Annotated in this window: 54 protein-coding genes and 1 pseudogene (1 of these 55 cut by a window edge); 32 read left to right on the forward strand and 23 right to left on the reverse strand. The window is 66.1% G+C overall.

Annotated features, from left to right (window positions below; all coding sequences use genetic code 11):
- From G3O00_RS03220 to G3O00_RS03235, 4 genes are all read right to left on the reverse strand, one after another.
- A partial coding sequence (locus tag G3O00_RS03220; RefSeq protein WP_206142026.1) for a biotin/lipoyl-binding protein occupies positions 1–357 on the reverse strand: 357 nt, incomplete at its 3' end.
- Between the two features lie 12 nt (positions 358–369).
- Complete coding sequence (locus tag G3O00_RS03225) at positions 370–1,950, reverse strand: MFS transporter (protein ID WP_206142027.1); 1,581 nt, start codon at positions 1,948–1,950, stop codon at positions 370–372.
- Between the two features lie 261 nt (positions 1,951–2,211).
- Complete coding sequence (locus tag G3O00_RS03230) at positions 2,212–2,514, reverse strand: helix-turn-helix domain-containing protein (protein WP_174930045.1); 303 nt, start codon at positions 2,512–2,514, stop codon at positions 2,212–2,214.
- A gap of 13 nt (positions 2,515–2,527) precedes the next feature.
- Complete coding sequence (locus G3O00_RS03235) at positions 2,528–3,730, reverse strand: MFS transporter (protein WP_206142081.1); 1,203 nt, start codon at positions 3,728–3,730, stop codon at positions 2,528–2,530.
- 168 nt (positions 3,731–3,898) lie between these two features.
- Here G3O00_RS03235 and G3O00_RS03240 point away from each other — a divergent pair, with 168 nt between their 5' ends.
- The 9 genes from G3O00_RS03240 to G3O00_RS03280 all read left to right on the forward strand — a co-directional run bounded on the left by G3O00_RS03240 (position 3,899) and on the right by G3O00_RS03280 (position 14,958).
- Positions 3,899–4,810, forward strand: coding sequence for a LysR family transcriptional regulator (locus tag G3O00_RS03240; protein WP_206142028.1), 912 nt, complete (start codon positions 3,899–3,901; stop codon positions 4,808–4,810).
- A gap of 566 nt (positions 4,811–5,376) precedes the next feature.
- Positions 5,377–8,289 carry a hypothetical protein gene (locus G3O00_RS03245; protein WP_206142029.1) on the forward strand — a complete coding sequence of 971 codons (2,913 nt, stop codon included), beginning with the start codon at positions 5,377–5,379 and terminating at the stop codon, positions 8,287–8,289.
- An 85-nt stretch (positions 8,290–8,374) separates the two neighbouring features.
- On the forward strand, positions 8,375–9,466 hold the full coding sequence (locus G3O00_RS03250; protein ID WP_206142030.1) for a tetratricopeptide repeat protein: 1,092 nt from the start codon (positions 8,375–8,377) through the stop codon (positions 9,464–9,466).
- Positions 9,467–9,949, forward strand: a complete 483-nt coding sequence (locus G3O00_RS03255) for a hypothetical protein (protein ID WP_206142031.1) — start codon at positions 9,467–9,469, stop codon at positions 9,947–9,949.
- 192 nt (positions 9,950–10,141) lie between these two features.
- Positions 10,142–10,546, forward strand: a complete 405-nt coding sequence (locus G3O00_RS03260) for a hypothetical protein (protein WP_206142032.1) — start codon at positions 10,142–10,144, stop codon at positions 10,544–10,546.
- A 115-nt stretch (positions 10,547–10,661) separates the two neighbouring features.
- Complete coding sequence (locus G3O00_RS03265; RefSeq protein WP_206142033.1) at positions 10,662–11,546, forward strand: hypothetical protein; 885 nt, start codon at positions 10,662–10,664, stop codon at positions 11,544–11,546.
- Positions 11,528–12,154, forward strand: a complete 627-nt coding sequence (locus tag G3O00_RS03270) for a hypothetical protein (RefSeq protein WP_206142034.1) — start codon at positions 11,528–11,530, stop codon at positions 12,152–12,154. The genes G3O00_RS03265 and G3O00_RS03270 overlap by 19 nt, the downstream gene beginning before the upstream one ends.
- Before the next feature lie 397 nt (positions 12,155–12,551).
- Complete coding sequence (locus G3O00_RS03275) at positions 12,552–13,355, forward strand: SDR family NAD(P)-dependent oxidoreductase (RefSeq protein WP_206142035.1); 804 nt, start codon at positions 12,552–12,554, stop codon at positions 13,353–13,355.
- Positions 13,348–14,958, forward strand: coding sequence for an AMP-binding protein (locus tag G3O00_RS03280; protein ID WP_206142036.1), 1,611 nt, complete (start codon positions 13,348–13,350; stop codon positions 14,956–14,958). The genes G3O00_RS03275 and G3O00_RS03280 overlap by 8 nt, the downstream gene beginning before the upstream one ends.
- Before the next feature lie 97 nt (positions 14,959–15,055).
- Here G3O00_RS03280 and G3O00_RS03285 read toward each other — a convergent pair whose 3' ends face one another.
- From G3O00_RS03285 to deoC, 4 genes are all read right to left on the reverse strand, one after another.
- Entirely contained in the window at positions 15,056–15,961 is a 906-nt protein-coding gene (locus G3O00_RS03285; protein ID WP_206142037.1) for a hypothetical protein, read from the reverse strand.
- Positions 15,937–16,656, reverse strand: coding sequence for a hypothetical protein (locus tag G3O00_RS03290; protein ID WP_206142038.1), 720 nt, complete (start codon positions 16,654–16,656; stop codon positions 15,937–15,939). Before G3O00_RS03290 ends, G3O00_RS03285 begins: the two co-directional genes overlap by 25 nt.
- A 36-nt stretch (positions 16,657–16,692) precedes the next feature.
- On the reverse strand, positions 16,693–17,217 hold the full coding sequence (locus tag G3O00_RS03295; protein WP_206142039.1) for a DUF3592 domain-containing protein: 525 nt from the start codon (positions 17,215–17,217) through the stop codon (positions 16,693–16,695).
- Between the two features lie 98 nt (positions 17,218–17,315).
- Positions 17,316–17,996 carry a deoxyribose-phosphate aldolase gene (gene deoC, locus G3O00_RS03300; RefSeq protein ID WP_174930057.1) on the reverse strand — a complete coding sequence of 227 codons (681 nt, stop codon included), beginning with the start codon at positions 17,994–17,996 and terminating at the stop codon, positions 17,316–17,318.
- A gap of 146 nt (positions 17,997–18,142) precedes the next feature.
- Here deoC and deoR point away from each other — a divergent pair, with 146 nt between their 5' ends.
- Positions 18,143–18,913: a DNA-binding transcriptional repressor DeoR gene (gene deoR, locus G3O00_RS03305; RefSeq protein ID WP_011349593.1), complete on the forward strand. Its 771-nt coding sequence runs from the start codon at positions 18,143–18,145 to the stop codon at positions 18,911–18,913.
- Positions 18,914–18,935: 22 nt separating this feature from the next.
- On the opposite strand, the gene G3O00_RS03310 is transcribed toward deoR, so the two are convergent.
- The 4 genes from G3O00_RS03310 to G3O00_RS03325 all read right to left on the reverse strand — a co-directional run bounded on the left by G3O00_RS03310 (position 18,936) and on the right by G3O00_RS03325 (position 23,382).
- Complete coding sequence (locus tag G3O00_RS03310) at positions 18,936–19,988, reverse strand: aldose 1-epimerase family protein (protein ID WP_206142040.1); 1,053 nt, start codon at positions 19,986–19,988, stop codon at positions 18,936–18,938.
- A 2-nt stretch (positions 19,989–19,990) separates the two neighbouring features.
- The gene (gene fucP, locus G3O00_RS03315) at positions 19,991–21,364 is read right to left on the reverse strand and encodes an L-fucose:H+ symporter permease (protein ID WP_206142041.1); all 1,374 of its coding nucleotides are present in this window, start codon (positions 21,362–21,364) and stop codon (positions 19,991–19,993) included.
- Positions 21,365–21,405: 41 nt separating this feature from the next.
- Positions 21,406–22,332: a ribokinase gene (gene rbsK, locus G3O00_RS03320; protein WP_206142042.1), complete on the reverse strand. Its 927-nt coding sequence runs from the start codon at positions 22,330–22,332 to the stop codon at positions 21,406–21,408.
- A gap of 372 nt (positions 22,333–22,704) precedes the next feature.
- On the reverse strand, positions 22,705–23,382 hold the full coding sequence (locus G3O00_RS03325; protein WP_206142043.1) for a hypothetical protein: 678 nt from the start codon (positions 23,380–23,382) through the stop codon (positions 22,705–22,707).
- 524 nt (positions 23,383–23,906) lie between these two features.
- On the opposite strand from G3O00_RS03325, the gene G3O00_RS03330 reads away from it, so the two are divergent.
- From G3O00_RS03330 to G3O00_RS44070, 4 genes are all read left to right on the forward strand, one after another.
- Positions 23,907–24,311, forward strand: coding sequence for a hypothetical protein (locus G3O00_RS03330; RefSeq protein ID WP_041492431.1), 405 nt, complete (start codon positions 23,907–23,909; stop codon positions 24,309–24,311).
- Positions 24,312–24,550: 239 nt separating this feature from the next.
- Positions 24,551–25,168 (forward strand): M17 family peptidase N-terminal domain-containing protein, encoded by a 618-nt coding sequence (locus G3O00_RS03335; protein WP_206142044.1) that lies wholly within the window; start codon positions 24,551–24,553, stop codon positions 25,166–25,168.
- A gap of 783 nt (positions 25,169–25,951) precedes the next feature.
- A complete protein-coding gene (locus tag G3O00_RS03345) occupies positions 25,952–26,473 on the forward strand; it encodes a hypothetical protein (protein WP_206142046.1) in 522 nt (173 codons plus the stop codon).
- Between the two features lie 112 nt (positions 26,474–26,585).
- The gene (locus tag G3O00_RS44070; RefSeq protein WP_206142047.1) at positions 26,586–27,218 is read left to right on the forward strand and encodes an HAD family hydrolase; all 633 of its coding nucleotides are present in this window, start codon (positions 26,586–26,588) and stop codon (positions 27,216–27,218) included.
- Positions 27,219–27,468: 250 nt separating this feature from the next.
- Here G3O00_RS44070 and G3O00_RS03355 read toward each other — a convergent pair whose 3' ends face one another.
- From G3O00_RS03355 to G3O00_RS03370, 4 genes and pseudogenes are all read right to left on the reverse strand, one after another.
- Positions 27,469–27,990, reverse strand: coding sequence for a GNAT family N-acetyltransferase (locus G3O00_RS03355; RefSeq protein ID WP_174930066.1), 522 nt, complete (start codon positions 27,988–27,990; stop codon positions 27,469–27,471).
- A 432-nt stretch (positions 27,991–28,422) separates the two neighbouring features.
- Positions 28,423–28,662, reverse strand: a complete 240-nt coding sequence (locus G3O00_RS03360) for a hypothetical protein (protein WP_206142083.1) — start codon at positions 28,660–28,662, stop codon at positions 28,423–28,425.
- Between the two features lie 163 nt (positions 28,663–28,825).
- Positions 28,826–29,676, reverse strand: a pseudogene (locus tag G3O00_RS03365) (PhzF family phenazine biosynthesis protein).
- An 87-nt stretch (positions 29,677–29,763) separates the two neighbouring features.
- Positions 29,764–30,582, reverse strand: a complete 819-nt coding sequence (locus tag G3O00_RS03370; RefSeq protein WP_206142048.1) for a TrmB family transcriptional regulator — start codon at positions 30,580–30,582, stop codon at positions 29,764–29,766.
- A 132-nt stretch (positions 30,583–30,714) separates the two neighbouring features.
- Between G3O00_RS03370 and G3O00_RS03375 the strand changes: the two genes are divergently transcribed.
- From G3O00_RS03375 to G3O00_RS03390, 4 genes are all read left to right on the forward strand, one after another.
- Complete coding sequence (locus G3O00_RS03375; protein ID WP_174930331.1) at positions 30,715–31,080, forward strand: RidA family protein; 366 nt, start codon at positions 30,715–30,717, stop codon at positions 31,078–31,080.
- The gene (locus G3O00_RS03380; RefSeq protein ID WP_206142049.1) at positions 31,077–32,282 is read left to right on the forward strand and encodes an MFS transporter; all 1,206 of its coding nucleotides are present in this window, start codon (positions 31,077–31,079) and stop codon (positions 32,280–32,282) included. The genes G3O00_RS03375 and G3O00_RS03380 overlap by 4 nt, the downstream gene beginning before the upstream one ends.
- Before the next feature lie 287 nt (positions 32,283–32,569).
- Complete coding sequence (locus tag G3O00_RS03385) at positions 32,570–33,277, forward strand: CoA pyrophosphatase (RefSeq protein WP_206142050.1); 708 nt, start codon at positions 32,570–32,572, stop codon at positions 33,275–33,277.
- Between the two features lie 3 nt (positions 33,278–33,280).
- Positions 33,281–34,672, forward strand: a complete 1,392-nt coding sequence (locus G3O00_RS03390; protein WP_206142051.1) for an MFS transporter — start codon at positions 33,281–33,283, stop codon at positions 34,670–34,672.
- A gap of 46 nt (positions 34,673–34,718) precedes the next feature.
- On the opposite strand, the gene G3O00_RS03395 is transcribed toward G3O00_RS03390, so the two are convergent.
- Positions 34,719–35,690 carry an AraC family transcriptional regulator gene (locus G3O00_RS03395; RefSeq protein WP_206142052.1) on the reverse strand — a complete coding sequence of 324 codons (972 nt, stop codon included), beginning with the start codon at positions 35,688–35,690 and terminating at the stop codon, positions 34,719–34,721.
- 94 nt (positions 35,691–35,784) lie between these two features.
- Between G3O00_RS03395 and G3O00_RS03400 the strand changes: the two genes are divergently transcribed.
- Together G3O00_RS03400 and G3O00_RS03405 are read left to right on the forward strand one after the other, a co-directional pair.
- Positions 35,785–36,615: an oxidoreductase gene (locus tag G3O00_RS03400; RefSeq protein ID WP_206142053.1), complete on the forward strand. Its 831-nt coding sequence runs from the start codon at positions 35,785–35,787 to the stop codon at positions 36,613–36,615.
- A gap of 159 nt (positions 36,616–36,774) precedes the next feature.
- On the forward strand, positions 36,775–37,611 hold the full coding sequence (locus G3O00_RS03405) for an alpha/beta hydrolase (RefSeq protein ID WP_206142054.1): 837 nt from the start codon (positions 36,775–36,777) through the stop codon (positions 37,609–37,611).
- 112 nt (positions 37,612–37,723) lie between these two features.
- Here G3O00_RS03405 and G3O00_RS03410 read toward each other — a convergent pair whose 3' ends face one another.
- The gene (locus tag G3O00_RS03410; RefSeq protein WP_011349611.1) at positions 37,724–38,644 is read right to left on the reverse strand and encodes a LysR substrate-binding domain-containing protein; all 921 of its coding nucleotides are present in this window, start codon (positions 38,642–38,644) and stop codon (positions 37,724–37,726) included.
- Between the two features lie 165 nt (positions 38,645–38,809).
- Here G3O00_RS03410 and G3O00_RS03415 point away from each other — a divergent pair, with 165 nt between their 5' ends.
- Both G3O00_RS03415 and G3O00_RS03420 read left to right on the forward strand, forming a co-directional pair.
- A complete protein-coding gene (locus tag G3O00_RS03415) occupies positions 38,810–39,460 on the forward strand; it encodes a LysE family translocator (protein WP_206142055.1) in 651 nt (216 codons plus the stop codon).
- Positions 39,461–39,518: 58 nt separating this feature from the next.
- Positions 39,519–39,893, forward strand: coding sequence for a gamma-glutamylcyclotransferase family protein (locus G3O00_RS03420; protein WP_174930075.1), 375 nt, complete (start codon positions 39,519–39,521; stop codon positions 39,891–39,893).
- A 43-nt stretch (positions 39,894–39,936) separates the two neighbouring features.
- Here G3O00_RS03420 and G3O00_RS03425 read toward each other — a convergent pair whose 3' ends face one another.
- Positions 39,937–40,653 carry a DUF3142 domain-containing protein gene (locus G3O00_RS03425; RefSeq protein WP_011349614.1) on the reverse strand — a complete coding sequence of 239 codons (717 nt, stop codon included), beginning with the start codon at positions 40,651–40,653 and terminating at the stop codon, positions 39,937–39,939.
- A 7-nt stretch (positions 40,654–40,660) separates the two neighbouring features.
- Positions 40,661–42,832: a hypothetical protein gene (locus tag G3O00_RS03430; RefSeq protein ID WP_206142056.1), complete on the reverse strand. Its 2,172-nt coding sequence runs from the start codon at positions 42,830–42,832 to the stop codon at positions 40,661–40,663.
- Between the two features lie 455 nt (positions 42,833–43,287).
- On the opposite strand from G3O00_RS03430, the gene G3O00_RS03435 reads away from it, so the two are divergent.
- The 3 genes from G3O00_RS03435 (at position 43,288) to G3O00_RS03445 (ending at position 46,362) form a co-directional block, all read left to right on the forward strand.
- Positions 43,288–44,796, forward strand: a complete 1,509-nt coding sequence (locus tag G3O00_RS03435) for a hypothetical protein (protein WP_206142057.1) — start codon at positions 43,288–43,290, stop codon at positions 44,794–44,796.
- A 32-nt stretch (positions 44,797–44,828) separates the two neighbouring features.
- Positions 44,829–45,161 carry a hypothetical protein gene (locus tag G3O00_RS03440; protein ID WP_206142058.1) on the forward strand — a complete coding sequence of 111 codons (333 nt, stop codon included), beginning with the start codon at positions 44,829–44,831 and terminating at the stop codon, positions 45,159–45,161.
- 148 nt (positions 45,162–45,309) lie between these two features.
- The gene (locus tag G3O00_RS03445; RefSeq protein WP_011349618.1) at positions 45,310–46,362 is read left to right on the forward strand and encodes a helix-turn-helix domain-containing protein; all 1,053 of its coding nucleotides are present in this window, start codon (positions 45,310–45,312) and stop codon (positions 46,360–46,362) included.
- Between the two features lie 45 nt (positions 46,363–46,407).
- Here G3O00_RS03445 and G3O00_RS03450 read toward each other — a convergent pair whose 3' ends face one another.
- Positions 46,408–47,820 carry a 3-deoxy-D-arabino-heptulosonate 7-phosphate synthase gene (locus G3O00_RS03450; RefSeq protein WP_206142059.1) on the reverse strand — a complete coding sequence of 471 codons (1,413 nt, stop codon included), beginning with the start codon at positions 47,818–47,820 and terminating at the stop codon, positions 46,408–46,410.
- Positions 47,821–47,959: 139 nt separating this feature from the next.
- The gene (locus tag G3O00_RS03455) at positions 47,960–48,592 is read right to left on the reverse strand and encodes a GNAT family N-acetyltransferase (RefSeq protein ID WP_206142060.1); all 633 of its coding nucleotides are present in this window, start codon (positions 48,590–48,592) and stop codon (positions 47,960–47,962) included.
- A gap of 148 nt (positions 48,593–48,740) precedes the next feature.
- Here G3O00_RS03455 and G3O00_RS03460 point away from each other — a divergent pair, with 148 nt between their 5' ends.
- Positions 48,741–49,661, forward strand: a complete 921-nt coding sequence (locus G3O00_RS03460) for an EamA family transporter (RefSeq protein WP_206142061.1) — start codon at positions 48,741–48,743, stop codon at positions 49,659–49,661.
- A 164-nt stretch (positions 49,662–49,825) separates the two neighbouring features.
- Here G3O00_RS03460 and G3O00_RS03465 read toward each other — a convergent pair whose 3' ends face one another.
- A complete protein-coding gene (locus G3O00_RS03465) occupies positions 49,826–50,587 on the reverse strand; it encodes a fumarylacetoacetate hydrolase family protein (protein WP_206142062.1) in 762 nt (253 codons plus the stop codon).
- A 377-nt stretch (positions 50,588–50,964) separates the two neighbouring features.
- On the opposite strand from G3O00_RS03465, the gene G3O00_RS03470 reads away from it, so the two are divergent.
- The 6 genes from G3O00_RS03470 to ugpC all read left to right on the forward strand — a co-directional run.
- Positions 50,965–52,200, forward strand: a complete 1,236-nt coding sequence (locus tag G3O00_RS03470; RefSeq protein ID WP_206142063.1) for an ABC transporter substrate-binding protein — start codon at positions 50,965–50,967, stop codon at positions 52,198–52,200.
- A 70-nt stretch (positions 52,201–52,270) separates the two neighbouring features.
- Positions 52,271–53,140, forward strand: a complete 870-nt coding sequence (locus G3O00_RS03475) for a sugar ABC transporter permease (protein ID WP_206142064.1) — start codon at positions 52,271–52,273, stop codon at positions 53,138–53,140.
- The gene (locus tag G3O00_RS03480) at positions 53,137–54,039 is read left to right on the forward strand and encodes a carbohydrate ABC transporter permease (RefSeq protein ID WP_206142065.1); all 903 of its coding nucleotides are present in this window, start codon (positions 53,137–53,139) and stop codon (positions 54,037–54,039) included. Before G3O00_RS03475 ends, G3O00_RS03480 begins: the two co-directional genes overlap by 4 nt.
- Positions 54,040–54,043: 4 nt before the next feature.
- Positions 54,044–54,829 (forward strand): SDR family oxidoreductase, encoded by a 786-nt coding sequence (locus G3O00_RS03485; RefSeq protein ID WP_206142066.1) that lies wholly within the window; start codon positions 54,044–54,046, stop codon positions 54,827–54,829.
- Entirely contained in the window at positions 54,826–55,971 is a 1,146-nt protein-coding gene (gene dgoD / locus G3O00_RS03490; RefSeq protein ID WP_206142067.1) for a galactonate dehydratase, read from the forward strand. Before G3O00_RS03485 ends, dgoD begins: the two co-directional genes overlap by 4 nt.
- 31 nt (positions 55,972–56,002) lie before the next feature.
- A protein-coding gene (ugpC, locus tag G3O00_RS03495; RefSeq protein ID WP_206142068.1) for a sn-glycerol-3-phosphate ABC transporter ATP-binding protein UgpC crosses the window boundary here: on the forward strand, positions 56,003–56,605 show its 5' portion. It continues 477 nt past the right edge of the window; only the first 603 of its 1,080 coding nucleotides appear in the window; it begins with the start codon at positions 56,003–56,005; its stop codon lies off the right edge, out of view.

Here is a 56,605-nt window from a genome sequence, read left to right on the forward strand (position 1 = left end):
TTGGTCGACGAGCGCCGGCTGGCGCGCGATCTCGGCCTCGTCGTTGGCCACCGCCGCGCGGGCGGCTTCCACGTCGGCCTGCGCGCTCGTCAGCGCGGCGCGAAAGTCGCGGTCGTCGATGCGCAGCAGCAGCTGGCCGGCCCGCACGTGCTGGTTGTCGTCGACGAGGACCTCGACGAGCGGCCCGGCGACGCGCGGTGCGACGAGGGTGAAGTCGGCCGCGATGTACGCGTCGTCAGTCGCTTCGGTATGCGAATCGATGAGGCGGTGCGTGCCGGCGCAGGCCGCGACACCGACGGCGATCACGAGCGCGGCGGCGGCAAGCGCCTTGTGCTTGGGGGAGATGGCGGATGACATGGCGATCGTCTCTCAGTGCGAGGAAGGAGGTTGCGGGGCCCACGGCGGTGCGATCCGCACCGGCAGCAGCGGCACGAGCAGCAGCAGGCCGAACGCGACGCAGGCGGCCAGCCGGTACAGGTCGGCCGAGGCCAGCACCAGTGCCTGCTCGTGCAGCCGGTGCGCGAGCGGGGCGAGGCCGGTTGCGTTGTCGAGCATGGCCCCGGCGCTCAACTGCGCCCGGTTGCCGAGCTGGTCCACCAGCCGGTTCGAATGCAGGTGTTCGCGGGCCGTGCCCCATGTTTCGAGCAGGCCAGTGGCCAGCGCTGCCGAAAAGGTTTTCAGGGAATTGAACATGGCCGACGCGAACGGCCCTTCGGCGGGCGGCAAGCCGGTGGTGACGCCCATCAGGATCGGCAGGATCAGCATCGGTTGCGCGACGATCTGGAGCGACTGGAGCCAGTAGAAGTCGTCGCGGATCCACTCGGCCGTAATCCGGCTGCCCGCGACGCAGGTGAGCGCCATCAGCAGGCAGCCGGTGGCCAGCACCCAGCGCGAATCGACCCACCGCAGGTTCAGGAGCGCAGCCGTCAGCGGCAGGCTGAGCAGCAGCGGCACGGCGACCAGCAGCGACAGCGGCGTGGTCTGCAGCGGCCGGTAGCCGTGCACGCCGGCAAGATGGTGGCCCGGTATCGCGACCACCGCGGTCAGCAGCACGACCGCGCCGGCCAGCGTGAGCAGTCCGTGCGTGAAGTTGCGGCGCGCCAGCAGTTGCAGCCGGAAGAACGGCAGAGGATGAAACCATTCGTTGACGAGGAAGGCGGCGAGCAGGGTCAGGCCGCCGGCCGTCAGTGCGCGGATCGTCGCCGACTCGAAGCCGTCGAGCCGGTCGGCCTGAAGCAGCGCGACGACGAGCATCGCCACCGCGGGAAATCCGGTAAGGAATCCGGACCAGTTGAACGCGCGCAACCGCTCGGGCTTCGGTGTATCGGCGGGCAGGCCGTAGGCGATCGCCGCGCAGCAAGCGATGCCGAGCGGCACGATTTGCCAGAACACCATGCGCCAGTCGGCGAACTCGGTCCACAGCGCGGCGAGCGGGGTGCCGAGCGCCGGCCCGAAGGTCGCCGTCATCGCATAGCCTGCGAGCCCGTACAGCTTCGCTTTCGGCGGCAGGTAGCGAAGCGCTGCGATGATGAGCATCGGCGGCAGGCAGCCGCCGGCGATGCCCTGCATGACGCGCAGCACGGTCAGCGCGGCGAAGCCCGGCGCGAACGGGCACAGCACGCCCAGCATCAGCGTCGCCAGCACCGCGCCGATCGTGAAGCGCTTCAGCGTGAAGGTGACGCCGAACCACGGCGCGAACACCATGGTCGCGACGTTGGCACCCTCGAACAGTGCGGTCAGCCAGCTGCCATCGTCGTGTCCGATGGAGAACGCGCCACGGATGTCGGCCATCGCGGCGGCAGTGACCTGTTCGTTGAGGATGGCCAGCAACGATGCGACGAGCATGCCGGCGAGGCCGGTCGCAAGGCGCGGCGTCAGGATGGGCGGCGCGGCGGCGCTGGCCTGGGCCGGAGGCGCCGTGGCGATGGCCGGCAAGGAAACGGTGTTCATGATGTCTGATGTGTCGAATGGGTTCGGATCCTGTGGGGTCTGGCGGGTGGCGTTCACGAAACCGCTACCGTGAAAGCACGATACATCCTTCATGATTTGCCGATAATTGGTCTGATTCTGGAATCATCCTCTCGAAAATCGGGAGGATAAGCGCGTAAAAAAGCGCCGACGGATTCCCGTACGGCGCGCATGTCTGGCGATGGGAAAAGGGCGACGGGATACGTGCCGGTGCGTGGCGAGCCCGCGGCCGGCTGCGGCGGATCAGAGTTCGCTGGCGATACGGGCGATGAACGTGGCAATGGCCGTTTCGTCGCGGGTGACGAATAGCCACTGGCCGACCTGCGTCGCGACGATCAGGCCGGCCTCGCGCATCACGGCGATGTGTGCCGATACGGTCGATTGCGACAACCCGCTGCGTACCACGATCGACGAAAGCGGCACGCCGTGTTGCGAGCGGAGTCGTGCGGCGTCCGGTAACGACGTATCCGGCGACTTGAGCCAACGCAGTACCTCTCGCCGGAACGGATGCGCAAGCGCCTTGTGGGCAAGCGTGACGTCGATCATGGCGCGTGCCGGCTCAGCGCCGTTCCCCGCAGAGATGCACGAGCGCCGCGGCCAGCCCGGCCGCGATGCCGAACGCGACCACGCCGTGCCAGCCGAAGCGCGCCATCAGCGCACCGCTGATGGTTGCGCCGAGTGCGCCACCGACGAAGGTCGCGGTCATGTAAAGGCTGTTGATGCGCCCCTGTGCCTTCGGATCGGCGGCGAACGCGCGCGTCTGGTTCGCGACCAGGCCGGCCTGCACGCCGATGTCGAGCACCACCACGCCGATCACGAGCAGCGCGAGCGAGCTGCCGGCGCCGGCGAGGATCAGGTAGGACACCGTCACGATCGCGATGCCCAGGCCGATCACGCGCCGCGTGCCGATCCGGTCCGATGCCCGGCCGCCGATCGTGGCGGCCAGTGCGCCTGCCGCGCCAATGAGGCCGAAGCCGCCGGCCCACGCGCTGCCGAGATGCCACGGGCCGTCGGCGAGCAGCGCGGCGAGATTGACCCAGAACGCATTGAACGCGGCCCACAGCAGCGCCTGCACGATCATCGATTCGCGGATCGGGCGATGTGCGCGCGCCAGTGTCCACAGCGACGCGAGCAGCCGGCCATACGACAGCGTGGTGCTTGGCACGCCGCGCGGCAGCAACCACGCGGCGGCGATCCCCACCGGCACCATCGCGGCGGCTTCGACGGCATACACCGCACGCCACCCGGCGTGCGCGGCGATCAGGCCGCTGACCGCGCGGCCCAGCAGGATACCGACCATGATGCCGGTGACGACCGTACCGACGTTGCGCCCGCGTTCATCGGGTGCGGACATCACGGCCGCGAACGGCACCAGTTGCTGCGGCACGCAGCTGACCACACCGAGCGAGAACGCGGCACCGATCAGCGCCCATACACCCGGCGCGAGCGCGGACGCCACCGCGAACGCGAAGGCCAGCACGATCTGGCCCAGCACCAGCTTGCGCCGGTCGTAGCGATCGCCGAGCGGCAGCAGCAGCGCCAGCCCGGTCGCGAAGCCGAGCAGCGCCGCGCCGGCCACGAGGTCGGCCGCCGCCGGGGCGACCTGCAGGTCCTGCGCGATCAGCGGCAGGATCGGCTGCGTGCAATAGATGTTGGTCACGACCGCGCCGGCGATGGCGGCCATCGCGACGATCTTGCCGCGCGACGCGGCGGCGGGTGGCGCTGCGGTGGGTGACACGGTGGGTGACGCGATGGGCGGCATGCCCGATGCGACAGGGAATTCGTTCACGGTAGGCTCCTTTCATGGCAATCCGCCACCGCGGGCAGCGGAGGCGGCTGGCGGGACGTGGTGAAAGAAGCGTACTGCCTTGCACTCACAAAGATAATCCACCAGAATCTGGAATCATCTTTCCGAAATTCGAGAGGCAATATGAACCGCCTGGAGTCGATGTCCCTGCTGGTGGCGGTGATCGATGCCGGCAGCATGTCGGCCGCCGCGCGCCAGCTCGGCATTCCGCTGGCGACCGTGAGCCGCAAGATCGCGGATCTCGAGTCCTACCTGAATACGCGTCTGCTGCATCGCACCACGCGGCAACTGTCGCTGACCGAGGCCGGAGAGTCGTATGTCGCCGGTTGCCGGCGCATCCTCGACGACATCGCGGAAACCGAGCGTGCCGCTACCGGCGAATATGCGGCGCCGCGCGGCGAGCTGATCGTCACCGCGCCGATCGTGTTCGGGCGTCTGCATATCGTGCCGGTGCTGGCTGCGTTCCTCGCCCACTATCCCGAGATCGACGTGCGGCTGGTGCTGACCGATCGCGTTACCCACCTGATGGAAGAGCAGATCGACGTCGCGCTGCGGATCGGCGAGTTGCCCGACAGCAGCTTCATGGCGACCCGCGTCGGCAGCGTGCGCCGCGTGATCTGCGCAAGCCCGGCGTATCTGGCGGCGCATGGCATCCCCACCGAACCCACCGACCTCGCGCGGCATCAATGCATCACGTTCGAGGTGCTGGCGTCGCGGCGCGCGTGGGTATTCGACGGCGAGAAGGGCGAGCTGACGGTGCCCGTGCATTCGCGCTTCGCGGTCAATACGGCCGAGGCGGCCATCGATGCCGCGGTGCTCGGTGTCGGGCTGATCCGCGTGCTGTCGTATCAGGTTGCGCAGGCGCTGCGCGATCGCACGCTGGACGTGGTGCTCGACGCGTTCGAATCGCAGCCGCTGCCGGTCAGCCTGGTGCACAAGGGGCAGGCGCCGATGCCGCTGAAGCTGCGCGCGTTTCTCGATTTCGTGGCGCCGCGGCTGCGCGAACGGATCGCCGGGGTGGGGGCGGGCGATTGATTGACCGGCAACGGACTCGAAGCCCGGCCGTCGTGCATTGGCCCCCGCGCGACGCGCAACGCGGAGCCGAAGAAGAATGACGACGCGACGATCGAGGTCGTCGAGATTCGAAGCACGCCATCCTGTCCGTATGTACGCTTCATGCCGAGTCGATGTCGGTCCGTGATTGAACCGCACCGGGCGCCTCGGTACTGCCACAGCCGGTTTTTCGATGCCGTCGGGTTCTGCGAGGGGGCGTGTGCCCTCGCAATGCGAGCATGGCCGATAACCACATTGCTTAATGAGTCGACATATTGACCCGATCAAAGCTCCGATATATGGCTGAATCGTAACTAATTCGTCATACGCATCGACAAAGTAGAGAATGCGGGTGCGCAGGCCCTGGCCGGATCGCGATGTCGGTGAGCCATCGATCACGAGTCATGGTGTGGTGATGACGGTATCGACGATACGGACAACAGACGACTTCGCGGCACCCACACGCGTTGTGGCGACGCGTCGGGGTCCGCACTCGGGTCGTTCGGACCGTGCCGTGTGAAATGCGGTGCTGAGGAGGCGGTATGCGCATGACGGAAGACAGCGCAGAGAAGGCGCGGGTTGAAGCGGAAGCAGTGTGCGTTCGCCTGCTGCAGGCTGCGCCGGCGGTTGCCGCGGCACCGGTCGAATTGCAGGAGCACCTGGCCGCTGCTTGGCTGCGCAAGATCGAGGCGCTGGAAACGCTGGAGCGAAATGTCGATGCGGTGGCCGAAGTCGACGCCTTCACGCGCTATTTCGACCAGGGCGCGGACACGCCGGAGAGTGCATGGCCCTGGCTGGTCCAGGCCGCCTGCCGCAAGGTCGTCGCGTTGGCGCGGCAGAGCGAGCTGCTTCGGGCCCTGGAGATTGCCGAGTCGGTGCAGGCACGCTTCGAGCATACACGGGCGCTGGCGGTGCGCGAGTGGGTGGCGTATGCCGGGCTGGAGGAGATCAGGATTCGTACCGCGCTGGACGAAACCTTCGCGCGCGTGGACATGGTGCGTCACGCACAGCGCCTGGCCGAGCGGTTCGGCGCGGACGAGTGGCCCGCGACGCGTGCGCTGGTTGGCCGCATCCGCTTGCGCCGGGCCCGCATGCTGAGTGAACTCGACTACGACGACGAGGCGCTGAGCGAGCTTTCGGCGGTGCGGGCCGACTTCTCCGAGGCGGAGGATCCGGGCGCGCAGGAGGTGGCGGCCGACGCATTGCATATGCGCTCGCGTTTGCTCAAGGTGCTGCATCGCGATGAAGAAGCCCGATCCGAGCAGCGCGCGCTGCTGGCCGGGTATGCGCGCAGCACCTGTCCGGAGATCCGGCAAACGCATGTTCTGGCCCGATCCGACGCGATAGCGTGGGCCGAGGAAGCGGCCGACGAGGCGGGCAATGACGCCGATCACCTCAATGCGTGGATCGACGCATGCGATGCGTTGATTCTCGATCACGCCGAAAGCGACGATGGCTTCGTGGTGCTGCGCGTCAATCAGGCCTTGCGTCATAAGGCGCGCGCGTTGCGCCGGTTGAGCGATGCCGGGGCGGACGAGGACGATCAACACGATCAGGATGACCATCTGGAACGGGCCGACAAGGTTGCAGACGAACAATGGACGCGTTATCGCGACCATTCCGATGCGGCGGTGCAGGCCGAATTGATCGATGCGATGCTGGAGCGGCTCGAGGCCCGGGACCGTCCGGGGCAAGTGCTCGATGAGGCGGAGCGGTTGTTGCAGCATCTGCAGCGCTCCGGACCGATGCAGGCCGCATCGCCGCAACTGGTTCGTGTCCTGCTGCTCAAATCCTGGGCCTTGCGTGCACTGGGACGACCCAGGCAAGCGCTGGAGACATTCGCGCTTCTGCCGGCCGATGCGTCGACCGGAGAAACGGATCCGGTATTGAGCAGGCTGCGCGTGAACGTGCAGATCGAGCGCGGTCGTCTGCTGCGTCAAATGCAGCGGCCGGACGAGGCGCTCGATGCGTTGTCGCTGGTGCCGGACCTTCTGGATGACGTGGTCGAATTGGGGAAAGCCGGGTTCGACAAACCGTTGCGCCGGGCCGTGGCGCGTGCGATGGACCTGCGCATCGACATCCTTGCAGAGGCCACTCCGCCGAAGGACGACGACACACCGTTCGGCCAGTCGGTGCCGCTCGAGCCGGCCGAGCAGGAATACGCGCAGGCTGTGCACGCGCTGGACCAACGCTTTCATGCGGACGACGATGCATCCGCCCGGTCGATGGTGGCCGATGCGCTGTACAGCCTCGCGGTTCACCAGCGCGAACGTGCTCATCCGCACGAGGCCATCGCGAGCTACGACCTGCTGCTGAACCGCTTCGCGGCCGATCCGGCACCGGCGATCGAGCCGCGCGTGGCCAGTGCGTATCTGAACAAGGCCTATCTGCTCCTGAATGGGCTGGATCGTCCCGAAGCAGCGCTGCCGGTGTACGACGCGCTGATGGCGCGCTTTGCGAACGCCACCGGTGGCAAGCTGCGGGACAGCGTGGCGAAGGGCGCCGCCAGCCGGCTGACCTGCCTCAATCGTTTGCAGGATCGCGGCGTGGCCGTGAACTATGGCGAACAGTACGAAGACCTGACGCCTGCACAGCGCGACGCGATCGCCGGAACGCTCGACCGCGCCGACGCCCTGCGGGACGAAGACAAGTATCGCGACGCGATCGCCCTGTACGACCAGATCCTGACGCAGCACGTCGAATCGCTGCATCCCGAGTTGCGGCGCCTGTGCCGGAATGCGATGACCAACAAGGCGTTCTGCTATGCGCGTTTGAACCAGCGCGAGGCATCGCTGGCCGTCAACGACGAGGTGATCGCACGCTACGGCACCGACCTGTCGACGACGGCCGAGAAAGACGTGGCGCTGGCCATGTCGAACAAGGCGGTCGACCTGGACAAGCTGGGTCGTCACGACGAAGAACTGGAGGTCTATGCGCAGATCATCGAACGCTGGCGGCATGCGGACGTGGCCTATCTGCGTTTGCGCGTGGCCAGTGCGATGTTCGGAAAAGCCTGCACGCTGGCGGACCGCGATCCGGAATCCGCGCTGGCCGGCTATCGCCAGGTGCTCGACGGCTACCTGTCCGCCGGGGAGGCGAACCTCAGGCTGCAGGCCGCGAAGTCGGCGGTCAACCTCGGCATCCTGCTGCGCAAGCTGGGCCGCCATGCCGACGCGGTGCGTCCGTGCGAGCGGCTGCTTCAGGCGTGCAGCGGCGAGACCGACGAGCAGATCAACGCGCAACTGATCAGGGCGCGTATCAGCCTGGCCCGCACCTATGCGCCCGCAGGGGCACCCGAGAAGGCCGTGGCGATGTACCGGGAATTGTTGATCCTGCCGCCGCGGCAATTGAGCGAGACGCAGCGCAAGGAACTGGACAAGGAGCTGCTGGCGCTGCCCGGCGGGCGGCTGGGGCTGGTCGGCCTGTTCAAGGCCGCGCGTGGCAAGCTGCTGGGGAAGTAGCCTGTCAACGCGCATCAGCACACGCCATGCCCGTTGATCGAAGCAACAAAATCCGGCTGCCTGCCGGGCAGGAATCGCGAAACATATGAAAAGCTATCTCGCCGTATTAGCGATCCTCTGCCTGACGGCATGTCAGGCCGGAGGGCAGGCCGCCGCACCGGCGAGCGTCGAGACATCGGTCGGACTGCAAACGAAAGAGGAAGCGGTACGCGATAACCCGGTCCACCCGCACGAAAAGGATGAAACCGGCGCGAAGGCCAGCGACGTCTCGTCATCGTCTGCCTCTTCGCAGAAGTCGCTGGCGCAGCTCGTCGACGCGTGTCACGCGACCGATCCGGACAGTTGCGAGAAGGCCGGTTTGGGCTATGCCGCGGCCGCGACCGACAACCTCCTGCATGCAGCGGACTTTTACGCGAAAGGCTGCGACCAGTCGAATGCCTCGAACTGCATTCGAATGGGGCTCATGCTCCAGAAAGGTGACGGTGTGCAACTGGACTGGTTCGCCGCAGCGATAAACTTCAGATCGGCCTGCGACCTCGACGACACGGAGTGTTCGAATCTCGGCCTGGCTTATGTCCTCGGCCAGGGGGTGGTGCGGGACGGCAGGCGAGCCGTGCAATTATTCGACAAGGCGTGCCGAGCAGGCCGTATGACGGGGTGCGCGAATCTCGGGGCGGCCTATATGAAAGGGATCGGCGTGCACCGGGATCGCCAGCGTGCAATCGCGTTGTTCAGGGAGGCATGCAGCGACGGCGATTCGCTCGGCTGTTTCAACCTCGGGGTGATATACCACACGGGGCAAGGCGTCCGGCGTGATCTGAAGCGGGCGGCGACTTACTACCAGACCGCATGCGATCACGACGACGGCGAATCGTGCAGCAATCTCGGGAAACTTCGACTCGGCCGGAAAATCGGCGCGCGTGACCCGAAAACCGCGGCACAGCTGTTCTATCGGGGCTGCATACTGAACGACGCCGAAAGCTGTCTGTATCTCGGTCTGGCCCATCAGTCGGGCGACGGCGTCCGTGCGAATGCCTACGACACGCGGAGCTATCTGTGGCGCGCGGTTGCGCTCGATCCGAAGTCGCAGGCCGCGCGACGTGCGCTCGCCCGTCTCGCTCGCATTGGAGATGAACGCGCGGCGACACCCGCAGGCAGGCAACCTTCCGGAGAATGAATGCAATCGATCAATACCCTCGTCGCGAGGGTGCACGACTCCTGGATCGCGCGAACCCTGATTCTGGGCCTCTCGTTCCTCGTGCCGTTCATCTGGATCCTGTCGACCGATCTGATATGGGCTGCACTGAAGAACGTCTCACGCAATACGAGCGACGCGTCCATCAATATTCCGACGGCGATGCCTTTGATTGCCTCGGTGGTGGGTGCGTGGTTCGTTTGTGCATTCGCGCTCGGTCGTGTCGTCAAATCGACGCGGCGCGTGATACTGGTTTGCAACGTGGTTGCGGTGATCGTGTTCGTCGTCGAATTCACGATGACGATCGGCACGTCGGACTGGGCGCTCGTTTCAGGCGAGCTGGTCAGCATCTATCCCATCCGGTTCGGGTTGGCGGTGTTGATCGCGTTTGTCTCGAGTCTCCTGGCAAGCCGTATTTTCGGAAAGGCGGAGGCGTCGCAAAACACGATGCATCCTGTCCGGTGAGCCGCTCGGGAAAGACGCGCGAACGCTGCGCCGGCGACTTCCCGATGCGTGGAGATCCGGTGTCGTGATCGCGCGGCCTTTGACCGCGATCACTCGAGGATCGTGTCACTGGCGGTACAAGGTCCACTGCTCGAAGCAGATCGTTTCGAGTCGATGGAATCCGTCGCAATCGGTTTTTTCTGGACGACGTCTATGACCCATCTTGTCGTGAAGCGCGCTGTTCTTGCGGCGATGACCCTCGCTTACGTGGCCTGTCGTGCCGATCTGCCGGCGACCCGGCTCACGAACAAGGAGGCGACGGCCGCCCTTCGCGCAGAGATCGAGATGGTCGCGGAGGAGCAGGGCCGCGTCGCGCTCGGAACCTGCAAACCGGCGCTGAATCCACGCTACAAGGATCAGGTCGCCTGTACCTTGCTGGTGATCAGTCAGGCGGGTACGTCCGAAACACAGGCCGATTTTCATTGGGACGGGCAGAAATGGGTATCCACGCCGTCGGAGTCTCAGGACATCCTGCCCTTTCCCGATCCGCTCCTTGCGGACATTCACTCGTGGACGAAAAACATCGACGAGCTGGAACCGCATTTTCTGAAAAACTAGTCCGGCATGGTCGGCAGGCGCTCGCAACCGGCCCGGCGGCACGCGTGGTTCCCGCTGCCGACGGGGTTGGCCGGGAGCCTGCCTGTTCAGCCGAATTCAACGGGATCGCCTGCTGATGAACGACGTTTCAATCGATGAATGGCTGGCCGGACTGGAAAGGCATCTCGCGCAGATTCCCCGGGGCGGAGGCCGCTATGCGAACGGCCGGCCGGGTTTCATTGCGGCCCTGACGCCGCAGGCGTGGCGGCTGTTGAATCTGCAGGGCATGGGCAAGGACCTGGCACCGATCGTGACGGCGGCCTGGAATCAGGAGCCGGTCCGGTTTCGCGCTTTGTTGTCCGCCTACGTGCGCATCTCGACTTTGACCGCGCTTGCGAATGCGCCATTCGGCCTGAAAGCGTGTTTCACCGATCCGTTGGTGGCGCTGGCGGCCGGCGATGAAGCGACCTATCGGGTTCAGGTGCCTGCCGCGGATGACTGGGGTGATCCCGACGAAACGCCGGCGGTCGAAGGCATGGTGGTGCTGGTGACGAAGCTGATGGCCGCGATCGAGCACGGCTTGCCCCGGCCGGCGGCATGGGGCGGGTTCACCGATCGCGTGCTTGCCGAGAGCGGGACATTCGACCAGGCGCTGGTCGGAACACTACTCGCCCTTCACGCGGGCGACCGTGATCCGGCTACACCGTTCGGCAAGGTCGTCGCAACGTTTCGTCGTTCCGGCTGGGCGCGGGTTCGCTACGGCGAGTTGGCCGGCTTGCCGCTATTGCCGGTCGGCATCGTGGCCCTTGCCCGCCGCAAGCATGCGGTCGCGAGCGACGCGCTAGCGGCGATGCTGCCGGCAGCAGCGGTCTCGTACAGCCGCGTGCTGGTTGCAGACGCGCCGGCATGCCCGTTCCGGTTTCGCGGAGAACTGGCGTTCCTGGACGAACTGCTGGCCGATCCGGCAAGCTGGACCGCGTTGGCTGCCGAACTGGCAAAGCAATGGAACGCGACTGCGTGATCGTCATGCCGGCGTTGCCGCGGCGCCGACTCGAACGCTGCCTGCGGCGGCGACCGCCGCGCCTTTCGTACGTCTCCCAGCCCGGAGAAACCGACATGAAGCGTCCGATATCCGATCGGTCAGGACGACGATTCGATTCAAGCGTCAACGGCGCACGGCCGGTCGGGCCTCGCTTCCTGGCGTGGCCCCTGATCGCCGCGATCTCCGTCCTGGCATGCGGGTGTTCCGATCGCGACACGCGGGACGTCTGGCCGGACGGCCTGATCGGTCACACGTGCGGCTCCAACGATGCGCCGCTGCCGGTCATCACGTCGACCGCGAAGGACGGACGAAGCGTGCGATTGACCGTGCCCGATGCTTCGGAAGCCGAAGTCGTCAGCGCGTCGGAGGCCGCTCGTGCCGATCGCGGGCAAGCCCGCGTCTATCTGTGCGACTCGAACGGATGCGAGCTCGGCGCCAAAGGTCGTTACGATGTCCGGGCTGCCGGCGAAGGTGCGTGGCAAGTCGATTTCAACGCGACCTTCGTTCGGGAGGGCCGACCACAGGTCGTTCACGGGTCGTTCATTGTGCACAAGGCCGATGACGCCGCCTCGATGCCGTGCGGGTAGCCGGTGCTGGCGGGCTGTCGTTCCGCTGGCTGGCGTTCGGCGAATACCGATATCGGCAACGAACGGCTGCGCCGACGCGTCACGCTGTTTCGGCGATTCCGGATGGGAGGCGGCTTTCGATGAAGGTGGGGGGTAACGCGAGAACGCGACATGCATCCGCCCTGGGCCGATCGGGTATTGGAGTGGACAAGGCGGCATGCATGTGGGAATTCTGGACGCAATGACCGTTTTCAGAACGGGCGAAGTCGATGGCAGTCCGTCGTTGACCGAGGCGATCGACTTCGCATTTTTCTGGCCGACGTATTTCATTCGAGGATGAATCAGCATCATGTCGCGACCGCCCATGCCGAGCTGGCTTTGCCCCCGAACCTGTGTGGACGAAGCACGATTGCGGCGCATGCTGGCGGGAAAGACCATTCTGATCACCGGCGCGTCTTCCGGGATCGGTGCGGCTGCCGCGCGCCTGCTCGCACAGCCCGGCGTACGGCTGCTTCTGGTCGCGCGCAACGAAGCGCGACTGGCCGATGTCTGCAGGCAGGCAACGGCGAAAGGGGCAAGCGTGCACTACTACTGCGTCGATTTCGCGGAGATGAGCCAGGTGCATGCACTGGGCGACCGGATCGAAGCCGAGGTTCCGGCGATCGACGTGATGATCAGCAACGCCGGGAAATCGATTCGCCGACGCGTGACCGACGGCGAGCAATTGTTGCGCGATGCGCTGCGCTGCAACCAGATCAACCATGTCGCGCCGGTCGCGTTGCTGAGCCGGATTCTTCCGCTGATGATGGCGCGCGGCGCGGGGCAGGTCGTCAACGTGTCCACGGTATCGGCCCGGCTCCCCGCGACGCCTTACTGGGCGGCCTACCAGAGTAGCAAGAGCGCGTTCGACATGTGGTTTCAGTCGGTGGCGGGCGAGCTGTGCGCCAACGGCGTCGATCTCGGATCGGTCTATCTGCCGTTGGTCCATACGCCGATGAGCGCGCCCAGCGCCGTGTTCGAGCGCGTACCGGGCATGTCTGCCGAGCAGGCGGCTGGCGTACTGGCCTACGCGCTGGTGTCGCGCCGGCGGCGCGTTGCGCCGTGGTGGCTCTGGCCATGCGAATGGCTCGCGATTCTGTTTCGTCATCCTGTCGACTGGATGCTCGCGGCACTGCATCGGAGAAACACGTCGCAGCATGCATCGGGGAAGCGCGATGCGTGACTGCCTGACGGCGGTGCGCTGGGTATGGCGAGCGCTGCGCGTCAGCGGCCTGCCCGCGCCGGTCGCGCTGGGGTTGCGTGTCATCCTGCTGGGCGTCAGGCACGGATGGTCGATGTATGTGCTCGCGGCGCTCTGGAAAGATCTCGCGCCCGACGAAGCCGCGCTGACCGACGATCGGCGCCAATGGAGCTGGCGGGAGCTCGTGCTCGACGTCGACGCGCTGGCGACCGTGCTCGACGGCATGGGCTTGCGGCGCCGCGACCGAATCGGATTGATGTGCCGGAACCACGGCGGCTTCGTCATCGCGTTGCTCGCGTCGATGAGACTGGGTGCCGACGTCGTTCTGTTGAGCACGCGATTCGACGGGCGTCAGCTGGCGGCGGCGCTCGACGGTCACGATGTCGGCACGCTCGTCGTCGATCCGGAATACGAAGCACACGTCAAGGAGGCCGGTTTTCGTGGTCGGGTGCTATGGAGCGAAGCGTCCGCGGATCGTGAGGTGGGCGATGCCGGTCCGAATCTGCCGGGATTGATCGCCTCGACGCCCTCCGTGCGGCTCGGCCGGCGCAGGCCGGGCGCGTTGATCGTGCTGACCTCCGGCACGACCGGTGCCGCGAAAGGCGTGCGCCGCGCGCTGTCCGTGAAGCAGGTCGCCGGAATCGTGTACAGCCTGGTGTCGCGGCTGTCGTTGCGAACCGGGGCGCGCACGCTGATCGCGGTACCGCTGTTTCACGGCTACGGCATCGCGGCGCTGGCGTTGGGCCTGGCGCTTCGGTGTCCGGTGGCGCTCACGCGTCATACCGACGGCAGCCGGTTGTGGGCAATCGCCAGGCGCACGCAGGCAACGAACGTCGTCGTGGTGCCGACTTTACTGCGCCGCATGCTGGACGCATCACTGCACGATCCGCCTGCCGCGATCGAGCGCATCGTGTCGGGATCGGCGCCGATGCCCACGCGCTTGATCGAGGAAACGTCCGGCCGCTGGGGCGAGGTGCTCTACAACCTTTACGGGAGCACGGAAGCGGGCCTGATCACGATCGCGGACCCGCGGGATCTGCGTGACGCGCCCGACAGCGTCGGATACCCCGTCCACGGGACGGAGGTTGTCATTCGAGGGAATGCAGGCGACACGCTGGGCCCGGGGAAGATCGGCGAAGTGGTCGTGACGGGGCCGCTGGTCTTCGACGGGTACGATCATGCGCGCGTGCCCCCGGTATCCGTGCATACCTTCGCGACCGGAGACAAAGGGTGGCGAGACGACGCCGGGCGGCTCCATTTGCTGGGGAGGATGGACGACATGCTGATCGTCGGCGGCGAAAACATCTACCCGCAGCAGGTCGAGGATCGATTGATGACGCTGCGTCAGGTCATCGATGTCGCGGTGGCCGGGCTTGCCGCCGAGGACGGCGGGCAGCGCATCGTTGCGTGGTTCGTGCTGCGGCCGGGTCACGAAATCGGGGCGTCCGATATTGCGAGTGTGCTGCCCGCCTATATGCGCCCGACGCGCTGGACGGTGGTTGAAGCATTGCCGCGGAACGCGATCGGAAAACTGGCGCGCGGGCGGCTCGCGCCGGGGACGATCGACACCGGCTCCGGGCCGTAGGACGGCGTCGATCCGTCGAGCGCTGACGGTACGGCGGAGCATCCTGACGCTCGCGATGCCATCTGCCAACGTTCTCCACAGGATGGCGGTCGGTTCGTCAGTCCGGCTGACTCCGGTGAGCCTCGAATTGCTCGCGATTGAACAGCTCGAAGTACAGCACGTCGTTCCATTCAAGACCCAGCGGATGATCGGTATCGCCGGTGCGCGTGCTGTCGCAGTTGTCATCGAAACGCAGGCCGAAAAAGGCATCCAGCGGCGCGGGGCTCCGTTCGGCTGCGGCGCGTTGCAGGATGCCTGCCGCCTCCGTGATATTGCCCGGCAACGCTTCGAAGGCTGCGCCCACGTGACGGCAGCGGCCGATCTCTGCGTCGACGAGTGCGCGCAATGCATCCGGATCGCTTTCGGACATCAGGTCGAGTTCGATGGTTTCGAGCAGCAGGTACGGGTCGCGATGCTGTTCGAGAAAGGCGAGGGTCTCGTCCAGCCACTCGCGCAAATGGTCGACCGCAGCGTGTGTCACTGCCGGTGTCGGCATGTGTGCCGGTCTGGATTCCACCGGAGCGGGCGCCACACCCACCCAGCGCCGCATCCGGTCCACGAGCGTCGATTTCCCCGGGGTTTCCGGCGGTGGAGCGGCAGGCGTCGGCACCGCGTGCGATTCGATCAGTACCCTCAGGATTGCGACGAAATGCCTGACGCGCTCGAATCCGGGCGCGAACGGGCTGCTGATCGCATGAAGCGGCATTTTCGTGCCGTCGAGACCATCCGAGATCAGCGAAGCGCACGGCCGCGGGTCGCACGACATCAGCAACCGATACATGAACGGCACGTCGTACGCCCATTCCGACAGCCCGGAAATCGTCTCGGGACGATCTTCATACGATGTCGGCCGGTTGCCGAGGCTATAGAGATAGGATCGATTGGCCATGCTGGCTCCCTGTCGACGAGACGATGTCCCGGTGTGGCGTTTGTCTTGCGCTAGCGATCGTCCGAGATGGACCACGGATAACCGATCTCGGCGAGATCGTCTTGCAGGGACGCGAAATCGCATTCGGGATTGAGCCGCCGGACGAGCCCGGCGGCAAGCGGTTCGTGGCGATACACGGCCGCAACGTCGCGCGGATCGATGTCGCACTCGTAGTAGTCGGCGGCGAATTCGACGTACTGCTCGGGCCGTCCGGCAAGTATGCCGAGCAATCGGGCGGAGCCATCCGGGTCATCAGCCGCGGACGATTCGACCGGCCCGCAGGACCAGCGCGTTTCATCGGCAAGGCGCCAGATGCAGAACGTGCTGTCTTGGGTGGTAAATGCTGGTTCGTGCAGCAGGTTGGCGTGAAAGGCTTCGGGCAGGCCGCTGAAAATGGCCGGCCAGGGGTTGCCCGGCCGGTACATCGGCGCGTCGCGCAGCACGCCGTGGAGGGCGGCGCCCGCGGCGGAGAAGATCGCAAACCACTGATCCCCGGAGCCGTTGCGCATCGACGCCATCTTCTCCCCGTCTGCCCAGGCCTGGTTGAACGAGTAGTACCGGTATTCCCATTCCGGCGACAAGACAGCATCAAGGATCGCAAGCGACTGCGTCAGGCGCATCAGGCCGGCGATGTCGGGGAGCGCGTTCAGATTGCTTGTCGAGACGTTCATGTCGTTTTTACCCGTCGTGAGCAGGATGCCGGTGCTCGACCGGAAGAAGCGCGTTTTCATCGGACCGTCGAGGAGCCGCACGCATCGACCGCCGCGCTACTCTCGCGAAAACAGGCGGCGCGGTGGCGGGTCGCCGTGCCGCAGCAGCCAGAAGCCGGTAAAGCCGTTGACCAGTCCGACCAGCAGCAGCGCCGCGCCCAGCATCAGCTTGAATTCCCATTCGTCCGACATCGCGGCGCTGTTGAGGCGCGCGATGCCGGGAAACGCGGGTGACACACGCAGCCCGTCCTGCGCGGCCGCGCCGCAATAAGCGGCCGTCTGCGCATCGGTGCGCGCAGGCGTTGGATCGTGCTCGTCGGTCAGACCATCGGCGGGCTGCCATGCGCTGACATATTCACGCCCGTCTCCGTAGCGGAACCGCGCGCTGACTTCCCAGTACGCGGAATGCCGGCCGTATTGCAGCGTCGCTGCGCATTGCTCGACGGTCGCCGGCACATGCGGCCATGCCTGCGCGCGCCGCAGGATCACGCCATCGGCCAACGTGAAGCCGCCCCACAGCACGACCGCAATGCCGATCGCGAGCAGGATCCCGGATCTCAACCAGACGGAGAGCGTTCTCATCGGACGGGGGAGCGAGGGGCGCGCGAACCGGCGCGCGGGAGTGCCAAGCGTACCACTGCAGCCGCGTTCGGGAATCCGTCGGCGGCCTGCGGCGTCCGTCAATACGCCGACGCGCTCCCATCCTGATCGGTCACGATCGCCACCCCCGAGCTCGTGCCGAGCCGCGTCGCGCCGGCTTCGATCATCGCCAGCGCGGCCGCGCGGTCGCGCACGCCGCCCGATGCCTTGACGCCGAGCACGGGGCCGACCGTGCGGCGCATCAGCGCGACATCCGCGAGCGTCGCGCCGCCGTGGCCGAATCCGGTCGACGTCTTCACGAACGCGACGCCGAGATCGCGGCACATCTCGCACACACGCACCTTCTCGTCGTCGGTCAGCAGCCCCGTTTCGAGGATCACCTTGAGCGGCACTGCGCCGCATGCGCGGTGCACGGCGTCGATGTCGGCCTTCACGTCGTCGGCGCGGCCGCTCTTCAGCGCGCCGATGTTGATCACCATGTCGATCTCGCCGGCGCCTGCCGCGATCGCGGCGGTGGCTTCAAATGCCTTGGCGGCCGACAGCCCCGCGCCGAGCGGAAAACCGACCACGGCACAGACGAGCACGCCGGTAGCGGCCAGCTCGCGCGCGGCGAGCGGCACGTTCGCCGAATTCACGCAGACCGAGTAAAAGCGATGCTCGGCCGCCTGGCGGCAGAGTTCGCGGATCTGCGCGTCGCTCGCGTCGGGCGCGAGCAACGTGTGATCGATGGTTTGAGCGAGTTGGGCGTTGGAAAGCGGCATGTTTCAGGACTCCACGGATCGTGCGCCGGAAGGGCACACGTAAAGTTGATGTTTTCACATCGGTTTGTTACAAATACGACATTCCGGCCGGGCCCGCGCGCCCGGCACCACAAGCGACGGATGCGACGGGCACGCAGGATACTGGCATGGAAACGAAGAAAGGCGAACGGATCAAGACACTGATGAACGTGCTGCAAGGGCAGAACGCGATTCATCTGAGGGAAGTCGCCGAGCTGTTCGGCGTATCCGAAATGACGATCCGCCGCGATCTCGCGGACAACCCGCACGGCTTGAGCCTGATCGGCGGCTACGTGACGCGCCACTTCGCCGCGCAGCGCAGCGACATCGGCGAGTACGTGGTCAGTACCGAGAACGACCGGCAGACCGAGGAGAAGCGCCGCATCGGCAAGCTGGCCGCGCAGTTCGTGACGACCGGCGACACGATCTTCGTCGACTGCGGCTCGACCACGCCGTTCGTCGTCGATTTCATTCCGGACGATCTCGAATTCACCGCCGTCTGCAATTCGCTGAACGTGTTCGCGAAGCTGCAGCAGAAGCCGCATTGCAGCGTGATCCTGTGCGGCGGCGCGTACCACCGCAAGAACATGGTGTTCGAGTCGGTGGCCGAGACGGGCATCCTCGATACGGTGCGCGTGTCGAAGGCGTTCATCTCCGCAGCGGGCGTGAGCGACCGCTGTGGCGTGACCTGCTTCAACTTCCACGAAGTCGACGCGAAGAAGAAGGTGATGGAGCGCGCGCAGAACCGCTTCCTGCTCGTCGACCACACGAAGTTCGACGAAGTGCGCGCGGCCTATTTCGCCGAGCTGACCGACTTCAACTACGTGATCTCGGACGAGCAACTGAGCAGCCGCTACGAAACGGCGATCCGCGAACACGGGATTGCGCTCGTGACCTGACGCCGCGCGGCCGCGCATCGCTTCACGCATGGCGTGCTTCCGCCGCGCTCAGGTAGCCGGTGACGACTTCGAAGCGGCGCGTCGCACCCGGCGCGAGCGCCGCCACATGGCCTTTGCGGCGTTCGGCCTCATAACCCTCCGGCTCGCAGGTCGACGGCAGCGCGAACGCGGCGACCTGCTGGTCCGCGTTGTGCAGGATCCAGCGCGTCGCATGCGGGAATTGCGCGGGGCGGTACGCGGTGTGGAATGCGCCGCCATCCGGATGCTCGAGCAGGAAATGCGCGACGCCGTCCGCATCCGTTTCCGCACCGTTCATGAAGAACACGATCTCCGGGTCGTACAGTGCGGGCGCATCGAGCGTCTGAAGCCGTTCTGGCTCGCGCGCGAGCGTGGCCGTGTAGTCGCGCCACGCGGCGGTCGGCTTGACGTGCGCGGGCACGCTGTCGCGCAGCCGCAACCCGTCTTGAGACAACGCTTGCACGAAGCGACCACCCGGCACGTACGCGTAGTTCAGGTGCGCCATGTACATCAGGTCCATCGACGTGCCGCCGAGATTCGTCACGTCCATCGCGATCGTCATCTGCGCGTCGTGTTCGGCGAGCCGTACCGACGGGCGCGCCACATAGTGGCTGCCGAAACCCTGCACATATTCGTATTCGCCGGTCACTTCGACGAACGCGCCGCGCGCATCCGCGCCGACGACGAGGCTCGCGCGATCCATCGGCGCGCACGGCATCTCGCCGTGCAGCGCGTGCGTGTCGTCCGGCCCCGGGCAGCCGTTGCGCAGCAGCCCGCTGTGGAACATGAAGCAGCCGTACGTATCGATGATCGATGCTGCCCGCTTCGGCTGCCGGAACATGTGCTTCATCGTCAGGTCATGCCCGTCGAACGCGGCGGCCCAGATCATCTGGCCGAGGTACGGCAGCACGACGAGGTGGCCGCGACGGTTCTCGAGCTTCAGCGCCTCGACGCCGGACGGATACGCGAACGCGGTGACGGTGAGCCCGTCGGTGCGGTACAGCGTGCGCGGCGTGTCGCGGAAGTCGTCGCGCCGCAGTTCGATTTCGCCTCGCATCCTTATGCTCCCGACGTGTTGCGCGTGGCGGCGTAGCGCGCGGGCGCCTGACCGTCGGCGGCTGCGTCGGGCGTCGCGGCCGGCAGGTGGCGCAGGCAGTAGAAGCCGTAGTAGACGATCACGACGAAGCACACGAGCGGCACGACGAACGCGAGCTGCATGTTGCCGCCCGTGTGATCGGAGATCAGCCCCTGGATCAGCGGCACGACCGCGCCGCCGACGATGCTCATCACGAGGATCGAGCCGCCGTATTCGGTGTCCTTGCCGAGCCCGTCGATCGTGAGACCGTAGATCGTCGGCCAGCACGGGCCGAGGAACACGCTCACGCCCACGGCCGCATAGACGGCCGTGATGTTGTGCACGCTGATCGTGTACGCGAGCAGCGCGATGCACAGGATGCCGTAGACGATCAGCACCTTGGCCGGCCCGACGCGCTTCATCACGAGCGTGGCGACCAGCTTGCCGACGAAGAATGCGAAGAACGTGGCAAGCAGGTAGTGCGACGCGCCGCGCTCGGTGAGGCCGCCGATCTGCATCGCGAGCCGGATCGTGAAGCTCCACACGCCGACCTGCGCGCCGACATACAGGAACTGCGCGACGACCCCCGCGACGAAACGCCGGTTGCCGAACAGGCGCGCGAGCGTGCCGCGCGCGTCGATCCGGTGCGTCGCCACGCTGGGGCCGTTGCCCTTGCAGGCCGGGTAGGGCGTGAGCGCGAACACGATGAACACGGCTACCAGCACGACGATCAGCCACTTGTACGGCTCGAGCGTGGCCTGGATCATCGCGAGCTGGTGCACGTGCGCTTCGGCGGCCGACATCGCCGCGAGCTGCGCATGCGACGCATCGCCTTCCTTGAAGATCAGGAAGCTGCCCATGTAGACGCCGGCCATCGCGCCGAACGGATAGAACGTCTGCGAGATGTTCAGCCGCCGCGTGCTGGTTGCGCGCGGGCCCATCAGCGTCGAATACGAGTTCGACGCGGTTTCGAGGAACGACAGGCCGGCCGCGATCACGAACAGCGCGACGAGGAACATCCCGTACTTCGCCATCGACGCGGCCGGGAAGAACAGCAGGCAGCCGGTCGTGTAGAGGAGCAGGCCGACGAGGATCGTCGTCTTGTAGCTGAACTTCTTCACGACTGTTGCGGCCGGAATCGCGAGGAAGAAGTAGCCGAGATAGAACGCGGACTGCACGAATGCCGATTCGAAATCGGACAGGAAGAACGACTTCTTGAATTGCGCGATCAGCACGTCGTTCAGGTTCGCCGCGGTGCCCCACAGCGCGAACAGGCAGCACAGCAGCGTGAACGCGAAGAGCGGCGTGCGGTTCAGGTAATAGCCGTCGGGTGTGTGTTCGATTCTGGCTCGGCTCATGGGTGTCTCCTTCCCAATTGTCTCGTCGATGAAGGCGCCGGTCAGACGCCGGCGTCGCGGAGGAAGCGTTCGAATGTCGCGGTGTCGGCGTACGACTTCTGCGTGCCGAGGCCCGTGACCGAATGCGCGGCATACGCGGACGCGTAACGCATCGCGTCGAGCGCATCGCGTGACGCGGCATAGCAGCGCGCGAAGCAGCCGATATACGCATCGCCGGCGCCCGTCGTGTCGCGTGCGTCGACCGGTACGCCCGGCACGTGCCGCACGCCGTCGCGCGATACCAGCAGCGAACCGTTGCTGCCGAGCGTGACGAGCACGTGTTTGAGCCCCCGCGCGACCAGCGCTTCGGCGGCGCGCGCCGCGCTGTCGCGCGAATTGACCGGCATGCCCGACACGATCGCGAGCTCGGTTTCGTTCGGCACGAAGAATTCGACGGTGCGGATCCGCTCGAAATCGAGATCGGCCACCGCGGGCGCGGGGTTCAGCAGCACGGGAATGCCGTGCCGCGCGCCGAACTCGATCGCGTGATAGACGGTGTCGAGTTCGATCTCGAGCTGCAGCACGATCAGCGCGCATTCGGCAAGCTGCGGCGCGGCCGCGTCGATGTCGGCCGGCGTCAGGTGGCGGTTCGCGCCCTTGACGATCAGGATGCTGTTGCTCGAATCGGGCTCGACGAAGATCGGCGCGACGCCGCTCGGCACGCCGGCGACCTTGCGCACGTGCGTGGTGTCGATGCCTTCGCGTTCGAAGTTGCGGATCGTGTTGTCGGCGAATACGTCGTCGCCGACCTTCGTGACCATCACGACGCGCGCGCCGAGGCGGGCGGCCGCGACAGCCTGGTTCGCGCCCTTGCCGCCGCAGCCGAGCTCGAAGTTCGGTGCTTCGAGTGTCTCGCCCCGGGCGGGCATGCGTGCGACATAGGTCACGAGGTCGACCATGTTGCTGCCGATGACGGCGATTGTCTCCATCTGCGTCTCTTCCTAGATATGAGGTGCGCCGCGCGCGTGGTCGGCAGCGGCGTGCAAGATGCGATAATAAAATCACATTAAATGTGAGAATGCAATCATATGATGTTCGAAGGGTTACTTTCGAGGTCGGCGTGCGTGCGGCGGCTTCTCGGGGAAATTGAGGTTTCTGCCAGCTTTATTATCTGATGTCGTACAAGGGGGCGAGGCGAGAACCCGGTGCTGCGGGGGGGGGGGGGGGGGGGGGGTGGGGGGGGGGGGGGGCTGCTGGAGGAATTCGTGCCGACCGGGCGCATGGGCCGCCGGGCGTGACGGGCCGGCTCGACAGAGCCGGCGGTGGCGAGGCGGGCGCGTTCGTGCGGGCGCGTCCGGCGCTTACGCGTACGTGGCGATCAGCGTGTCGAGATTGCGCTGCGCGCGCGGCGTGAGCGGAGCGAATTCCGCCGATTGAAACAGCGGGACCTGTGCGCGCAGATGTTCGAGCGCCTGCCTGCGGCCGGTGCGAAATGCTACCGACGGCGCATCGGGATCCTGCGCCCACTCGCGTGCGATGGCGCGGTCGTATTCGCGCAGCCGATCCGGCGCGGCCGCAAGGATTGCGAGATCGGCGTCGAGAAAAATCCGCCCGGCGCGCTGCAGGTTCGGATCGGATGCGAACGTATCGGGCAGACGATGCGACTTCGTCGCGAGCACGAGATCGTGCGCAACGGATACGTGCGAAGCGTGCGCATGCAACCAGGATTCGCTGCAGTGGGTGTTCGTGACTTCCACGAGCCATTGCGCGCTGCGTGCTTCGTTATCCGAGTAATCCGGCAGCGTCGTCGCATACACGAAGTCGTGCGCCCATACCGCGAGTTCGATCGCTGGCCACAGCGGTTCCGTGCGATACGGCGCGAGATGCGCGAACAGCTCGGCCAGGTGCGCGAGCGTGTGGTAGTGGCGTTGCGGTTCGCGATATGCGTGCTCGACGAGCGGCCAGACGGCGGCCGTGCCGAAGCAGGCGTCGCAGGAGGCGCGCAGCGTGCGGGCGAGGTCGGGGGCGAGGTCGGTCATGGGTAGCGAGCGGCTCGGGCTGGCGATGCGCGCAGCATAGCAAACGCGGCAGCGCGGGCTGCATGAACGCAGGAGATTCGTCGCATGCGGCGCGCTGACCTGCGCTGCGGCAAGACATAAGTCCGTGCCCGTCGTCGCGAGACACGGAGCGTCGGGCAGTGCGAGCGCCCGACGCGACATGTCGTGTGGTGTCGTGAAAGCGGGCGGGCCCAGGGGTGCGGCGCCTGAAGCCGACGGCGATGCCCCGCGTCTCGCACTGGCGATTGACACGTCGAAGTCGTTGGCGCAACGTCATGAACTGCACGACGCCTTGCGCCGTGAAAGGCGATAGTCGTAGTGATACTGTCATCTGCGCGTTTCGTATCCGGGACGCGAGCGATGTGTTATCTCGATAGACGACAGGCAACCGATGCCATCTGTCGAGACAATCTTCCATGATGGCGCGTCGCAATGTGACTGGCGGGCTGCGAAACACGGCGCACGGGCCGCCACCGAATCGAACACGGCTGAACAGGTAAACCGATATGAATACTGGAACACATTCCCACCGGGCAGAACACTGCGCCCGCATCCGGACCGCGCTTCTCGATTTGCACCGGACCCTGGTCGAACTTGAGCGTCGCGAGTATGAGAAGACCCATGGGCACCAATCGGCCGGCGATTTTCTGCAGGTGATGGCCTTCGACGATTCGATGAAGTGGCTGGAGCCGCTCAGCCGACTGATCGTCATGCTGGACGAAGCGCTGGATCAAGAGGGTGAACTGGAGCTGACGCCGACGGTAGTCGTGGCAAGAACACGGGAGTTGCTCAAGCTGGACCGTGCGTCCACGGACGCATTTGCGACGCGTTATCTGTATCACTTCGACAATTCGGCGGATCTCGCGGTCGACCACACTGCGTTGTTGAAGCTCATCGGCAACGTTGCGTAGGCCATGCTCGAAACGCGTCGTCGATGTGCCTGGCGCGACCGCTACGCGTCACGCCGACAGCACGTGTAGCCGCTGCGATTTCGCATGAACAGGAAGCCACCGAGGGCAATCCCGATCGGCACAAGCCGTTGATCTGGATTGCACGCACATGTCTGGTCCATTGCACGCGGATGGCTTTTGCATCGATCGTCAGGATCGAAGACGGGCCCGCCGCGTCCTGACCTCACGGGAGAGACGATATGGTTCTACGACAGATCATCGGCAGTTGGCGTGATGTGTCCTTCGAAGTTGCCGCATGGGATGGCGTCGGTGCAGAGGTCGACCTTTCCTGTGGCTGCATGTTCGCCCGTGAGGCGGCAGATGGGGGGCCGACGGGTGGACTACGCCATCTCGACCTCGTGCTGTCGGGGGCGCTCACCGGGTTGCGGCGCGAAGGTCACTTTCTGGCAGCGCCAATGGAAACACTGTTGATCAGCCGCCCGCCCGCGGGCATCGAAGCGGGCCGCGTGCTGTTGGTCGGGCTCGGTGATCCCGCAAGCTGGACCATTGATGTCACCGCGGCTGCCGCCGCCACGGCCGCGCGAACGGCGATGCAGCAGGGTTTGCAAAGTGCAGCCTTCGCGCCGAGCATACTCGACGGCGGGTTGACGAGCGCGGCTACCGACGGTATGCCGCACGCCATGGTGACGGCCGTGCTGGCCACGATAGACACACAATACCGGATCGCGGAACTGGGGCTCGCTGCGCGACCGTCACTGCGCCATTGGGTCTTCGATGTCGGCGCGTCCCGCTTTGATGGAGCTGTCGAACAATTCGGAAACGCACTGGCGAGTGTACAGTCCCAGCGCTCGACGTAGCGGAAGATCGATTCGGTTTGCGTGAAATGAGGCGTCCTCAGCTGTATAAGGCTGGACTAGACCAAGCAGACAGCATCAGATCGTCTGACTCAGTTCGGCCAGAAGCCGACGCTCGACGCATGCGGACAGATCGTTGACAATTTGGGTACTCCAACGTCGGCGTATCAGGATGAAATCGCACCGTATTCGACTCCGTGAGCATGTGCTGTCTGACGCCGATCGGTTCTGCGAATTGCAAATGAGTTCTCGTGTCGCACGATATGTGTCATGGCTCCCGCGTACGCGACATCAATGCGAAAAAGCTCTGACTGACGCGATAGCGCAGCAAAGTTCCGCCGAGCGGGTACGGTTCTTCTATGCCGTGGAATTTCAGCATGTGGCCGGGATGATCGGAAGCGTCGGATATACGGTTCGGGATCTCGGATTGGCTGATTGTGGGTGGTTCCTGTTACCAGCCTTTTGGGGAGAAGGCTACGCGGTCCTGGCGGTTCGCGAACTGCTGCTGAGGGCGTTTGGCTCGGGTGAGATCGTAAGCATGGCAGCGTCATGCTCGGTTGAAAATCGAGCCTCTGTTCGGGTAGCGGAAATATGCGGATTTCGCCTGATCGCAGAGGTTCACGGGCGCGCGCACTTTGAAATCCGGCTGGAAGACGCTCACGAGCTTACTCTGCATGGACCTGACTAGAACGCTCGTTACCGGCCATGAAGAGACAGACAATGACTTCTGCTACATCCGCGACAATGGGGACATCGTCAACGTAATTTTTCACGTAGGGGCCGGGGATGCCAAGTTCGACCCATGAGCGTAGCGCGCGGTTTTGGAAGCGTGCGCTGTCAGGCAGCCTCCATCGTCCTGCGGTACTTCCGGGCGGTTTGCGCCACGTAGAGCCGGATGACGTACCCGCGCTGGCGCAGCTTTTGTTTGCTGCATTTCATGGAACGATCGACGATCCGGGGCACACGGAGGCCCAGTATGCCTTGAAGGTATCGGCGATCCTTGGTGGACGGTATGGGGAATGGATCCAAGAGGCATCATGGACCGTTGAGCAGACAAACGGGCTCCAATCCGTATGCCTTGTTTGCGACTATCAGCCTTATGGATGTCCGGTTATAGCCGTCATCGCAAGTGCTCCCGCCAGACAGAGATCGGGTGCTGCCGGCGCGCTGCTTGCGACCACGTTGGTTAAATTGTCCGCGCTTGGCCATGCCGAATGCTGTGCGATGGTTACCAAAGGAAATGTGGCTTCCGAGCATTTGTTCAGAAACCGCGGATTTCTACCACACACCAATGTTGGCAATTCGTAAGGCGGTGTTCGCCTCATTTCGGCCAATTTGAGACGTTCGACGGCGGTGCCTGAATCGTCGACAATCAGAAACCTTGCACTCAAACCTCGGGCCGCACATGAGAATAAAGGCTGTGTTCTTCGATGTCGGCGAAACGTTGGTCGACGAAAGTCGCGATTGGGGCGAATGGGCCGACTATCTTGGCGTTTCGCGATTGTCATTTCATGCGTCTTTGGGGGCCGTTATCGAAAAGGGACAACACCATCGCCGGGTGTTCGAGATTGTGAGACCAGGAGTGAATTTCAACGAATTGCGTCGCGAGCGCGAGTCGACCGGCTGCGTCTATTCGATTGGCATGCAAGATCTCTATCCTGACGTGGTGCCCTGCCTGAGATGGCTCCGCGATGCTGGCGTTGTCGTTGGAATAGCGGGAAATCAACCCGCCGCGACAGAAGAGGCTCTCCGCTCTTTGGAAGTGCCAGCAGATATCGTGGCGTCGTCCGCGTCATGGGGCGTCGAAAAGCCCGATGCAGGTTTCTTCGAACGCGTTATCGCCGAGACCGATGGACTCGATCCATCTCAGATCGCTTACGTAGGCGATCGACTCGATAACGACATCGAGCCTGCGCGACGAGCAGGCATGATTTCGGTTTTCTTACGGCGCGGTCCGTGGGCGCTTATTCAATCGTGCTCCGGACGGTTCACTACGCCGGCTTACGTCATCGAAAGTCTTTCGTCGCTTCCCAATCTTTTGCAACGTCTGTGAAACTCTTCACCAGGCTCGCTTTCAGGGACGGTATTCGCCGCTTCGGGTCGGGACTGATCCACACACGTCGGGCAGTACCCGGCCACAAGCGGTCAGTCAACGACGCCGCCTGGATCGTTGACTATCGTTGCCCCGGAAGCTGCTCGAAACGTCGCACCTACTCATTCGCGCTCCACAACGATCTGTTCGAAAATCGCCCCTTGAACCGCAATCGTCGACCGCCGCAGCCGGTTGATTGCGGCCTCACGAATCAACAACGATAGATCAGATGTAAATCAGTCGATTCGCCGACTTTGAAATCGCAAGTGCCAACGAGGCTAAAACCTGCCTTTTCGTAGAAGGCAATGGCCTTCGTGTTACCGGACCATACACCGAGCCATACCGCGCCGGGGCGTTCCACTGCCAGATAGGAAAGTGCCGAGTTAAACAACTTTCGTCCAACACCCGTTCCTTGCGCACCGCGCCGAATGTAGATTTGATATATTTCCGCCGCCCCCTCTGGAACATCGGAGTGCGGAAGCGTGCACGGCCCCACATGCGCGTAACCAATCAATCCGCCGTCCTCGCACTCAACCACCCAGGTGCGATTCTCGCGATTGGTGAGCTGGTCGGTGATCGTTGTTACCGAGTAGTTTTCTTCCTCATGCCTGATTAGATCGCTCGGCGGGTAGTCGATGCAGTACCCCTCCGAAAGAAATGTTTCCCGGAATGTGTCACGTTTCAATTGAGCAAGTGGCAATGCATCTGCCACCGTCGCAATACGGATTCTCATCGGTGCTCCAGCGGTTCAGGGTCACAGGACAGTTGATCTGCCGATAGGCAGTCGAACGCGTCGATACGGCAACGGAATTTTGCCATCACACTCTACGTGCGTAATGTTCACGTTGCAAATTCGGTCAGTACCAGGCATTCGACTGCCGCGACCGGATTGGAAAGAATCGTTGGCATAGGGATGTGGCCGAACGTTTGCTCAAGCCATCGGAAACTATTGCCGCGCAAGCATCAGGGTCAGTTTCTGGACGGCGGCGCCGGATGCGCCTTTACCAAGATTATCGGAAACCGCAGACAGCAAGATCTGAGATTGGCATAAAAGTCGCTATTTTCTGCTTTAGCTCGTTCTCTTGAACGAATGGCCGGTTTGTAGAAATTTGACTGACCGGTGCGGGTCGATCACTGCCTTTGATGAGGTGACGTCCAAGCAATCTCAGACCCGATCTGACGCTGTCTGATAGATCAGGTCTAGACTTGCACACCTCAGCCGGCTCGTCGGGTCGTCCACCTCCACGTCCATCAGCAGCGTGCAGGCCGGCACCTGTTCCTCGAGCCACCGATGATCGCTGCCGTCGATCCGAATCGATTCGCCCTGGCGCACGTGGCAGCGCAGCAGCTTTTGACCTCGGACGCCAACTGCAAAGCGAAACTCGATCGGCGTCACCGTTGTCATTCCGCCTCGTGGCCGGTGGGGATCGCGCGCGGGTGACGGCCATGTATGCCAAAGTCGCGGACGCGAAACCTGCCCCGGAAGATTGCTGACGAAACTGTCGTTGCAGCGTGGGCCGCGAACCGCGCGATACCGCGGACTGTAACGACCTGTCCGTCGGGCGCGTCTACACGTTCACGACACCGCGCCCGAGTTCGATCACGCGCCCACCGACGCCGATTTCACCGCTCGCACTGACCGACAACCGCAGCAGGCAAGGCCGGCCGACGGCTTCACCCTGTTCGACCTGAAACGCGGCGGGCAGGCCGCGCTTCATCGCAAGCAGCCACCCGCCCAGATTCGCGCAGGCAGACCCCGTGCCCGGATCTTCCGAGACGCTGCCTTGCTTCACGAAGAAATAGCGCGACACCACCGTCCCCGGGCGCTCGGCATCGAACGCGAATACGTAGGCGGTCTTGCGGCCGAGGCTGCTGGCCGGCCAGATGTCGAGGCACGCGCTGTCGGGCTGCGCGCGGCGGCCGCGTCCTTGAGTGCGACCAGCAACTGGTCGGCGCCGGTGTCGACCCAGATCGGCGGTGCGAGCAGATCGTCTTCCGTGAGCCCCAGCAGCGCCGCCATTCGCGCGTCGGGCAACTCGCACGGCGCCGTCTTCGGCATGCCTGCGTGCGGTGCAGTGAATGTCCACACGTCGTCATGTGCGCTCACGTCGACCACCCCGGCCTTGAACTCGAGCGCGAGATCGTTGCCCGTACCCAGCAGGTCGCGCACGACATGCGCGGTGCCGAGCGTCGGATGGCCCGCAAAGGCCATCTCATAGCCCGGCGTGAAGATGCGAACCCGCGCATGTGCGCGCTCCGACGGCAGCACGAAGGTCGTTTCGGACAGGTTGAACTGCACCGCGAGTGCCCGCATGGTCGCGTCGTCCATGCCGCGCGCATCTTCGAATACGCAAAGCGGGTTGCCGCCGAAAGTCGATTCGGCGAAGACATTCAGCAGGCGGAAGGCATAGGCGGTCATTTGACGCTCGCGTGAGTGGGGGAATTACCGTACCGGGGGCGGGTGCGCGCGGCTCGATGCTCTGGCAGCCGCGCGGCGTCGCATGGGTCAGCTCGGCTTGTCGAGCGGCGCAAGCATCGCCTGCATGTCGGGATGCTTCAGGATTTTCCGATACTCCGCCGGACTCATTGCGTCGATCAACACGCGCCCGCTCACGTCCGCCTTGATGTACTCGACTGCGAGCAGCGCGATGACCGGATTGGTCGTCAAGGTGGCGTGATCGGGTGAATGATCGCCGAATTCCGCCACCACTGCCTCGGTGTTGTCCGCCACCGCGACGGCGAGCCGGCGACCGGACAGCCTGAGCCTCGCGCTGGCGCCGCATTTGGCCATGTCGTAGTGGCGCGGCCCGTTGAGCGTGCGAGTGCCGTAAATCGCCACGTGCGTGTCGACGCCCCGTGCCGCGGCAGCCTCGAGCAGCGGCCCGAGGTCGTCGATCTCTTCGTCCCAGACGCCCGCGAAGATCTGCGTTTTCGCATTGACGATGACGCGCGAGAACGCGCTGGCGATCGCCTCCCGCCCGCTCAACGACCAGACGAGCCCCGGCTCCTGCTGGACCGGCAGCCGATCGAGCGCACCCGCGGCCAGTTCGAGATCCGCATTGAAGCGCGTGCGCAAGTCCTCGAGCAACGACCGGTGGGGTACGGCCGCATAGCGGACGGGTTCCGACCGGTTGACGAGCACCGCCCCGCGCGTTTCCAGGCGACCCAGGGTTTCGTAGATCTTCGATGGCGGCATGCCGGCGCGCCGGCCGACTTCCGCACCCGTCAGCGCGGCCTGCCCGACGAGGGCCGCGTAGGCCTGCGCCTCGTACTGGGTGAATCCAAGCCGGATCAACGACGTGATCAGCTCCGTGTTTTCGCTCATGTGTATCGGCTCCTGCGCCCACGACGACCTGCATGGGCTCCTTGATTAACTACCGGAGTAGTATACAATCGCCCGAACTTACTACCCAAGTAGTAGGCGGTGTATCTCAACCTGACTGGAGGGATCTTCAAGATGCGTAAACGAATCAGCACCGGCTCCCCGTGGGAGCCCAAGGTCGGCTACTCGCGCGCGGTGGTCGTCGACAACACCATCTACATTTCGGGGACGGCCGGCAAAGGCGCGGACGTGTACGCGCAGACACGCGATGCGCTGGCGACGATCGACCGTGTGCTGGCGGACAGCGGGTTCGCGTTGTCGGATGTTGTCCAGAGCCGCCTGGTGGTGGCGGACTTCGACAACTGGGAAGCGGCGGCGCGTGCGCACGGGGAAATCTACGGCGATATCCGGCCGGCGTTTTCGCTGGTGCACGCGCTTCCGTTCGTCGATCCGGACATCCTGGTCGAAGTCGAGGCGATCGCGGTCAGGGCCGCGGCATGACCGTCGCCGGCAACCGCGTGCCGCTGTCCCGCACCGCGACGGGGGTGCTCGCGCTGGCGGCCGGCGTGGCGATCGCGAACGGCTATGCGTTGCAGCCGTCGCTGTCGGCCATCGCGAGCGAGTTCGGCGTGGCGGCGTCGCGCATGGCGGCCCTCGCGTCCGTGACGATGCTCGGCTATCTGGTCGGCCTTGCATGGCTGGTGCCGCTGGTTGACCGGTTCAGTCCGCGCGTGCTCGTCGCGACGCAGATGGGCGTGCTCGCGTTGCTGCTGGCGTGCGCGTCGTGGTCGCCGGGGCCGCTCGCGCTCGACGCCGGCTTCTTTCTGGTGGGCGCGGCAACGACGGTGGCGGCGCAATGCAGTGCGGTTGCCGGCAAACATGCGGATCCGCAACGGCGCGGCGTGGCGATGGGGGCTGTGTCGGCGGGCATTTCCGCCGGGATCCTGTTGAGCCGTTTCGTGGGCGGCATGCTGTCGCAATGGTGCGGATGGCGCGGCGCATTGCTCGCGCTGGCCGGGTGCGTTGCGCTGGCCGCGATCGGCGCTGCGGTGGTGTTGCCCGGTGGCCGGCCGGAAAGGCTGCCCGGCCGTGCGAACGCGATCGGTGCCATTCCGCGGTTGCTGCGCGACAGCGCTCAGTTGAGGCACCGTACTTGCGCCGGCATGCTCTGGTTCTTCGCGTTCAACCTGGTCTGGGTGGGGCTCGCGCTTCGCTTGGCCGAGCCGCCGTATCGCCTCGGTGCCGCGGCGATCGGCGCGTACAGTCTCGCGGGTGTGCTGGGCCTCGGCGTCACGCGCGTGGCCGGAAAACTCGCCGACCGATTCGGCGATCGCGCGGTCATCCGGGGCGGGCTCTTCGTGTCGGCCGTGTCGGCCTTGCTGCTTGCCGTTGCGCTCGGTCGTCCCGGATGGCTGGGCGTGGGCCTGGCCATGTTCGATGCCGGTTGCTTTGCCGCGCAGGTCGCGAACCAGACGCGTGTCGTCGCGATCGAGCCGGCTCGAGCCGGGGCATTGAGCGCAGCGTACCTGACGCTTTACTACGCGGCCGGTGCCGGCGGTGCGGTGGCGGCAGGGTTGCTCAACGCGCGAGCCGGGTGGGGCGCGATGATGCTCGTGACGGCTGCGGCAATTGCGGCGGCCGGGTGGATCGGTACTGCATCGACCCGCATCGATGCGCGGAGCGAGCCGACCTCCGCCGCTTGAGTGCGGACACGACCTGCGTGCGCGCGTGCCCGATCCGATATTCATTTTTCGTGCATGATCGGGATGCTCCGTTGATCAACGGCGATCCCGTTCCGGCATTCAACTATCCGCAACGCTGGCGGATATTTTTTACGCTGGAACAGACATTCACGCGCTCGCGCGTGTCATTTGCGATCGCATGCGAACACGGGCTCATCGGATTGGCCACAACGACGCCGTGCCCATGCAATACGTGTCGGGTTCAGTGTCGCGCAGCGCGTGCCGGTTGCCGCACGCAAGAGGAAGACATGGAACCAGACAGAAGCATCCCGGGTACCGGCGGCGGGTTGGCCGGCGCGCATGCGGAAGCCGGCTCGCCGCAGGCGCTGCTGGACGCGATCGTCCGTGGCGTGGAAGGCCACGGCATCCCTGCCGGCACTGATTGGCCGACGGCGAAGCAAAGCCTCGCGGACAACGAGGGGCAGTGGAAATTTTCGGCGGTGCTGGTCGCGATCGTCGCGCGGCGCGAGCCGACGATCCTGCTGACCAAGCGTTCGCCGGATCTCAGCGAATACTCGTCGCATGTGAGTTTTCCGGGCGGACGCCCGGCCGAGTCCGACCGCGATATCGGCGCGACTGCGTTGCGCGAGGCGTTCGAGGAAATCCGCCTCGCGCCCGATGCGGTTCGCGTGGCCGGCAGCTTGCCGATTCACAAAACTAGAAAGCGCAATCACGCGATCTTTCCCGTGATCGGCATCGTGCCGGAAACAGCGCAATGGGAAGCGGCGCCCGCGGAAGTCGCGGAGATCTTCGAGTTTCCATTTGCCGCGCTGCTGAATCCGGATCTGCCGCGCCAATACACGGACGGCGAGCGCACGGGCGCGTGGTACTGGGCGGAGCAGACGCAGGACATCTGGGGCGTGACGGCGCTCATCCTGAAGTCGCTCGCGGAGCTGGTACGCGATGCCGTGCGCGGCGATAAGTTCATGCACCGGGCCTTCGTCCGGCAAGGGTGACTCATGGAGATGGCAGAAACGTTCGGCGACGAAGGGTTCGCCATCCCGCGCCGCTATTTTGCAGCGGTCGCGATTCTGGTCGGCGTATTCATGTCCGCGCTGGACAGTGCGATCGTCAATATCGCGCTGCCGACGATCTCGGCCGACCTGCACGTGAGCGCGGCGTCGGTCATCTGGGTCGCGAACGGGTATCAGGTGGCGAGCGCGGCGACGATGCTGACGTGCGCGTCGCTCGGCTCGAGAATCGGCGAGCGACGCTTTTACACGATCGGGCTCGTGTTGTTTACGATCGCGTCGCTCGGCTGCGGCCTGGTGTCCACCTTCGGCGCGCTGGTGGGGATGCGGATCCTGCAGGGCATCAGCTACGCGATCCTGATCAGCGTGGGCTACGGTCTCTACCGGGTGATCTTTCCGCCCGCTTCGCTGGGGACGATCTTCGGCGTCAATGCGCTGATATTCGCGGTGGGGACGGCCGTCGGCCCCGCATTGGGCGGCCTGATCGTCTCATGGGCATCGTGGCCCTGGCTGTTCTTCATCAACCTCCCGTTCGGGATCGCTGCGATCGCGTTCTCGTTCGTCGCGCTGGGGAAGGACACGCATCGGGAGCGCGGCTTCGACGTGCCGGGCGCGGTGACTTCCGCCGCGGCATTCGGCCTCTTCGCGCTTGCGGTCGACCAGATCGGACGGTGGAGCAACCGTACCGTGCTCGTGCTTGCCGTCGCGGCGGCGGCGATGATGCTGGCCTTCTGCATCGGGCAGACCCGGGCACGCCATCCGCTGTTGCCACTGGATATTTTCAGGTCGCGCCGGTACACGTTCGCGGTGCTGACGTCCGTGACGATGTTCGTGTCGCAGGGCATGGCCTTGGTGGCGTTGCCGTTCGTGCTGCAGCACACGTATGCGTACAGCGTGTTGAAATCGGCGCTGGTCTTTACGCCCTGGCCGATCGCGGTCGCGCTGTGCGCGCCGTTTGCCGGGCGACTGGCGAATCGCTTCAATGCGACGCAGCTGTCGAGCGTCGGCGTGCTGATGTTTTGTCTCGGGATCGGGTCGCTGATCCTGTTGCCCGCGCAACCAACGGTCGGGGATTTCCTGTGGCGCGTTGCGCTGTGCGGCGTGGGGTACGGCTTCTTCCTGCCGCCGAACAACAAGGAGATGTTTGCGAACGCGGCGAAAAACCGGACGGCCACCGCGTCCGGCGTGCTGTCGACCGCGAGAACGACCGGCCAGTCGATCGGCGCCGCGCTGGTTGCCGTGGTGATCGCACTGGTGGGCGGCGCGGGCGGAGGAGGGGGCGAGCGGCTATTTCCCGTCTACGTTTTCGCGTTGGCCTGCGCGATCGCCGCGCTGTCGTTCTTCGCGAGCATCGCGCGCATCTACCGGCAGCGGGGCTAGGTGCGGCTGATGGAAATCGACGCGCCGGCGCGTTGCGATGCCCGATTCAATGCGACGACACGAATTCCGCATCCTCGAATGCTGCCGGAATGGCGAAGCTTTCGCGCATGCGCTGCGTCTCCTTCGCCGGCGTCAGGCCGAACAGGCGCTTGAATTCGCGGCTGAACTGCGACGGGCTCGCATAGCCGACCGCGTAGCCGGCCGCCTCCGCGGTCAGATCCTCGCGCACCATCAGCAAGCGCGCCTGGTGCAGCCGCGTCGACTTCAGGTACTGCATCGGCGACACCTGCGTGATCGCCTTGAAGTGGCTGTGAAAGCTCGGCACGCTCATGCCGGCTTCGTCGGCCAGTTGCGGCACGTCGAGCGGTTGCGCGTAATCGGCGTGGATCACGCGCAGTGACCGGCCGATCCGGCCGAACTGCCCGCGCATCGCCAGCGCACTGCGCATCGCGCTGCCCTGCGCGCCGGTGAGCACGCGGAAATACAGCTCGCGCAGCAGCGCCGGGCCGAGCACCGCGGCGTCGAGCGGCCGGTGCATCGCCTCGACGAAACGCAGCACCGACGCGTGCATCGTCTCATCCATCGGCGTCGACATCATGCTCCTGGGCGCCTGCACGGGTTCCGCCGTGCCGGCGCGGTCGATCTGCGCCGCGAGTTCGGCGGCCATCGTGAAATCGAGGTGCAGATACAGCGCGAGCAGCGGGCGCTCAGGCGTGGCGTCGGTTTCCATGCTGAACGGCACGGGCACGGACACCGCCAGGTAGTGGTGCTCGTCGTACAGATAGCGCTCGCCGCCGAAGTAGCCGCGCTTGCAGCCCTGGCACACGATCACGATGCCCGGGTCGTACAGCACTGGCGTGCGCGACAGCGCGCGGTTCGAGCGCAGGATGCGCACGCTCGGCAGCGCCGTCAGGTTGTAGCCTTCGTCGGGCGCCAGCGCGCGCAGCAGCGTCACCAGGCGCTTCCGGTCGCGCGGCGGCAGCGACGGGGATCGGGCGGAGGTGGAATCGGTGCTCATAGTTTTGTGCAAGAAAATCAGCGGAATCGAGCTTATTCGACGTGGTTCGTCAGACTAGTATGCACGCTCCAATCGACATTCGGGAGAAGCTCAAATGGCATCCGGCAAGCTCATGCTCATCACCGGCGTCAGCAGCGGCTTTGGCCGCGCGCTCGCGCAGGAGGCGCTCGCGGCGGGTCACACGGTGGTCGGCACCGTGCGAAGCGCGCAGGCGGCGCGGGATTTCGACGTGCTGTCCGCGCAGGCGTTCGCGCGGGTGCTCGACGTGACCGACTTCGATCGCATCGACGGCGTCGTGGCGGACATCGAGGCGAACGTCGGGCCCGTCGACGTACTGGTGAACAACGCAGGCTACGGGCACGAAGGGATCATGGAAGAAGCGCCGCTCGCGGAGATGCGCCGGCAGTTCGACGTGAACGTATTCGGCGCGGTGGCAATGATGAAGGCGGTCGTGCCGTTCATGCGGGAACGGCGGTGCGGCCACATCCTCAACATCACGTCGATGGGCGGCCACATCACGATGCCGGGTATCACTTACTACTGCGGCAGCAAGTTCGCGCTGGAAGGCATTTCCGAATCGCTTGGCAAGGAGCTTGAGCCGTTCGGCATCGCGGTGACGGCTGTGGCGCCGGGTTCGTTCCGCACCGACTGGGCCGGCCGCTCGATGCTGCGCACGCCGCGCTCGATCGCGGATTACGACGCGATTTTCGACCCGATCCGCCAGGCACGCGAAGAGAAGAGCGGCAAGCAGTTGGGCGATCCCGCGAAGGCTGCACGGGCGATGCTCGCGGCGATCGCGGCGGATCATCCGCCTGCGCATTTGTTGCTCGGCAGCGATGCGCTGCGGCTGGTGCGCGGGAAGCTGGCGGCGCTGGACGAGGAAATTCGCGCGTGGGAGGCCGTGACGGTGTCGACGGACGGTTGACGTGCGGCGCGGCACGATCGTTCGCCCGTAGCGGGTTCGTCCACGTTATCGAACGTGTCGACGATCATTCGCAACTTGGCATCATCGTTTAACAATCCTGTTCGATAATGGCTGCCGGCCACAGCGCCGAGTTCAACCACCTTACAGGAGTCCATCGCGATGCCAACCGTCACAACGAAGGATCACGTCGAGATTTTCTACAAGGACTGGGGCCCGAAGGACGCGCAGCCCATCATGTTCCACCATGGCTGGCCGTTGTCCGGCGACGACTGGGACGCGCAGATGCTCTTCTTCGTCCAGAAGGGCTATCGCGTGGTGGCGCACGATCGTCGTGGCCACGGCCGGTCGGCGCAGGTGTCGGACGGCCATGACATGGATCATTACGCGGCAGACGCGTTCGCGGTCGTCGAAGCGCTCGACCTGCGCAATGCGGTGCACATCGGTCACTCGACCGGTGGCGGCGAAGTGGCGCGCTACGTCGCGAAGCACGGCGAGCCGGCCGGCCGCGTCGCGAAGGCGGTGCTGGTCAGCGCGGTGCCTCCGCTGATGCTGAAAACCGCATCGAACCCCGAAGGCCTGCCGCTCGAGGTGTTCGACGGGTTCCGGAAATCGCTCGCCGACAATCGCGCGCAGTTCTTCCTCGATGTGCCGAGCGGCCCGTTCTACGGGTTCAACCGCGAAGGTGCAACCGTCCATCAGGGCGTGATCCGCAACTGGTGGCGGCAGGGGATGGAAGGGAGCGCCAAAGCGCATTACGAAGGCATCAAGGCGTTTTCGGAAACGGACCAGACCGAGGACCTGAAGTCGATCTCCGTCCCGACGCTCGTGCTGCACGGCGAAGACGACCAGATCGTGCCGATCGCGGATGCCGCGCTGAAGTCGATCAAGCTGCTGAAGAACGGCACGCTGAAGACCTACCCGGGCTACTCGCACGGGATGCTGACGGTCAACGCGGACGTGCTCAACGCCGACCTGCTGGCTTTCGTGCAGGCGTAAGGGTGTCGGCGCGGGCCCGCCTCGGCGGGCTGCGTCGTCGTCAGGGGCCGGCGGCGCGAGGTTACGCCAATCGCGCCGTCGGCAACGCGGCCGGATCGCCGGTCGCAGCGGTTCAGCCCGGACCGTTGAAGCGGATGCCCGGAAACGTCAGACGTGGCATCCGGCTTTCCAGAAACGCGAGCAGTTCGCGCACCTGCGCGGCCTTGGCGGAGTCGTCCGGCCAGATCAGGTAGTACGCGTCGCCGGTATTGACGGCCGTCTTGAACGGCAGCACCAGCTGTTTCTCGTCGATGGCCGTCGCACACAGCGCGAGATCGCCAATCGAGAGGCCGTGGCCGGCAATCGCCGCCGCGATCCCCTGTTCGAGCATGTCGAACACCTGCCCGCGCGTGATGTCCACCTCGAGATCATGGCCGCTGCCCTTGAGCCAGCGGCGCCAGTCGCGCCGATCGGGCGACGGGTGGATCAGCTCGCACGCCGCCGGATTCGTGCGTGCGACCGTCGCGGTCGCCCGCGAGCACACCGGAATCAGCCATTCGTCGAACAGCTTCACACACTGCGTGGCTTCGCCGAACTTGCCTGCGCCGAGCAGGATCGCGCAATCGTAGGATTCGCTGAAAAAGTCGACGGTATCGACATCCATCCACACGCTCGCGATCTGCACCTCGAACGCGGGCCGCGTGTCGCGAAACGCGGCCAGTGCGTCGAGCAGCCAGCGCATCGTGAGCGTGGAAGGCGCCTTGAGCCGCAGCACGTCGCGTTGCGACTGGAACAGCACGCAGGCCTCCTCGATCTGCCGGAAGCCGCGCCGCAGGCCCGACGCGAAGATGTGCGCCTCCGCCGTCACGGTCATTTTCGGGCCGCGCCGGACGAACAGCTTCCGGCCGAAGTAGGCCTCGAGCGTCCTGACGTGCTTGCTCACCGCGCTTTGCGTGAGGCTCAGTTCCTCGGCGGCCAGCGTAAACGAGCCGGTGCGCGCGGCGCTTTCGAACGCGCGCAACGCGTAGACAGGGGGGAGCGGTTTGGCCTTCACGGGTGTCGAATATGAATAAAACTCATGTCATCCAGCAGGATTTTCCGTTTTTCAGCAGCGGGCCGGGCACGCAATACTTCAGAAAACCGTGCAATCCGGTGCGCTGAATCCCGATGATGCCACCGTGGCGGGCACGCGCGTCAATTCATCCAACAACTTTTTATCATGGCACTTCATTACCCGCTGCTGTTCGCCTATCTCGCCGCGATCGTGCTGCTCATCGCGACGCCCGGCCCGGTCGTCATGCTTGTGGTCGGCACCGTCGCGCGGCGCGGCTTTCGCCAGGGGATGCTGACCGCGGTGGGCGCGAATGCCGCGAGCCTCGTGATGATCGCGGGGGCGATGCTGATGGTGTTCGGCGTCGTGCTCGTCAGCGAGCGCCTGCTCACGGGGCTGCACGTGGCGGGATGCATCTTCATCGCGGTGTTGGCCATCCGGACGCTGCTCGGCGAATGGCGTGCCGGCCGTTCGCGTGACGGCAATGACGCCGCGCAAGGTGCACCGGCATCGCAGGCGCAGCGCTTGCCGGGTGTCGTGCGCGGCTTTCTCGTCGGCATCGCAAATCCGAAGGACCTGCTGTTCTTCGTCGCGTTCTTTCCGCAGTTCGTCGGCATCACACCTGATTCGCGCGTGAGCCTGGCCATCCTGGCCGTGCTGTGGATCGCGGTCGATTTCACGATCCTGACCAGCTACATGGCCGCGATCAACCATCCGCTGATTCATCGCAAGCAGCGGTGGATCACGGCGTCGTCGGCGGGCGCGCTGCTCGTGATTGCGCTCGCCGGGCTCGGCGGTGCAATCACTGGTGCCGCGTAAGCCCGTCGGCGATCTGCGTTACGCTTCGTTTGCCCCAACGCCTTTATCGAGTTCAATCATGTCCAGCACCCCCCCGACTTTCTCCGAACACCTCTTCTCCTATGGCACGCTGCAACTCGAACCGGTGCAACTCGCGACCTTCGGCCGCAAGCTCGACGGTCGCGAGGATGCGATGCCCGGTTATGCGATGACGATGCTGAAGATCGACGACCCGGAAGTGGTCGCGACGAGCGGGAAGACGCATCATCCGGTGGTGGCCTACACCGGCCAGTCCGGTGATCGTGTCACGGGCACCGTGTTTGCGATCACGCCGGAAGAGCTGCAGCACGCGGACGACTACGAAGTCGACTCGTATCGCCGCGATCGCGTGGTGCTCGAGTCGGGCGTCGCCGCATGGGTGTACGTGGACGCGACTTCGCCGCGACCGGCGTAAATCCGGCGCGCGAAAAGGCGGGCCGCCGCCGTGCCTTGGCCCGCTAGTCGTTGCGCAGGAACACGACGTAGCCGCGGAACCACGGGTTCGTCGCGAGGTACGGCGGCGCGTCCCATTCGCCGCCCTGGATGATGCCGATGCGAAACGGCAACTGCAGCCGCGCGACGCGCGGCAGGTAGTCCGCGTAGTCGGGGATCGTGCTGCGTCCCTGGTAGGTCTGCACGACCACTTCGTCGACGATCCCCCTGAGCTGGTTGACCTGGTCGGTATCGATGCGGCTGCTCCAGTCGAGCAGCCCGGTGATGCTCAGCCGGCAATCGGCGGGCAGCGTCTCGCGCAGCGACCGCAGGAATTCGAGGTAATCCTGCAGGTGGCGCGTGCGCGCATCGAAGTCGATCTGAATACCGGTGATCGTGCGGCCCGACGCGCGCCAGCGCGTGAGCTGCGCGAGCATGATCTGCGTGACGCGCGGCGTCCAGCGCAGCGTATGCGCACGATAGACGAGCCATACGCGCGCCTGCGGCGCGGGCGGCAGCGCGACGCCCTGCGCGATCACGCGGACCTGCGACTCGTCCCGCGGCGACGCTTCGATCTGCCCTTGCAGCACGTAGACGGTGCGTGCGCCATGCACGACCGCCTGCGGCTTGACGCCCGCCCACAGCCAGAACGCGTCGTACCGCGCGGCATCGACGGTGCCGGCCAGCGCGACGCGTCCGGCCAGCAGCAGCGCGATGCACGCTACGCACGCGATACGCTTCACGCAGCGCTTACCAGTAGTAGCGGAGCTTCTGCGCCCACGGGCTGCCCGCGTAGCTGGCCTTCAGCGTATCGAACCAGCGCTTGCGCACGTTCTTCGGCACGTCCTTGCCGCCGCATTCGTTGGAGCCGCCCGGCGCATAGCACTTGATCGCACGGTAGTACGCATAGGCGCGGTCGTTCGGGTTCGCCTGCGCATCGGCCATCACCGTCACGTAGCTCGACATCCGCTCGTACGGCTTGCCGTCGAACTGCGACGGCCCGGCGCCGAGCGTCGGCGGGATGCGCGCGGCGGCCGTCGTCGATGCGTTGCGCATCCACAGCGGCACCGGATCGTTTTCGAGGCCGGGCGCGGGCGGGTGCAGGCGCACGAAATCGGCGAGACAGTTCAGCCCTTTCGCTTCGGCGGGATTCTGCTGGAGTGCCGTGGCGATGTCGTTCGCGGACGGGCACGTATAACCGTCTTCGTTTTTGGCGCCCGCTGCGATGAACGGCTTCAACGGATCGGCAGGCTTGCCGGACACCAGCGCGGCATCCGCGATGTACTCGGCGTAATGCGAGCGCGTGAGTTCCTTGTACAGCAGCGTGTACAGCGCGGTGTCGCGCATCGCGCCGCCGGCCGCCTGGCTTTGCGCCTGCGCGCGCAGCAGGTCCGCATTGGCCGAACGTTGCAGCAGCACGGCACGGATCGCGGCGTTCTGCACCGGCGAATCGTCGGCGAACGCGTCGTTGACGAGCCCGGCCTGTTCCAGGTTGATCGCGAGCGCGAGTTCCAGCGCCTCGCGCTGGAAGCGGAATTTCGCGAGCGGGATCAGGTCGCGCCACAGCTGGCGCGCCTTGTCGGACTGGCCGCTATCCTCCAGCGCGAATCCGCGCAGCGCCTGCTGGCTCAGGCCGAAGTAGTCGAGCGGCTCGGCGGGCGTCTGCGGCAGCAACGCGAGCGCGGCGTCCGGCTTGTGCCCGATCTGGACATACCAGGTCGCAAGCAGGTAGTCGTAGAGCGCGGGCGCATTTGCGAAGCGCGGCTTCTGCGCCTGCAGGTCGTCCAGCGTCAGCGGCTTGGCACGGCTCGAGTCGCTGTTGTCCGACGTGCGCATGCGCAGCAGGTCGACGGTCGCGAGCACGGTCGGCGACTGGATCTGGCTCGCGTCGTAATCCGACCCGAACAGCAGCTTGCTGTCGAGCTCGTTCGCCAACTGGATCAGCGGCACGTTCGACGTCGCCGGCGACCAGCGCGCGAGCGCGTGGCCGTACAGGTCGGCCTGCTGCGTGACATTCCCGCCGAGCCACGCGACACGCCGCAACAGCCCCGTCGCCGAGGTCGCATAACGCCCCTGCGGATACACCTTCAGGTAAGTGCGAAACACCGTATTCGCGGCGTCGAGCGACACCTTCGTCACGCGGCCGCGCGTCGGCGTGGGGCTGTCGTTGTCGAACACGTTGGCCTGCGCGGCGTTCAGCTGCGCGCGCCCGGCCATATAGAGCCCGGTTTCCTTCAGCCACGGGTTCGCGCTGTGCGATGCGTTCGCGAAGGCCTTGGTCGCGGTGAGGAAGTCGGCGCGATAGAACGCGTTCGTGCCGTCGAGGTACGCGGCGAACTGCTGGCCGAGCGGCGACTTGACCGGCGGTTTCGTCCACGCGGCGCTCGCGCCGCCGGCGGCGCAGGTCTTCTGCGCGATGTCGGCGCGTGCCGCGCGCAGGCGCGTGGCTTCATCGGCGGGGAGGCCGCCGGCACCGCCCAGTGCGTCGTTGAACGCATCGGCGCCCGAGGTCATGCTGCGGCAGATGCTGCCTTCGCCGTCGGCATACTGGTTCGACGGTGTTCCGGTATCCGCTGCGCCGTCGGTCTTGTCGGGCTCCTTCTGCCCGATCGAGATCCACCCGGAAAAGTCCATCGGAAACGGCACGATGATCTGGTTGATCCGGTCTTTCGCCGGGATCGTCTTCGGGTCCGGAAACGCCTGCGCGACCTTGGCGCTGTCGACCATCATCAGCATCGCGTTGATGCGCGTGTCGTTGGCCGGGCTCAGCATCGGCACGTTGGCGCAGGAGTAGTTGGTCTGCCGGAGCGTGGTCGGCGCATAGCAGCCGTCGTCCCCGCTGGCATGGGCAGCCGGAATCCAGAGCAGGCTGGCCGCCAGCGCGGCGAACAGGTTTCGGTGCAGCAATGGGCTATTGGGCATTTTTTCTTGTGCCGGGTGTAGGGCCGCAGCGGCCGGGTCTCTCAGGTGAGGCGTTTCGCCCCGGCGCGTATCGTACCGCACCGGCCGCTTCGGCCGCGAGCGCGCGCAGGCCGGCCGGCAGTCGCATCCAATGCGGGCCGGCGAAATGGAAGTCCACTCAGTGTAGACGCAACGCCACCTTGAATCCGGACCGCCTGAATTAAGATGCAGCCGGCAGTGACGGACCTCCGACGATAGACGACCGGTCGTCGTCCACGCTGCCCGACGGGGGTGGTCTGCCGAAAGCGGCGTCCGCATCGATCCGCACGACGGAGTCGATCATGGATGAAGGGGAGCGGATGCCGGTTTCCAAGCCTGTTCAATAGTATTGCTAATCAATAGGCCGATCGATGCGATGCATCGTGCGGCGAACGGCAGACGAGAGTGCGCCGGAACACGAAAACAAGAGGATTCCGATGAAACCCATTACATGGATGGTCATGGCAGTCGCGCTCGCGCTGTCAGCCTGCGGCGGCGACGACGTTGCCAAGAACGACGGCGCGTCGTTGTCGTCGCCGAACAATCCCGGTTCACCTTCCGGTCCGAGCTCGCCCGGCGGCGGTTCGAATGGCGGCCCGACGGGCGGCAGCGGGCCGACGCAGCCGCAAGCCGGGTGGTCGAAGGCTGCCGCCGTGGACGGCAAGGGCCCGGAAGGCCAGCCCAGCGTGACCCTCGACGCGAGCGGCAACGCGCTCGCCACCTGGATGACCAATGGCCCCGCCGGCATGTCCGGCAACGAGATGTGGGGCGCGCGTTATGCGGCGGGGTCGGGCTGGGGAAGCGCGACGCGGCTTGACACGAGCGACGGTTCGCATGCGATGAACACGCTGATCGGGGTGCAGCCGAAACTGGTCGGCAACGCGAGCGGGCAGGCGGTCGCGTTCTGGACCGAATGGACGCCGGGCCCCAACACGTACGCCCTGTGGGCGAGGCCGTACAGCCCGGGTAGCGGATGGGGCACGCCCGTCACGCTGGCGGCCGACATGGCCGGTTCGTCCTATTCGGCCGGCATGGACAGCCAGGGCAACGCGCTGGTCACGTGGACGCAGTCGATCAGCCTGCTCGATACGCGCATCGCGTGGACGCGCTACACGCAGGCCGGGCAGTGGTCGCCGACGGCGCTGGTCCAGATGCCGGTGCAGAGCGGGCCGGGCGCCGTGACCGGCGATACCGACAATGTGAGGCCGATGCTGTCGGTCCTGTCTTCCGGCCGCGCGGTGCTCGCGTGGAGGCAGACCAACCATACGAAGTCGGCGCTGTGGACGGCCACGTACGACGCGACCAACGGCTGGACCAACGTCAACCAGGTCGTATCGAACGCGAGCCTGTTCACGACGATCATCTCGCCGGTCGCCGGCATGGACGCGAAGGGCAACATCACGCTGGTCTGGGGGCAACTCGACGTGACGGGCGGGAAGCTCTACACCGCCACGATGTCGCAGCGCTATGTGTCCGGAACCGGATGGCAGCCCGCGCAGCCCGTCGCCCCGGCGATCGTGGTGCCCACGGGGTTCATCGCGACGCCGATGCTGACCGTCAACGAAAACGGCGTGGCCGCCGCGATGTGGGGGGAAAGCGGCGCGGTCCTGCAGGCGAGCGTGTCGGATGCCAACGGAAACTGGGGGGCGCTGCAGAAGCTGACGGAACACCTGAACGGGGCGGCGCTCCAGTACCCGCCGCTGGTGATCGACCCGGCCGGCAACGTGACGGTCGCCTGGGAGGACACGGGCACGCCGAACGCGTCGGTCCTCCTCGTGGGCGGCTACCGGAACGGCGCGTGGAGCACCGCCACGCTGGATCCACAGGATGGGACGTGGCCGGCGCTGGCCGTCAATGCGGCGGGGGCGATGGCGCTTGTCTGGCAGGGATTCGCCGCGAATATCGGCAGCCAGATCCAGTCCAGTTTTTATACGCCGGGCTCGTAATCGTGTCGCGTCGGGTATTCGAAGGAGCAGCCATGAAGAAAATCTTGCAGCGCACCGTGACCTTGAGGACCGCGCTGGGCGCGGCGGTCGCCGACCTCGTGTTGTCCGTGTGCGGTTCGACGCAGATGAACATGATCGACGCGCAGACGTCGACCGCGAAGACGCTCGGGCTCGCGTCGTCGGACGAGATCACGGTCGCCAACGTGCAGTACGGGAAGAAAGACGGGCTGGGTGGCCAGAAGGTGAGTTACGACGAGACGACCGGCAAGGGGCGGCGTTTCGGCTGCACGGTGTTCATGATTCCGGGGCTCACGCCGATCGATCGGCCGACGTACAACAACTGGGAATGCCATCCGCAACGCTGATGGCCGCGGTGACGACCACGCCCGCCGCAGGGCGCCGGTCGGCCGCTTGGGTGGACGACATGCCGCGCCGGCCTTGCGCCGGCGCAATTTGGTCCGATAATCGACGAACCGATCTATCCTCTCGTGTCGGCTCGATAAAACAACTGTCATGGATCAAGCGGCATTCGTCCCTGTTTTCAAGTTTCGCACGATCGACTACCCCGAGCAGGACCGGTTCCACGTCTGGGTCAAGGACATGCTGTGCGACTACCGTCTGGATGACGACGGCGGCCACGGCGCGTTCGACGCGGAAGCGAGCGGCGCGGCGCTCGGCCCGCTGATCCTGTCGGGCCGGCACTGGCGGTCGCGCGCACCGGCCTATCGGGTCAATCGGACCACGCGGCGGATTCGCCTCGACGGCCAGGATTCGATCCGCTTCACGCTGCTGCTCGGCGGGCGGCTGGCCAGCCACACCGGCGGGCCCGAGCTGGTCAAGGGCGCCGGCGACGTGTTCGTCTACGACGTCGCGCAGGTCAACGACTGCAGGGTCGAGGCCGGCGACGTGATCAGCCTGGTCGTGCCGAGGTACCTGCTGCCGAGCCATGCCGCGCAGGCGCACGGCCAGACGCTGACGAGCGGCGTGGGGCGGCTGCTCGGCGACCACATGCTGTCGCTGTTCCGCAACCTGCCGAATCTGCGCACGCACGAGATCCCGAGCATCGTGCAATCGATGTTGCTGCTGCTGGGAGCGGCCGTTTCCCCGACCGCGCAGGCGCTGCAAGACGCACGCGGCCCGATCGACGAGGCGCTGGCCGAGCGGGTCCGGCGCTACATTGACGTGCATCTGCTGGAGCCCGATCTCGATCCCGACCGGATCTGCCGCGACATCGGCGTGTCGAGAGCGCGGCTTTACCAGCTGTTCAAGGAAGACGGCGGCGTGATGCGGCAGATTACGCGCCGGCGGCTGCGCCATGCGTACCACGTGCTGGGCGACCCGCAGCGCCGGCATCAGCGCATCGCGGAAATCGCGTGGGCGCACGGCTTTCCCGACGAGAAGTATTTCCACCGGCTGTTCAAGGCGGAGTTCGGCCATACGCCGAAGGAAACGCTCGAGTGCGCGACCGCGCCGGTTCTGCTGCCGTGCGATGCGGCCGAGGATCGATGGGCGGATGGCGGCCGCCTGACAGGATGGACGTTGCCGTTCGGCGTGCTCACCAACTGAGCGAGTGGCGCGTTCCGGCCGCCGCACGGCGGTTCGTTTTGTGCGTCACGCGTACACGCTGCTCGCTATACCGTCTTCATCGACATCGTCGATCGCGGCCCGCAAGTCGTCGATCGCCACCATCAGCTCGCGGACCTGCCGCAACGACGGGTACTGATGCAGCACGGCCTGCCATTGCGGCAGCGTCAGCAGCGCGTGCCAGACGACGCCCAGGCCGCCCGGATCGGCATCCGGCCGCTGCGCGAGCGCGCTCGCGTATTCGAGGCTGGCTTGCGCCGACAGCAACTGCATCCGGCTTGCGGCGCCAAGCAGGCGCGGCGTCGTGTCGGCGGATGCATCGCAGCAATAGAGCACTTCCCGTGGCAGCGCTGCTTCGTCGGTCGTCAGCGCGTGCAGCGACGCGCCGTGTACGCGCACCGTGCCCTGGTGCGTCTCGAACGCATAGGTCGTGGCGGGGTCGGCCTGCGCGAGCAGGTTCAGGCCGCGCAGCAGCCGCGGCAGATCGGTCGTCGCGGCATCCGCGGACGCCTTCGCTTCGACGAGGAAGCGCACGTTCCAGACGGGCGCCGGGTCGTCGCCGCGCGTGCGTTCGAGCAGGATGGAATCCCATTCGGTTTTCGCGCGATCGTGGCGGCCCGGTATCGATGACGGTACACGCATCGACGTCACCACCCGGTACGTGCGGCGTGCGTCGACGGCGTCGAGCCGGCGGGCCAGCGCGTCGAGCGCCTGCGCGGCCAGCGCTTCGACGGCTGCGCCGCGCTGCTGCGACGCGACGCCCTGCGCGACGGCGACGGTGCTGCCTTCGAGCGGGCCCTGGCGTACCCAGAGTGCGCGGTAGCGACGCACGTGCGCGTCCGATGCCAGTGCGTCGACGCGCAGCATCCGTTCGAGCGCGGGGCTGTCCTTCAGCTTGACGATGTCCTGCTCGAATGCGGCGTCGGTCGCCATGTCGGGGAGTGCGAGCAGGTGCCGCAGCGTGTCGTGCAGATCGGCCCACGACGCGGCGGTGGCGGCCGCATGCAGCCGCGCGAGCCCGTCGCGTTGCCAGGGGCGGGCGCTGCGCTCGAGCTTGGCCGGGTGCGCGATCGCATTGACGGCCGAGTGCAGCGCGCGGCGGTCCTGCTCGGCGTGCGCGGACAATGACGCGTATTCGCGCACGCTCGGCGCATCGTGCCGCAGCACCGCGGCCTGAAAGGCGGGATCGCCGGCGCGCGTATCCATTGCGTCGCGGATCATCTGCGCGAGCGCGTCGATGAAGCGTTGCCGCAATACCGCGTCGGGCGTCTGTCCGTCGCTGCGCATTCGGCGCGCTTCCTCGATCACGATCGCGAGCGTGGCGGCCGGGTTCGCGGCGTCGGCCGGCGACAGCGCGCTGTCGAGCGGCGGCAGCCGGTAGCGGCGCGCGACGGTGCGCAGTGTTTCGTCGAGCAGGGCGGGAAGCGGTGTCAGCGACATGTTCGGTATCGGCGTGAAAGCGGTGCGCGTGCCCGGGGTTCGGGCTTGCGCGCGCGATGATGTGCAACGTTATCACGCCGGGACGGGCGGGATACGGGGCGTGTCGTTGCGAAGGGGCTTGATGCCGCGGCGCGCGGCATCAGTCGCGCGCAATGTTCCGGGTCAACGTCTCGATGGTCAGGGTGTCGTCTCGCGGCCTGCCGACGCCTGCGTCGAACGGGTAGCCCGACCGCTCGCCCGTTCGCGCATAGCCGCGGCGCAAGTAGAAGTCGATCAGTTCGTGGCGTGCCGACAGCACGACCATCACGGCTGTTTCGAGGTTCCAGCGGCGAACGGCGAATTGCTCGGCTTCGTTCAGCAACGCCTTTCCGAGCCCGCGGTCCTGCATCGACGGCGCGACGGCCAAGGTGCCGATATAGGCCGCGCCGCCGTCTTTCCTGACTTCGATGCAGCCGGCGATGGCGGCGTCGATCTCGGCGACGAGCAGGACGGTGTCCGGTGCCTGCAGTGTCGCGGCGAGCTGTGACGACGTGATCCGCGGGCCGTCGATCAATGCGGCTTCATGTGTCCATCCGGCGGCAGTCGTCGTCGGGCGGTACGCAGCGTTGACCAGTTCGACGAGCGCGTCGACGTCCTGCTCGTTCGCTATCCGGTAGCTGGCGGTGCGCCGGGGCGCGCCTGTCGTTTCATCCATTGAATCCCTCGGTGTCGGTTGCCGCGGTTGGTCCTGAACGTCATGTCGTCCAAGGATAGACGAACGATCGGCCGGCATCGGTATCGACCCGGCGATCAACCGTCAATCCACATTTCGCGTCGCGCTGAAGCGTTCGCGCCAGGCCACCGGCATCATCTGCTGATGCGGCCCGTGCCGAACGGGCCGACTCCACCCCCGTCATGCACTGCGAACGCGCCTCCCCCACATGCAGCAGCCCGTCACGCCCCGCAGCCCGCCCGCCGTCGCGGATCTGCTCCTGCTCCTCGCGCTCTCGACGTTATGGGGTGCGTCCTACACGTTCATCCGGATCGGCGTCGAGACGATTCCGCCGCTGACGCTGATCGCCGCGCGAACCTTGATCGCGGGCTCGGTGCTGCTGCTGTGGATGCGTATCCGGCGCATTCCGATGCCGCGCGACCTCGTGGTCTGGCGGCGCTTCTTCGTCCAGGCGCTGTTGAACAGCGTCGTGCCGTTCACGCTGATCGCGTGGGCCGAGCGTTCGGTCGAAGCCGGCCTCGCGACGATCCTCAATTCCGCGTCACCGGTGCTCGCGTTCGTCGGCACCTGGCTGATTACCCGCCATGAACCGCTGACGCCGCGGAAGCTGTTCGGCGTCGTTGCCGGGCTCGTCGGCATCTCGCTGGTGGTCGGCGTCAGCGCGTTCGAGGGGCTCGGGCGGCAACTCGTGCCGCAACTGGCGATCGTCGCGGCGACCGTCTGCTACGCGGGCGCCGCGATCTACGGGCGGGCCTTCAGCGGACTGTCGCCCGCGGCGCCCGCCGCCGGGTCGCTCATCGTCGGCGCGGTCGTGCTGGTACCGGCCAGCATCGTCGTCGATCATCCGTGGACGCTTCATCCGTCGCCGCCATCGCTGATCGCGTTGGCGGCGCTCGCGGTGTTCTCGACCGCGCTCGCGCTCGTCATCTACTTCCGGCTCGTGCAGTCGCTCGGGTCGGTCGGCACGACGGCGCAGGCCTATCTGCGCGTGCCGATCGGCGTCGGCATCAGCATGGCGCTGCTCGGGGAGTCGCTGTCGGCGTCGGCGTGGGTGGGACTCGGATGCGTCGTCGCGGGCGTGGCCGCGATGACGCTGCCGTCACGACGGCGCGGGCAGCCACGCTCCTGACGTTGGTCACGCAACACGTCACGTGTCGATCGTCGCCGTTACGCTGCGACTAGCGACTAGCGACTAGCGACTAGCGACTAGCGGCTAGCGACTAGCGGCTAGCGACCAGCGACCAGCGTACGGCGTACGGCGGTACGGCGGTACGGCCCGCTCAGCCGCGCCCATCACGCCGTCAACGTCACCGACAGGCTGCCGAGTTCGCCGAAGCGCACCGTCAGCGCGTCGCCGAGCGGCACGTCGATCGCGCCTGCATACGAACCAGTCGTCACGATCTGCCCGGCGCGCAGGGGCTCACCGCGCGACGCGAGGAAATTGACGAGCCACACCAGCGGCTTCAGCGGATCGCCGTCCGGATGGCGGCCGTCGATCGTGCGGTTCAGCGCGCCTTCGAACGACAGCGCCAGCGTTTCGAGCGGCACGTTCAGCCCGTCGGGCACGACCGGGCCGACACACAGCCCCTGGTTGAATTGCCCGTCGGCCAGCAGCTCGAACTTCGATGCGCGCGTGGGCTCCGCATAGCGGCAGCCGAGCACTTCGAGCACGATGCGCACTTCGCGGATCGCGTCGCGCACGTCCTGTTCGTCGTACGGCTGATCGCGCGCGGGCAGGTCGCGATCGAGCACGAACGCGATTTCCGGTTCGATCCGCACGATCGGGCCGCCGACGACACGGTACGGCGCATCGGCCTCGCGGATCGTCGACGCGAAGATCGGCGCGAGGATCACGCGGTCGGGCGGCGGCAGCGCGCATTTCCAGCCGCCGACGGGTTCGCCGAGCAGATCGGCCACGCGCTGCTGGATGGCGAGGGCGGTCTCGACGTTTTCGGGACGCAGCGCATCGGGCAGCAGCGGGCCGGGCGAGCCGGCATGGCGGGCGGCGACGAGATGCTGGGCGGCGCCGTCCACGCGTTCGGAAGTCGTTGTCATGTCGGTTGAGCGAGTTGAAAGTGGGCCGGCAAATAAGGGCCGGACGAAAGTCGGATAGTCGATGATAGCGCCTTCGGCACGATAGCCGCTCGAACCCGTTGCGAACGGGACGCTCGCAACCGCCGCGACACGCCCCCGGGATATCCCCTAGACGATCGGTTCGCCCCGGCGCTTGCACGTCGGGCGGGTTGTGCGACACAATAGGGAAAGCGCTTTCCTAAATGAATCGGACGACGGGGAAACGCGGGATTTCGGCGCGACGGATCGCGGCCGCATGCATGCCGCACGGCCCGATCGCCGCACGCCATTGGCCTTGCAGCACTGGCCGCGCGCCACTCGCCGTGCGCAACGATTCAACAACAACGTGGAGACAGCAGATGTTCAACAGGCTTCGGGCGGCAACTTTCGCAGTCCTTTCAGTGCTGGCGGCGCAGGTGTGCGCCGCGCCGGTCACGCTCGACGTGACGGGCTGGAAGGGCGGCGGCGCCGAGCCCGCCAACATGGCGGCGCTGATCGCAAAGTTCGAGAAGGAAAACCCCGACATCAAGGTCAAGTTCGAGTACATGTCGCGCAACGACACGACGACGGTCGTGTCGTCGCGGCTGCAGGGCGGCAACGGCCCCGACGTGCTGATGGTCGACCGCGAGCTGATGCGGCAGTGGCAGGGCGCGCATCAGCTGCTGGACCTGAGCGGCGAGAAGTGGGTGCCGACGATCTGGCGCGGCGTGCGCACCCACACGCAGATCGGCGGCAAGACCTACATGCTGCCGATGGAGCTGGTCGGCATCGGCCTGTTCGCGAACCTCGACCTGTTCAAGCGCGCGGGCATCGCGACGGTGCCGACCGACGTCGACCAGCTGAAGGCCGCGTGCGGGAAGCTCGCGGCGGCCGGCATCACGCCGATGCTGCTGCCCGCGAAGGAAGGCTGGGCGCCCGCGGCGCTCGTGATCGCGTCCGGTCTGGCAGCCGGCGGCGGCGATGCGGATGCACGTGCCGAGTCGTTCGTCGGCGCGGGCAGCGCGCGCTTTGCAGCCGATCCGGCGTTCAAGCAGTCGATGGCCGCGCTGAAGGTGCTCGCGGACGCGAAGTGCTTCGTGCCGCGCCTGAACAATGGCGTGAGCGCGTGGAGCACGGGGCTCACCGAATTCCAGGCCGGCCGCGTGGCGATGATGCCGCAGGGCGCCTGGAACATCGCGAAGTTCAGCGCGACGAAGGGGCTGTCGTTCCAGTTCGCGCCGCTGCCGGCGCTCGTGCCCGGCAACGGGCCCGTCGCGCTCGACATGCTCGGCACCGCGTGGGCGATCAACGCGGCATCGCACCAGGCCGACGCCGCGAAGAAGTGGCTCGCGTTCTGGGCGCGCCCCGACAACGATCGCCAGTTCCTCGACGCGGAAGCCGGGTTCAGCCCGTTCGAGGGCGGCACCGACGCGATGCCGCCGCAGGCGCAGCCGTATGCGGCCGCGCAGAAGAATGGGCACGTCGTGCTGTATCCGAAGGGCGTGTGGACCGGCTCGCTGTTCACGGCGATCTGGAATTCGATGTCCGCGTATTTCCTCGACATCGGGCAGGACCCGGCGAAGCTGCTCGCCCGTTGGGATGCGGCCGCGCGATGAACGGCCTGTCCGCTGACAATTCCCGTGCCGCGCGAGGGTGCGCGGCGCGGTTCGACGAAGGAGGCGCACGATGAAGCGCAACCGGACCTTGCTGTGGTGCGCCGTTCCGGCACTCGCGCTGTACGCGCTGCTGAGCCTGTATCCGCTGTTCAAGGCCGCGCGGATGAGCCTGACGGATTTCTCCGGCGTGGGCGACGCGCACTGGATCGGGCTCGCGAACTACGCGGCGGCGTTTCGCGATCCCGCGAGCCTGCATACGCTCGTCGTCACGTTCGCGTACGCGGCGATCGTCGTGATCGTGCAGAACGGGCTCGGGCTGCTGTTCGCGGCGCTGCTGTTCTCGCTGCCGCGGCTGCGCGGCGCGTTGCGCGTCGGGCTGCTGGTGCCGAGCATGTTCTCGGCGGTGATTGCCGGGTTCGTGTGGGAGTACCTGTACTCGCCGCTCGGCGGCGGCATCAACGAACTGCTGCATCTCGTGCATCTCGACGCGCTGCAGCAGGTGTGGCTCGGCGATCCGTCGGTCACGCTGCCGGCGGTCACGGCCGTGCACGTGTGGATGTACGTCGGCTACTCGACGGCGATCTTCCTGGCCGGCTACCTGAACATCCCGTCCGAACTGCACGACGCGGCGAAGCTCGACGGCGCGAACGCGTGGGTGCGCTTCACGCGTATCGACCTGCCGCTGCTCGCGCCGGCGTTCACCGTGAACATCACGTTGAGCACGATCGGCACGCTGAAGACCTTCGAGCTGCCGCTCGTGCTGACCAACGGCGGGCCGGACGGCGCGACGACCACGCTCGGGCTGCAGATCTTCCACAGCCTGTTCAACGACTACAAGTTCGGCTTCGCGAGCGCGCTGTCGATGATCATGCTTGCGATCGTCGTGGTGGTCGCCACCATGCAGAACACGATCCTGCGCCGCCGGGAGGACAACCTGTGAACGTCATCCGTCAACGCTTTCATGCGGACCAGCCGTCCGCCGGCACGTCGGGCGGCGGGCTGCGCGCGAGTGCGCTGCTGCGTCGCGTACCGGGGTTCGCGCGGCTCGTCGCCGCGATCGCGATCGTCGCGATCGTGCTGCTGCCGACGATCTACATGGTGCTGATGTCGCTGCGCACCGGCGACGACATCATCGCGCGCCCGCTCGGGCTGCCCGACCACGTGTTCTTCGGCAACTACGCGGCCGTGTTCACGCAGATGAACTACTGGCGCAGCGTCGCGAACACGATCGGCATTACGCTCGCGGTCACGTTCCTCGTCGCGCTGCTGTCGTCGCTCGCGGCGTATCCGCTGGCCCGCGTGAAGGGCCGGCTGTCGAACGCGGTCTACATCGTGCTGACGCTCGGCCTGACGATTCCGATGTTCGTCAGCCTCACGCCGCTGTACGTGCTGTTCCGCGACCTGCACCTGCTCAACACGTATCTCGGCGTCGTGCTCGCGTACACCGTGCAGAGCCTGCCGCTCGGCGTGTTCTTCTACACGAGCTTCCTGAAGCGGATTCCGCTCGAACTCGAGGAAGCCGCGGTGATGGACGGCTGCAGCCCGCTGCAGGTGTACTGGTACATCGTGCTGCCGCTGCTGCGGCCGATCACCGGCACGCTCGCGATGTTCGTCACGCTGTCGGTGTGGAACGACCTCGTCTATCCACTGCTGTTCCTGACCGACTCGTCGAAGTTCACGATCACGGTCGCGGTGTTCCGCTTCATCGGCACCAACGACATCGATCCGACCAAGCTGTTCCCGGCGGCCGTGATGGGCACGCTGCCGCTGCTCGTGCTGTTCTTCATCCTCCAGCGCAAGATCGTCGCGGGCATCACGGCCGGCGCGGTCAAGGGGTAAAACCATGAATCCATTCGAATCGCTCGACGGCCGCGTGATTGTCGTCACCGGCGGCGGCGACGGCATCGGGCTCGGCATCGTCGACGTGCTCGCGCAATGCGGCGCGCAGGTCGTCGTCGCGGAGAAGAACGCCGCACGCGCCGACGCAGTACGCGAACGGCTCGGCGGGCGCGATGCGCTGTTCGTCGAGACCGACGTGGCCGAACCGGCGAGCGTCGCCGCGCTGTTCGAGCGTGTGGACGCGCATCACGGCCGGCTCGACGGGCTCGTGAACAACGCGGGCATTACGCTGCACGGCCCGTTCGACGCATTCTCGCTCGACGACTGCGACCGACTGTACCGCACCAACCTGCGCTCGATGTTCCAGTGCGCGCAGCTCGCGGCGCCGCGCATCGCCCGCGCGGGCGGCGGCGCGATCGTCAACATCGCGTCGAATCACGCGGGCGCGAGCGTGCCGGGCTTCGAGATGTACGCGGCGACCAAGGGCGGCATCGTCGCGATGTCGCGTGCGATGGCGACGAGCCTCGCGCCGCAGCGCATCCGCGTCAACACGCTGAGCCCCGGCTTCACGCTGAACGCGCCGATCGGCGCGGCCCTCGAGCGCGATCCCGCGCTGCTCGACGCGTATCGCGCGCTGCATCCCGCGCAGCGCATCAACGGACCGGCCGATATCGGCCGGATCGCCGCGTTCCTGCTGTCGGACGCGGCGGCCGGCATCGCCGGCGCGGATCTCGTCGCCGACAACGGCATGTCGGCGCTGCTGTTCAACCGGACCCGTTCCTCCACATGAAGATCACCGAAATCGAAACATTCGCGGTCGCACCGCGCTGGCAGTTCGTGAAGGTCAGCACCGACGAGGGCCTCGCCGGCTGGGGCGAGCCGATCGTCGAAGGGCGCGCGGCCACCACGGCCGCCGCCGTGCACGAACTCGCCGACTACCTGGTCGGCCGCGACCCGCGGCATATCGAGGACCTGTTCCAGGTCATGTATCGCGGCGGTTTCTATCGCGGCGGCCCGATCCTGACGAGCGCGATCTCGGGCATCGAGCAGGCGCTGTGGGACATCAAGGCGCGCGCGCTCGGCGTGCCCGTCTACGACCTGCTCGGCGGCCCGGTGCGCGACAAGGCGCGCGTCTATGCGCACGTGAAGGGTGACACGCCCGAGGACATGGCCGCGAACGCGCGGCAGCTCGTCGAGGCCGGCTATACCGCGCTGAAGATGGGCGTGGTCAACGCGACCGACTGGATCGAGTCGCCGGCGGCGATCGACCGCGCGGTCGCGCGCTTCGGCACGGTGCGCGACGCGATCGGCAAGGAGGTCGGGCTCGGCATCGACTTCCACGGCCGCGTGCGCCGCCCGGTCGCGAAGGCGCTCGCCAGGGCGCTCGCGCCGTTCGACCCGATGTTCTACGAGGAATTGCTGCTGCCCGAGCACAACGACGCACTGCGCGAAGTCGCGCGCGACTGCGCGGTGCCGCTCGCAACCGGCGAACGGCTGTTCACGCGCTGGCAGTTCAAGGAGCTGCTGCAGGAAGGTGTCGTCGACATCGTGCAGCCGGACGTGAGCCATACGGGCGGGATCTGGGAGCTGCGCAAGATCGCCGCGATGGCCGAGGCGTACGACGTCGCGGTCGCGCCGCATTGCCCGCTTGGGCCCTTGACGCTCGCGGCGTCGCTGCAGATCGACTTCTGCACGCCGAACGCGTTCATCCAGGAGCAGTCGACCAATGTGGCCTATCACGACGACAACGCGATGTACGCGTACACGCGCGGCATTCCGTTCGCGTTCGACGCGGGCTACGTCGCGCGCCCGGATGCACCGGGGCTCGGCGTCGAGATCGACGAGGAGAAGGTGAGGGAAGCCGCCGCTATCGGGCATCGCTGGCGCAACCCGGTGTGGCGTCGCGAGGACGGCTCGGTCGCCGAATGGTGAGCGGCAGCAACGGACGAGGAGGAAAGCAATCATGGCAAGTGTGTCGCTCAAGCAGATCCGCAAGCGCTACGACGACGGCGCGGACGTGATCAAGGACGTCAGCCTCGACATCGAGGATGGCGAATTCATGGTGTTCGTCGGCCCGTCGGGCTGCGGCAAGTCGACGATGTTGCGGATGCTGGCAGGGCTCGAGGAGATCACGTCGGGCGACCTGCTGATCGACGGCCGTCGCGTCAACGGCGTGCCGGCCGCGAAGCGCGGGCTCGCGATGGTGTTCCAGAACTACGCGCTGTATCCGCACATGACGGTGTTCGAGAACATGGCGTTCGGCCTGAAGCTCGCGGGCGTCGACGCGGCCGAGACGCGCACGCGCGTCGGGCAGGCGGCCGAAGCGCTGAGGTTGTCGGCGCTGCTCGACCGCAAGCCGAAGGCGCTGTCGGGCGGCCAGCGGCAGCGTGTCGCGATCGGCCGCGCGATCGTGCGCAAGCCGGGCGTGTTCCTGTTCGACGAACCGTTGTCGAATCTCGACGCGGCGCTGCGCGGCGGGATGCGGCTCGAACTCGCGCGGCTGCATCGCGAGCTGGGCAGCACGATGATCTACGTGACGCACGACCAGGTCGAGGCGATGACGCTC

Source organism: Burkholderia sp. Ac-20384, assembly GCF_017104605.1.
Lineage (GTDB): Bacteria > Pseudomonadota > Gammaproteobacteria > Burkholderiales > Burkholderiaceae > Burkholderia > Burkholderia lata.

Bases quoted from the DNA above. Each gene is read 5' to 3' on its own strand.
- G3O00_RS03335 (WP_206142044.1), top strand. From the start codon at position 24,551: ATGGTTCTACGACAGATCATCGGCAGTTGGCGTGATGTGTCCTTCGAA.
- G3O00_RS03430 (WP_206142056.1), bottom strand. From the start codon at position 42,832: ATGCCCAATAGCCCATTGCTGCACCGAAACCTGTTCGCCGCGCTGGCG.
- G3O00_RS03370 (WP_206142048.1), bottom strand. From the start codon at position 30,582: ATGAGCGAAAACACGGAGCTGATCACGTCGTTGATCCGGCTTGGATTC.
- G3O00_RS03420 (WP_174930075.1), top strand. From the start codon at position 39,519: ATGTCCAGCACCCCCCCGACTTTCTCCGAACACCTCTTCTCCTATGGC.
- G3O00_RS03345 (WP_206142046.1), top strand. From the start codon at position 25,952: ATGCCAAGTTCGACCCATGAGCGTAGCGCGCGGTTTTGGAAGCGTGCG.
- G3O00_RS03295 (WP_206142039.1), bottom strand. From the start codon at position 17,217: ATGAGAACGCTCTCCGTCTGGTTGAGATCCGGGATCCTGCTCGCGATC.
- deoC (WP_174930057.1), bottom strand. From the start codon at position 17,996: ATGCCGCTTTCCAACGCCCAACTCGCTCAAACCATCGATCACACGTTG.
- G3O00_RS03225 (WP_206142027.1), bottom strand. From the start codon at position 1,950: ATGAACACCGTTTCCTTGCCGGCCATCGCCACGGCGCCTCCGGCCCAG.
- G3O00_RS03245 (WP_206142029.1), top strand. From the start codon at position 5,377: ATGACGGAAGACAGCGCAGAGAAGGCGCGGGTTGAAGCGGAAGCAGTG.
- G3O00_RS03310 (WP_206142040.1), bottom strand. From the start codon at position 19,988: ATGCGAGGCGAAATCGAACTGCGGCGCGACGACTTCCGCGACACGCCG.
- G3O00_RS03405 (WP_206142054.1), top strand. From the start codon at position 36,775: ATGCCAACCGTCACAACGAAGGATCACGTCGAGATTTTCTACAAGGAC.
- G3O00_RS03270 (WP_206142034.1), top strand. From the start codon at position 11,528: ATGGAACGCGACTGCGTGATCGTCATGCCGGCGTTGCCGCGGCGCCGA.
- G3O00_RS03275 (WP_206142035.1), top strand. From the start codon at position 12,552: ATGCTGGCGGGAAAGACCATTCTGATCACCGGCGCGTCTTCCGGGATC.
- G3O00_RS03440 (WP_206142058.1), top strand. From the start codon at position 44,829: ATGAAGAAAATCTTGCAGCGCACCGTGACCTTGAGGACCGCGCTGGGC.
- G3O00_RS03325 (WP_206142043.1), bottom strand. From the start codon at position 23,382: ATGACCGACCTCGCCCCCGACCTCGCCCGCACGCTGCGCGCCTCCTGC.
- G3O00_RS03330 (WP_041492431.1), top strand. From the start codon at position 23,907: ATGAATACTGGAACACATTCCCACCGGGCAGAACACTGCGCCCGCATC.
- G3O00_RS03485 (WP_206142066.1), top strand. From the start codon at position 54,044: ATGAATCCATTCGAATCGCTCGACGGCCGCGTGATTGTCGTCACCGGC.
- G3O00_RS03240 (WP_206142028.1), top strand. From the start codon at position 3,899: ATGAACCGCCTGGAGTCGATGTCCCTGCTGGTGGCGGTGATCGATGCC.
- deoR (WP_011349593.1), top strand. From the start codon at position 18,143: ATGGAAACGAAGAAAGGCGAACGGATCAAGACACTGATGAACGTGCTG.
- G3O00_RS03390 (WP_206142051.1), top strand. From the start codon at position 33,281: ATGGAGATGGCAGAAACGTTCGGCGACGAAGGGTTCGCCATCCCGCGC.
- G3O00_RS03250 (WP_206142030.1), top strand. From the start codon at position 8,375: ATGAAAAGCTATCTCGCCGTATTAGCGATCCTCTGCCTGACGGCATGT.
- G3O00_RS03470 (WP_206142063.1), top strand. From the start codon at position 50,965: ATGTTCAACAGGCTTCGGGCGGCAACTTTCGCAGTCCTTTCAGTGCTG.
- rbsK (WP_206142042.1), bottom strand. From the start codon at position 22,332: ATGGAGACAATCGCCGTCATCGGCAGCAACATGGTCGACCTCGTGACC.
- G3O00_RS03290 (WP_206142038.1), bottom strand. From the start codon at position 16,656: ATGAAAACGCGCTTCTTCCGGTCGAGCACCGGCATCCTGCTCACGACG.
- G3O00_RS03415 (WP_206142055.1), top strand. From the start codon at position 38,810: ATGGCACTTCATTACCCGCTGCTGTTCGCCTATCTCGCCGCGATCGTG.
- G3O00_RS03255 (WP_206142031.1), top strand. From the start codon at position 9,467: ATGCAATCGATCAATACCCTCGTCGCGAGGGTGCACGACTCCTGGATC.
- G3O00_RS03435 (WP_206142057.1), top strand. From the start codon at position 43,288: ATGAAACCCATTACATGGATGGTCATGGCAGTCGCGCTCGCGCTGTCA.
- G3O00_RS03475 (WP_206142064.1), top strand. From the start codon at position 52,271: ATGAAGCGCAACCGGACCTTGCTGTGGTGCGCCGTTCCGGCACTCGCG.
- G3O00_RS03455 (WP_206142060.1), bottom strand. From the start codon at position 48,592: ATGCCGGCCGATCGTTCGTCTATCCTTGGACGACATGACGTTCAGGAC.
- G3O00_RS03355 (WP_174930066.1), bottom strand. From the start codon at position 27,990: ATGAGAATCCGTATTGCGACGGTGGCAGATGCATTGCCACTTGCTCAA.
- dgoD (WP_206142067.1), top strand. From the start codon at position 54,826: ATGAAGATCACCGAAATCGAAACATTCGCGGTCGCACCGCGCTGGCAG.
- G3O00_RS03280 (WP_206142036.1), top strand. From the start codon at position 13,348: ATGCGTGACTGCCTGACGGCGGTGCGCTGGGTATGGCGAGCGCTGCGC.
- G3O00_RS03450 (WP_206142059.1), bottom strand. From the start codon at position 47,820: ATGTCGCTGACACCGCTTCCCGCCCTGCTCGACGAAACACTGCGCACC.
- G3O00_RS03460 (WP_206142061.1), top strand. From the start codon at position 48,741: ATGCAGCAGCCCGTCACGCCCCGCAGCCCGCCCGCCGTCGCGGATCTG.
- fucP (WP_206142041.1), bottom strand. From the start codon at position 21,364: ATGAGCCGAGCCAGAATCGAACACACACCCGACGGCTATTACCTGAAC.
- G3O00_RS03395 (WP_206142052.1), bottom strand. From the start codon at position 35,690: ATGAGCACCGATTCCACCTCCGCCCGATCCCCGTCGCTGCCGCCGCGC.
- G3O00_RS03375 (WP_174930331.1), top strand. From the start codon at position 30,715: ATGCGTAAACGAATCAGCACCGGCTCCCCGTGGGAGCCCAAGGTCGGC.
- G3O00_RS03380 (WP_206142049.1), top strand. From the start codon at position 31,077: ATGACCGTCGCCGGCAACCGCGTGCCGCTGTCCCGCACCGCGACGGGG.
- G3O00_RS03260 (WP_206142032.1), top strand. From the start codon at position 10,142: ATGACCCATCTTGTCGTGAAGCGCGCTGTTCTTGCGGCGATGACCCTC.
- G3O00_RS03385 (WP_206142050.1), top strand. From the start codon at position 32,570: ATGGAACCAGACAGAAGCATCCCGGGTACCGGCGGCGGGTTGGCCGGC.
- G3O00_RS03235 (WP_206142081.1), bottom strand. From the start codon at position 3,730: ATGCCGCCCATCGCGTCACCCACCGTGTCACCCACCGCAGCGCCACCC.
- G3O00_RS03360 (WP_206142083.1), bottom strand. From the start codon at position 28,662: ATGACAACGGTGACGCCGATCGAGTTTCGCTTTGCAGTTGGCGTCCGA.
- G3O00_RS03445 (WP_011349618.1), top strand. From the start codon at position 45,310: ATGGATCAAGCGGCATTCGTCCCTGTTTTCAAGTTTCGCACGATCGAC.
- G3O00_RS03400 (WP_206142053.1), top strand. From the start codon at position 35,785: ATGGCATCCGGCAAGCTCATGCTCATCACCGGCGTCAGCAGCGGCTTT.
- G3O00_RS03465 (WP_206142062.1), bottom strand. From the start codon at position 50,587: ATGACAACGACTTCCGAACGCGTGGACGGCGCCGCCCAGCATCTCGTC.
- G3O00_RS03230 (WP_174930045.1), bottom strand. From the start codon at position 2,514: ATGATCGACGTCACGCTTGCCCACAAGGCGCTTGCGCATCCGTTCCGG.
- G3O00_RS03265 (WP_206142033.1), top strand. From the start codon at position 10,662: ATGAACGACGTTTCAATCGATGAATGGCTGGCCGGACTGGAAAGGCAT.